The sequence below is a fragment of the Rothia sp. 32237D007AR genome (assembly GCF_053544675.1).
In genome coordinates this window covers 1-57,671 of sequence record NZ_JBPPUO010000003.1, presented here as the reverse complement: position 1 = coordinate 57,671, position 57,671 = coordinate 1, and the positions used below count along the sequence as shown (strand labels likewise).

Annotated in this window: 50 protein-coding genes, 1 tRNA gene and 1 pseudogene (1 of these 52 running past the window's edge); 13 read left to right on the top strand and 39 right to left on the bottom strand. The window is 56.8% G+C overall.

Annotation, left to right across the window (positions count from 1 at the left end; genetic code table 11):
- Both ACED87_RS03030 and ACED87_RS03025 read left to right on the top strand, forming a co-directional pair.
- On the top strand, positions 1–1,549 hold the 3' portion of the coding sequence (locus tag ACED87_RS03030) for an AMP-dependent synthetase/ligase (RefSeq protein WP_449083500.1). 554 nt of this gene lie to the left of the window's left edge; the window shows 1,549 of its 2,103 coding nt (coding positions 555–2,103); its start codon lies beyond the left edge, outside the window; its stop codon occupies positions 1,547–1,549.
- Positions 1,550–1,642: 93 nt separating this feature from the next.
- The gene (locus tag ACED87_RS03025; protein ID WP_449083498.1) at positions 1,643–2,284 is read left to right on the top strand and encodes an NINE protein; all 642 of its coding nucleotides are present in this window, start codon (positions 1,643–1,645) and stop codon (positions 2,282–2,284) included.
- 95 nt (positions 2,285–2,379) lie between these two features.
- On the opposite strand, the gene ACED87_RS03020 is transcribed toward ACED87_RS03025, so the two are convergent.
- The 3 genes from ACED87_RS03020 to ACED87_RS03010 all read right to left on the bottom strand — a co-directional run bounded on the left by ACED87_RS03020 (position 2,380) and on the right by ACED87_RS03010 (position 7,664).
- Positions 2,380–3,786 carry a mycothione reductase gene (locus ACED87_RS03020; protein ID WP_449083496.1) on the bottom strand — a complete coding sequence of 469 codons (1,407 nt, stop codon included), beginning with the start codon at positions 3,784–3,786 and terminating at the stop codon, positions 2,380–2,382.
- 33 nt (positions 3,787–3,819) lie between these two features.
- Positions 3,820–4,026, bottom strand: coding sequence for a hypothetical protein (locus ACED87_RS03015; RefSeq protein ID WP_449083494.1), 207 nt, complete (start codon positions 4,024–4,026; stop codon positions 3,820–3,822).
- 188 nt (positions 4,027–4,214) lie between these two features.
- Positions 4,215–7,664 (bottom strand): pyruvate carboxylase, encoded by a 3,450-nt coding sequence (locus ACED87_RS03010; protein WP_449083492.1) that lies wholly within the window; start codon positions 7,662–7,664, stop codon positions 4,215–4,217.
- 291 nt (positions 7,665–7,955) lie between these two features.
- Here ACED87_RS03010 and ACED87_RS03005 point away from each other — a divergent pair, with 291 nt between their 5' ends.
- On the top strand, positions 7,956–8,789 hold the full coding sequence (locus ACED87_RS03005; protein WP_449083491.1) for a ParA family protein: 834 nt from the start codon (positions 7,956–7,958) through the stop codon (positions 8,787–8,789).
- 79 nt (positions 8,790–8,868) lie between these two features.
- Here ACED87_RS03005 and ACED87_RS03000 read toward each other — a convergent pair whose 3' ends face one another.
- The 5 genes from ACED87_RS03000 to ACED87_RS02980 form a co-directional block, all read right to left on the bottom strand.
- Entirely contained in the window at positions 8,869–9,462 is a 594-nt protein-coding gene (locus ACED87_RS03000) for a MerR family transcriptional regulator (RefSeq protein WP_449083563.1), read from the bottom strand.
- Between the two features lie 227 nt (positions 9,463–9,689).
- On the bottom strand, positions 9,690–10,445 hold the full coding sequence (ftsR, locus tag ACED87_RS02995; RefSeq protein WP_449083490.1) for a transcriptional regulator FtsR: 756 nt from the start codon (positions 10,443–10,445) through the stop codon (positions 9,690–9,692).
- A gap of 5 nt (positions 10,446–10,450) precedes the next feature.
- On the bottom strand, positions 10,451–10,888 hold the full coding sequence (locus ACED87_RS02990) for an FHA domain-containing protein (protein WP_449083488.1): 438 nt from the start codon (positions 10,886–10,888) through the stop codon (positions 10,451–10,453).
- 254 nt (positions 10,889–11,142) lie between these two features.
- Positions 11,143–11,529, bottom strand: coding sequence for a glycine cleavage system protein GcvH (gcvH, locus tag ACED87_RS02985; protein ID WP_449083486.1), 387 nt, complete (start codon positions 11,527–11,529; stop codon positions 11,143–11,145).
- A 104-nt stretch (positions 11,530–11,633) separates the two neighbouring features.
- The gene (locus ACED87_RS02980; protein WP_449083484.1) at positions 11,634–15,119 is read right to left on the bottom strand and encodes a bifunctional proline dehydrogenase/L-glutamate gamma-semialdehyde dehydrogenase; all 3,486 of its coding nucleotides are present in this window, start codon (positions 15,117–15,119) and stop codon (positions 11,634–11,636) included.
- A gap of 177 nt (positions 15,120–15,296) precedes the next feature.
- Here ACED87_RS02980 and ACED87_RS02975 point away from each other — a divergent pair, with 177 nt between their 5' ends.
- From ACED87_RS02975 to ACED87_RS02960, 4 genes are all read left to right on the top strand, one after another.
- Positions 15,297–15,962 carry a LysR family transcriptional regulator gene (locus tag ACED87_RS02975; RefSeq protein ID WP_449083482.1) on the top strand — a complete coding sequence of 222 codons (666 nt, stop codon included), beginning with the start codon at positions 15,297–15,299 and terminating at the stop codon, positions 15,960–15,962.
- An 8-nt stretch (positions 15,963–15,970) separates the two neighbouring features.
- Positions 15,971–16,201: a hypothetical protein gene (locus ACED87_RS02970; RefSeq protein WP_449083480.1), complete on the top strand. Its 231-nt coding sequence runs from the start codon at positions 15,971–15,973 to the stop codon at positions 16,199–16,201.
- A 103-nt stretch (positions 16,202–16,304) separates the two neighbouring features.
- Complete coding sequence (locus tag ACED87_RS02965) at positions 16,305–18,074, top strand: AAA family ATPase (protein ID WP_449083478.1); 1,770 nt, start codon at positions 16,305–16,307, stop codon at positions 18,072–18,074.
- A gap of 11 nt (positions 18,075–18,085) precedes the next feature.
- Positions 18,086–19,168: an HNH endonuclease gene (locus ACED87_RS02960; protein WP_449089599.1), complete on the top strand. Its 1,083-nt coding sequence runs from the start codon at positions 18,086–18,088 to the stop codon at positions 19,166–19,168.
- Positions 19,169–19,571: 403 nt separating this feature from the next.
- Here ACED87_RS02960 and ACED87_RS02955 read toward each other — a convergent pair whose 3' ends face one another.
- Positions 19,572–20,516 carry a sugar-binding transcriptional regulator gene (locus ACED87_RS02955; RefSeq protein ID WP_449083474.1) on the bottom strand — a complete coding sequence of 315 codons (945 nt, stop codon included), beginning with the start codon at positions 20,514–20,516 and terminating at the stop codon, positions 19,572–19,574.
- 109 nt (positions 20,517–20,625) lie between these two features.
- Between ACED87_RS02955 and ACED87_RS02950 the strand changes: the two genes are divergently transcribed.
- From ACED87_RS02950 to ACED87_RS02935, 4 genes are all read left to right on the top strand, one after another.
- Complete coding sequence (locus ACED87_RS02950; RefSeq protein WP_449083472.1) at positions 20,626–22,389, top strand: FAD-dependent oxidoreductase; 1,764 nt, start codon at positions 20,626–20,628, stop codon at positions 22,387–22,389.
- A gap of 92 nt (positions 22,390–22,481) precedes the next feature.
- Positions 22,482–23,279: an MIP/aquaporin family protein gene (locus tag ACED87_RS02945; protein ID WP_449083471.1), complete on the top strand. Its 798-nt coding sequence runs from the start codon at positions 22,482–22,484 to the stop codon at positions 23,277–23,279.
- A gap of 89 nt (positions 23,280–23,368) precedes the next feature.
- Positions 23,369–24,922: a glycerol kinase GlpK gene (glpK, locus tag ACED87_RS02940; protein ID WP_449083469.1), complete on the top strand. Its 1,554-nt coding sequence runs from the start codon at positions 23,369–23,371 to the stop codon at positions 24,920–24,922.
- A gap of 2 nt (positions 24,923–24,924) precedes the next feature.
- Positions 24,925–25,437, top strand: a complete 513-nt coding sequence (locus ACED87_RS02935; protein WP_449083467.1) for a methylated-DNA--[protein]-cysteine S-methyltransferase — start codon at positions 24,925–24,927, stop codon at positions 25,435–25,437.
- Between the two features lie 8 nt (positions 25,438–25,445).
- Here the strand turns inward: ACED87_RS02935 and ACED87_RS02930 are convergent, their stop codons facing one another.
- The 11 genes from ACED87_RS02930 to ACED87_RS02880 all read right to left on the bottom strand — a co-directional run bounded on the left by ACED87_RS02930 (position 25,446) and on the right by ACED87_RS02880 (position 34,616).
- On the bottom strand, positions 25,446–26,204 hold the full coding sequence (locus tag ACED87_RS02930) for a heme ABC transporter ATP-binding protein (RefSeq protein ID WP_449083465.1): 759 nt from the start codon (positions 26,202–26,204) through the stop codon (positions 25,446–25,448).
- Positions 26,201–27,208 (bottom strand): ABC transporter substrate-binding protein, encoded by a 1,008-nt coding sequence (locus tag ACED87_RS02925; protein ID WP_449083464.1) that lies wholly within the window; start codon positions 27,206–27,208, stop codon positions 26,201–26,203. Before ACED87_RS02925 ends, ACED87_RS02930 begins: the two co-directional genes overlap by 4 nt.
- Before the next feature lie 46 nt (positions 27,209–27,254).
- Positions 27,255–28,382, bottom strand: a complete 1,128-nt coding sequence (locus ACED87_RS02920; RefSeq protein ID WP_449083463.1) for a FecCD family ABC transporter permease — start codon at positions 28,380–28,382, stop codon at positions 27,255–27,257.
- Positions 28,383–29,297 (bottom strand): urea transporter, encoded by a 915-nt coding sequence (locus ACED87_RS02915; protein ID WP_449083462.1) that lies wholly within the window; start codon positions 29,295–29,297, stop codon positions 28,383–28,385.
- 12 nt (positions 29,298–29,309) lie between these two features.
- On the bottom strand, positions 29,310–30,230 hold the full coding sequence (locus ACED87_RS02910) for an urease accessory protein UreD (RefSeq protein WP_449089598.1): 921 nt from the start codon (positions 30,228–30,230) through the stop codon (positions 29,310–29,312).
- A 34-nt stretch (positions 30,231–30,264) separates the two neighbouring features.
- Positions 30,265–30,882, bottom strand: a complete 618-nt coding sequence (gene ureG, locus ACED87_RS02905; RefSeq protein ID WP_449083458.1) for an urease accessory protein UreG — start codon at positions 30,880–30,882, stop codon at positions 30,265–30,267.
- A 33-nt stretch (positions 30,883–30,915) separates the two neighbouring features.
- Positions 30,916–31,581, bottom strand: coding sequence for an urease accessory protein UreF (locus ACED87_RS02900; protein ID WP_449083561.1), 666 nt, complete (start codon positions 31,579–31,581; stop codon positions 30,916–30,918).
- A gap of 24 nt (positions 31,582–31,605) precedes the next feature.
- Positions 31,606–32,097 carry an urease accessory protein UreE gene (gene ureE, locus ACED87_RS02895; protein WP_449083456.1) on the bottom strand — a complete coding sequence of 164 codons (492 nt, stop codon included), beginning with the start codon at positions 32,095–32,097 and terminating at the stop codon, positions 31,606–31,608.
- 27 nt (positions 32,098–32,124) lie between these two features.
- Positions 32,125–33,840, bottom strand: a complete 1,716-nt coding sequence (gene ureC, locus ACED87_RS02890) for an urease subunit alpha (RefSeq protein WP_449083455.1) — start codon at positions 33,838–33,840, stop codon at positions 32,125–32,127.
- A gap of 84 nt (positions 33,841–33,924) precedes the next feature.
- Positions 33,925–34,299 carry an urease subunit beta gene (locus ACED87_RS02885; protein WP_449083454.1) on the bottom strand — a complete coding sequence of 125 codons (375 nt, stop codon included), beginning with the start codon at positions 34,297–34,299 and terminating at the stop codon, positions 33,925–33,927.
- Positions 34,300–34,313: 14 nt separating this feature from the next.
- On the bottom strand, positions 34,314–34,616 hold the full coding sequence (locus ACED87_RS02880) for an urease subunit gamma (protein ID WP_449089597.1): 303 nt from the start codon (positions 34,614–34,616) through the stop codon (positions 34,314–34,316).
- Positions 34,617–34,782: 166 nt separating this feature from the next.
- Between ACED87_RS02880 and ACED87_RS02875 the strand changes: the two genes are divergently transcribed.
- Positions 34,783–35,997 (top strand): Mbeg1-like protein, encoded by a 1,215-nt coding sequence (locus ACED87_RS02875; protein ID WP_449089596.1) that lies wholly within the window; start codon positions 34,783–34,785, stop codon positions 35,995–35,997.
- Between the two features lie 129 nt (positions 35,998–36,126).
- Positions 36,127–37,050 carry a hypothetical protein gene (locus ACED87_RS02870; protein WP_449083450.1) on the top strand — a complete coding sequence of 308 codons (924 nt, stop codon included), beginning with the start codon at positions 36,127–36,129 and terminating at the stop codon, positions 37,048–37,050.
- Between the two features lie 105 nt (positions 37,051–37,155).
- On the opposite strand, the gene ACED87_RS02865 is transcribed toward ACED87_RS02870, so the two are convergent.
- The 19 genes and pseudogenes from ACED87_RS02865 to ACED87_RS02775 all read right to left on the bottom strand — a co-directional run bounded on the left by ACED87_RS02865 (position 37,156) and on the right by ACED87_RS02775 (position 57,296).
- Complete coding sequence (locus ACED87_RS02865) at positions 37,156–38,811, bottom strand: L-lactate permease (protein WP_449083449.1); 1,656 nt, start codon at positions 38,809–38,811, stop codon at positions 37,156–37,158.
- 417 nt (positions 38,812–39,228) lie between these two features.
- Positions 39,229–39,690, bottom strand: a complete 462-nt coding sequence (locus ACED87_RS02860; protein ID WP_449083447.1) for a hypothetical protein — start codon at positions 39,688–39,690, stop codon at positions 39,229–39,231.
- A gap of 301 nt (positions 39,691–39,991) precedes the next feature.
- Positions 39,992–40,065, bottom strand: a tRNA-Pro gene (locus ACED87_RS02855).
- Between the two features lie 137 nt (positions 40,066–40,202).
- Positions 40,203–41,780 carry a ribosome biogenesis GTPase Der gene (gene der / locus ACED87_RS02850; protein ID WP_449083446.1) on the bottom strand — a complete coding sequence of 526 codons (1,578 nt, stop codon included), beginning with the start codon at positions 41,778–41,780 and terminating at the stop codon, positions 40,203–40,205.
- Positions 41,781–41,875: 95 nt separating this feature from the next.
- On the bottom strand, positions 41,876–42,547 hold the full coding sequence (gene cmk, locus ACED87_RS02845) for a (d)CMP kinase (protein WP_449083444.1): 672 nt from the start codon (positions 42,545–42,547) through the stop codon (positions 41,876–41,878).
- 11 nt (positions 42,548–42,558) lie between these two features.
- Positions 42,559–43,713, bottom strand: coding sequence for a prephenate dehydrogenase (locus tag ACED87_RS02840; protein WP_449083442.1), 1,155 nt, complete (start codon positions 43,711–43,713; stop codon positions 42,559–42,561).
- Entirely contained in the window at positions 43,713–44,792 is a 1,080-nt protein-coding gene (locus ACED87_RS02835) for a pseudouridine synthase (RefSeq protein WP_449083440.1), read from the bottom strand. The genes ACED87_RS02840 and ACED87_RS02835 overlap by 1 nt, the downstream gene beginning before the upstream one ends.
- 88 nt (positions 44,793–44,880) lie before the next feature.
- On the bottom strand, positions 44,881–45,624 hold the full coding sequence (gene scpB / locus ACED87_RS02830) for an SMC-Scp complex subunit ScpB (RefSeq protein WP_449083438.1): 744 nt from the start codon (positions 45,622–45,624) through the stop codon (positions 44,881–44,883).
- Positions 45,621–46,460, bottom strand: a complete 840-nt coding sequence (locus ACED87_RS02825; RefSeq protein ID WP_449083560.1) for a segregation and condensation protein A — start codon at positions 46,458–46,460, stop codon at positions 45,621–45,623. The genes scpB and ACED87_RS02825 overlap by 4 nt, the downstream gene beginning before the upstream one ends.
- A 157-nt stretch (positions 46,461–46,617) precedes the next feature.
- The gene (locus ACED87_RS02820) at positions 46,618–47,478 is read right to left on the bottom strand and encodes a ParA family protein (RefSeq protein ID WP_449083436.1); all 861 of its coding nucleotides are present in this window, start codon (positions 47,476–47,478) and stop codon (positions 46,618–46,620) included.
- A gap of 84 nt (positions 47,479–47,562) precedes the next feature.
- Entirely contained in the window at positions 47,563–48,534 is a 972-nt protein-coding gene (locus tag ACED87_RS02815) for a site-specific tyrosine recombinase XerD (RefSeq protein WP_449083434.1), read from the bottom strand.
- Between the two features lies 1 nt (position 48,535).
- Positions 48,536–49,279, bottom strand: coding sequence for an NUDIX domain-containing protein (locus ACED87_RS02810; protein WP_449083432.1), 744 nt, complete (start codon positions 49,277–49,279; stop codon positions 48,536–48,538).
- Between the two features lie 14 nt (positions 49,280–49,293).
- Positions 49,294–50,976 (bottom strand): CTP synthase, encoded by a 1,683-nt coding sequence (locus ACED87_RS02805; protein ID WP_449083431.1) that lies wholly within the window; start codon positions 50,974–50,976, stop codon positions 49,294–49,296.
- A 103-nt stretch (positions 50,977–51,079) separates the two neighbouring features.
- The gene (recN, locus tag ACED87_RS02800) at positions 51,080–52,786 is read right to left on the bottom strand and encodes a DNA repair protein RecN (RefSeq protein WP_449083429.1); all 1,707 of its coding nucleotides are present in this window, start codon (positions 52,784–52,786) and stop codon (positions 51,080–51,082) included.
- 15 nt (positions 52,787–52,801) lie between these two features.
- Entirely contained in the window at positions 52,802–53,806 is a 1,005-nt protein-coding gene (locus ACED87_RS02795) for an NAD kinase (RefSeq protein ID WP_449083427.1), read from the bottom strand.
- 81 nt (positions 53,807–53,887) lie between these two features.
- Positions 53,888–54,657 (bottom strand): annotated as a pseudogene (locus tag ACED87_RS02790) (TlyA family RNA methyltransferase).
- Between the two features lie 29 nt (positions 54,658–54,686).
- Positions 54,687–54,887: a hypothetical protein gene (locus ACED87_RS02785; protein ID WP_449083423.1), complete on the bottom strand. Its 201-nt coding sequence runs from the start codon at positions 54,885–54,887 to the stop codon at positions 54,687–54,689.
- On the bottom strand, positions 54,880–55,869 hold the full coding sequence (locus ACED87_RS02780) for an HAD-IIA family hydrolase (protein ID WP_449083421.1): 990 nt from the start codon (positions 55,867–55,869) through the stop codon (positions 54,880–54,882). Before ACED87_RS02780 ends, ACED87_RS02785 begins: the two co-directional genes overlap by 8 nt.
- Positions 55,869–57,296: a hypothetical protein gene (locus ACED87_RS02775; protein ID WP_449083419.1), complete on the bottom strand. Its 1,428-nt coding sequence runs from the start codon at positions 57,294–57,296 to the stop codon at positions 55,869–55,871. The genes ACED87_RS02780 and ACED87_RS02775 overlap by 1 nt, the downstream gene beginning before the upstream one ends.
- Between the last annotated feature and the right edge of the window lie 375 nt (positions 57,297–57,671).

Genomic DNA, 57,671 nt, shown 5'->3' with positions numbered 1-57,671 from the left:
TACGGTGGCCACCATCGTCTACACTTCCGGCACCACCGGTCGCCCCAAGGCCTGCCCCATTACCCACGGTAACTTCGTGCGCCTGTCCGCCAATGCCAAGCTGACCATTCCTGAAATTGCCAACGAAACCAACTCAACCCTGCTCTTTCTTCCCCTGGCCCATGTGCTAGGGCGCCTGGTTCAGGTGCTGGCTTTTGATGCTGGCCTGACGGTGGGGCATGCCCCGGACATCAAGAACCTCTCCACCGACTTAGCTTCTTTCCAGCCCACCATGCTCCTGGTGGTGCCCCGTGTCTTTGAAAAGGTCTACGAGGGAGCTATCAAGAAGGCCGAGAAGGGCGGTAAGGTCAACGCTAAGCTCTTCCACCGTTCGGTAGATGTTGCTATTAAATGGTCCCAGGCTAAAATCGCTGGCACCATGACTCCTACCCTCACCCTCCAGCACAAGTTCTACGACAAACTGGTCTACTCCAAGCTCCGCAAGGCCATGGGTGGCAAGGTGCGGTTTGCGGTATCTGGTGGCGGGCGCCTGGCCCCGCACTACGGCCACTTCTACCATGCGGTAGGCATCCAGGTTGTTGAAGGCTACGGCCTGACCGAAACCACCGCTCCCCTTGCTGTGGGGCGCATCCGCAACTTCGACATCGGTAACGTAGGCACCCTCATCCCCGGTGGTTCAGCCCGTATCACTCAGGACGGCGAACTAGAGTTCAAGGGCGTCGGCCTGATCTCTGGCTACCTGGATAACCCCGAAGAGAACGCGGCAGCTTTCACCGAGGACGGCTGGTTCCGCACCGGCGATCTGGCCCGCATTGATAATGAGGGCAAAATCTACATCACCGGCCGCAAGAAAGAAATCATTGTGACTGCTGGCGGTAAGAACGTCATGCCGGTCCCTGCCGAAGACCGTCTGCGTCAGTCTCCCTTTGTCTCCCAGGCCATGCTCGTAGGCGATGAAAAGCCCTTCATCTCAGCGCTCATTACCCTGGACCCGGACGTCCTGCCCGATGAGCTAGAGCGTATCGGTCTGCCCCGCACTCTTTCCCTCAAAGAGGCCTCTACCAATCCCCGCGTGCGCGAGGCTATCCAGAAGTTCATTGATGACGCTAACGCCCTGGTCTCTAAGGCTGAGTCTATCCGCGAGTTCCGTATTCTCGATAAGGACTTCACCGAGGCTGAAGGGCACCTCACCCCCTCCATGAAGGTACGCCGTAAGCAGGTGCTAGCTGACTTCAACTCTTACATTGAAGATATCTACAACCGCACCAAGACCACCATGGCTGAGACCGCTGAGCGAGTACAGGAGCTTCGCGCAGAACAGACCGAGAAGTGGGACCAGTTCAAGGCTGTCCAGGCTGAGAAGATTCAAGAGTTCACCGAGACCCAGGGGCAGAAGCTCCACGAGCTGGCAGAGAAGATTCAGCAGGTCGCGCCCCTCCCCGGCCACAAGGGTAAGGACGCTGCTACCGGCTCTAGCTCCGATGAGCAGGTTGAAAAGGCCGCCAGTGACTGGGTTGATGTCAGAGAGACCGAGGACGACACCAAGTAAGAATGTACCAGCCTTTTCCCACATTTCTCTTAAGATATGACTAGTTAGGAGCTTTCTCCTAACCCCACACATGCACCTGAAAAGAGAGAACCCTTGTCTGAGAACCTATCCCCTACCCCAGCATTCAAGAACAAAGATGCGCAAGCCAGCTCACCTGCCCAGGGTACTGCAAGCGTAGATGAAACCGCCAACGATACTCTAGCTACTCTCAACTCACCGGCAGAGCAGCCAGCAAACACCGTAGAAGAAACAAGGCCCTCTGCTGAGCAGCCAACAACGGAGCTCGTTAGCTCTTTCTCAGCAGAGAATCACCCCGACCAGGGCTACCAGCAGCCCCAGTTTGACCAGGGCGCACCCCAGCAGCCCCAATTTGCCCAGGGCTACCAGCAGCCTCAGTTCGCACAGGGTGTACCGCAGCAGCAGGGCATGCCCACTGTTAACGTCAATATGGTTGCCCCACCCATGATTGTTGCTGCAAAATCAACTGCTGTAGCTTACCTGCTCTGGTTCTTCCTCGGCGGCTTGGGTGCCCACAAGTTCTACCTTAAGCAGTCAGGGATGGGGGCAGCCTACCTTGTGACCTGGCTTCTTGGCCTTGCAACCGCCGTCATTATTATTGGCTGGTTCCTCCTGGGTATTGTATTTATTCTGCTCATCGTTGATGCCTTCCTCATTCCTGGCCAGGTACGAGATGTCAACAGCCAGATGGCCCGATCTGCTTACCGTCAGTATTAAGAGATTATCTCCTGCAAAAAGGGGCCTTCCTCACTTCAGCGAGGAAGGCCCCTTTTTTCTACGCTATCACCTAGAGACCAGCAGGAAAGAGACAGTTAATCCAGGTCAAGGCCCAGCAGGGCATTCTCGACTACCTCGGTCAGAGCCGGGTGAATCCAATACTGGCCACGGGCCATATCACCAGCTGAAAGCCCAAAACTCATAGCCTGAATCAGAGGCTGAATCAGGTTAGGGGAATCCTCACCAATGAGATGAGCCCCCAGCAGCTCACCGGTATCTTTACGGGCAATGAGCTTGCAGACACCTTCGCTATCGCCCATAGCCCAGCCGTAAGCTACATCGCCAAACTTCTGCTCCTTGACCGTTACCTCATAGCCTTCAGCCTCAGCCTGCTCCCTCGCCTGGGTTTCAGTCAAGCCAACCGCAGCGATAGGCGGGTGAGTGAAAACTGCCGCGGGCACATAACGGTGATCAGTAGCCCGCAACTGCTCAGGGTGCACAATGTTCCACTGAACAGTGCGCATCTCAGCATTGGCCACATGCTTGAGCTGGTAGGGTGAACTCACATCACCCAAAGCCCAGACGCCCTTAACCGGCTGACCACCAGAGAGCACCCGCTGATAGTCATCCACCTGTATTAGGCCCCGCTCATCCACATCAAAGTAGGTGGCAGCCTCAAGGGTGTCGGAATTAGGGGTGCGACCGGTCGCCACTAAAACCAGATCTGCTGGCACCTTCACCTGCTCACCGGCGTCCTCAAACACCACAGTCACCGTACCATCGTCAGCAGGCTCAATGGACTTCAAACCGTGGTTAATACGTAAATCCCACTGACGGGCAGCCTCACGGGTAAAAATCTCGGCAATAGTATCATCGTGGCTACGCAAGAGACGGTCTGAACGGACCGCCTGAGTGACCTGGGAACCTAGACCAGAGAAAACATGGGCAAATTCGCTAGCAATAAAACCGCCACCAATGACCACCACACGCTCAGGCAGCTCATCAATGCGCATCACCGTATCAGAGGTGTGCACCTGGGGCAGGTCAATACCGGGTACCTCTGGTAAGGTCACACGGGAACCAGCAGCCAGAACCAGCTGGTCGGCAGTTAGCTCAATACCCGATACGGTCACCAGGCTATGAGTTCCAGTGAGCTTAGCGTACTCCTGGTAAACATCCACCGCCTCTAAAGACTTGCGCCACTCTAAACCACCCTCGCTGATGGAGTCGATACGGCCGAAGATTCGGTCGCGAATCTGCCGCCAGGCGGTGTGTTGGTGCTCAAGTTCGACCCCTAGGCTGGCAGCCTCCTTGGCCCGGGCAACAACAGAGGCCGGGTAGACGTACATCTTGGTAGGAATACAGCCCACGTTAAGGCAGGTACCGCCAAAGCGGCCGCCGTCAATCAGGGCAATTTTCTTGCCCTCGTAGTCCTCGTTGGGTAAGGAGTTACCGGACCCGGATCCGATAATAATGAGGTCGTAGTGGCGGGGTGAGCTCATGGGGCTTACCTTTCGTCTATGGGTCAGTCTGTCTTAACGGTGCGCAGGTGCCTGTACTGTAGGCTCTGCCTTAGCGCGGAAGTTTTTCTGCATCTGGCGAAAAACCAGCAGGTTACCGACCACGATATGTAAGAAGCCAAGAGCCATCACATAGATGTTCCAGCCACCTTGCGGGGCCAGCACGCCCAGCAGCAAGAGAATCGCGCCAAAACCAATGATTAACAGGTGAGTTACGTTCATGCTTCCTAGCCTACAGGTAGGGACCAGATTCCTCCCGTAGTCCTTGTAGCCCACACCTACAATCGTCATTTTTCTGGTCCCTTCACCTCTCTATTGAGTCTATTAAGATAAAAAGAGAGGCGGACGCCCGCCCCAGCTTCTATAAGCCGGGTGCGAGCGTCCGCCCCTTGTCTAGCCCTGATAGAGGGTTACTTGACGTTGACCACAATCAGTAGGTCACCACCAGCTACCTGAGCAACATCGTTGTAAACGATGCGCTCAACAGTACCTGAGACGGTTGAGGTGATGGAGGCTTCCATCTTCATAGCCTCAATGGTGGCCACCTGGTCACCTGCTGAAATCTCATCACCAGGCTTGACGGAGATAGAGACGCCACCAGCGAAGGGCGCTGCAATGTGACCGGGGTTAGAAGCGTCTGCCTTCTCAGCTTCCTTGACATTGGACTCTACAGAGTTGTCACGAACCTTCACGGTACGCGACTGGCCGTTGAGGGTGCAGATAACCTCACGCATACCCTTTTCGTCCGGCTCAGAGATAGCCTTCAAGGTAGCAATGAGACGAACACCCTTACCCAGGGAAATCACGTGCTCACGCTTGAGGACCATACCGTAGAGGAAGTCACGGGTGTGCAGGATGGAGAGGTCACCGTACTCCTCGCAAGCCTTCTCGAAGTCGCGGGTGGGGCCAGCGAAGAGGAGGCGGTTCAGTGCGGAGCGACGGGTTGCTGAGTCGCTGTTGAGCTCCTTCAGATCCTCGTCTGACAGGTCGTTGACGCTGGGCTTAGCAAGCTTGCGACCTTCCAGTGCACGAGTACGGAAAGGCTCAGGCCAGCCAGCAGGCGGGGTGCCAAGCTCACCGTTGAGGAAGCCAATAACGGAGTCAGGAATATCGAAGTTCTGGGGATCCTTCTCGAAGTCCTCAGGTGAAACACCCATACCGACCAGCTGCAGGGCCAGGTCGCCAACCACCTTAGATGAGGGGGTTACCTTGACGATGTGGCCGAGCATACGGTCAGCGGCTGCGTACATGTCTTCGATGTCTTCAAAGCGCTCACCCAGGCCCAGGGCAGTTGCCTGAGCACGCAGGTTGGAGAGCTGACCGCCAGGAATCTCGTGTGAGTAGACGCGACCGGTCGGTGAAGAAAGACCCATCTCAAAGGGCTTGTAGATGCTACGGACGGCCTCCCAGTAGGGTTCCATTGCGCAAGCAGCTTCCAGTGAGATAGAAGGTGCACGGTCAGTGTACTGCAGGGCACCAACAAGAGCTGAGAATGAAGGCTGTGAGGTGGTACCTGCCATGGAAGCAGAAGCCACGTCAACAACGTCCACGCCAGCTTCAACAGCAGCGAGCAAGGTACCGACCTGGCCGCCTGCGGTGTCGTGGGTGTGCAGGTGCACCGGCAGATCGAATCGCTCGCGCAGGGCGGTGATCAGACGGCGTGCAGCCTCAGGACGCAGCAGACCAGCCATGTCCTTAATAGCCAGGATGTGGGCACCGGCCTCTACCACCTGGTCAGCCAGGTTCAGGTAGTAATCCAGGGTGTAGGTCTGCTCGTTGGGGTCTAGCATGTCGCCGGTGTAGCAGATAGCTACTTCAGCAACAGCTGTACCGGTGGCACAAACAGCCTTAATAGCCGGGGTCATCTGGGAAACGTCGTTGAGGGAGTCGAAGATACGGAAGATATCAACGCCGGTTTCAGCAGCTTCCTTCACGAATGCATCGGTAACCTCGGTGGGGTACGGGGTGTAGCCCACGGTGTTACGGCCGCGCAGAAGCATCTGGATAGGCAGGTTGGGCATGGCTGCACGCAGGTGAGCCAGGCGCTCCCAGGGGTCTTCGCTCAAGAAGCGGAGGGCAACGTCGTAGGTTGCACCACCCCATGCCTCAACAGAGAAAAGCTCGGGGGTAACGTAAGCTACTGCCGGTGCTGCCGCGAGCAGGTCGCGGGTACGCACACGGGTTGCCAGCAGTGACTGGTGGGCGTCACGGAAGGTGGTATCGGTAATCAATACTTCCTTGGTGTCGCGTACAGCCTTGGCAAAACCTTCAGGGCCTAGCTCCAGTAGGCGCTGACGCCAGCCTGAGGGGAATTCGTGATCTGAAGGGTCAAAGGGTGAGCGGAAGGGCTCTTCGGTCTTATCGCCAGGGAAGTGCGGCAGCTTGGTGCGGGGGTCGATACCCTCGATGCGCTCACCGTTAGGCTTGTTCACGGTGACGTTAGCCAGGTACTGCAGGGCCTTGGTGCCGCGGTCTGCACCGGGCTTCTTGGTCAGCAGTTCGGGGTGCTCATCGATGAAGGGGGTTGAGACGTCACCGGCGCGGAAGGTCGGGTCCTCAAGAACAGCCTTGACGAAGGGGATGTTGGTGGCAACACCGCGAATACGGAATTCAGCCAGTGCACGGGAGGCACGCTGTACGGCGTCCTCGAAGGTGCGGCCGCGGCAGGTGAGCTTGACCAGCATGGAGTCAAAGTGAGGTGAAATCTGTGCACCGCTGTAGACGGTACCGCCATCTAGACGGATGCCTGAACCACCGGCTGAACGGTAGTAGGTAACCTTTCCAACGTCGGGGCGGAAGCCGTTTGCAGGATCCTCAGTGGTGATACGGGACTGCAGAGCGAAGCCGCGTACACGCAGCTCGTCCTGGCGGATGCCTAGGTCCTCTAGGGTCTCACCGGCAGCAATGCGCATCTGTGCCTGTACCAGGTCAATATCGGTGACTTCTTCAGTCACGGTGTGCTCAACCTGGATACGGGGGTTCATTTCGATGAAGACGTGCTGACCTGCGCGCTCACCGGCGGTGTCGACCAAGAATTCGACGGTACCGGCGTTAACGTAGCCCAGTTCCTTAGCGAACTTGACTGCGTCGCGGAAGAGAGCCTGACGGATCTCTTCGTCGAGGTTGGGGGCAGGAGCAATTTCGACGACCTTCTGGTGACGACGCTGCAAGGAGCAGTCACGCTCGAAGAGGTGCACAATGTTGCCTTCATTGTCGGCCAGAATCTGGACCTCAATGTGGCGGGGGCGCAGTACAGCCTGCTCCAGGAATACGGTGGGGTCACCGAAAGCGGTGTCGGCCTCACGCATTGCAGCTTCCATAGCTGAACGTAGGTCTTCGCGCTTTTCGACGCGGCGCATACCGCGGCCACCACCACCGGCGACAGCCTTGACAAAGATGGGGAAGCCAATTTCTTCGGCTTCAGCAAGGAGCTTATCGACATCCGCACTGGGTTCGGTGGACTTGAGCACCGGGATACCTGCACGGCGGGCAGCCTTAAGAGCCTCAACCTTGTTGCCGGCTAGGTCCAGAACCTCCGGCGGGGGGCCGATGAAGGTGATGCCAGCGTCCGCAGCGGCGCGGGCTAGGCCGGAGTTCTCCGAGAGGAAGCCGTAGCCCGGGTAGATAGCATCGGCGCCGGCATCTTTGGCGACGCGAATGATTTCCTCAACATCGAGGTAGGCGCGGACGGGATGGCCCTCTTCACCAATCGGGTAGGCCTCATCAGCCTGCTGACGGTGAATGGAGTGGCGGTCTTCGTAGGGGAAGACACCAACGGTCTTAGCACCGAGCTCGTAGGCCGCGCGGTAGGCGCGGATTGCGATTTCGCCGCGGTTAGCGACCAGAATCTTTGAAAACATTTTCTTCCGTTCTGCCCCACCCAACACTTGAGGGTGCGATGAGGCTAAGCCACAATTCGTGTGTGAACACATCATAATATATCTTTAGATGCCCTCACGCGCTTGGTTTTGCTTCATTTTTTCTAGTGGGGTCGTAATGAAAAGATTTTATTGTGAGCATCATCACAAATACTTGGGTTGGTAAGTGTGAGCTTGCCCGACTTTTCCCACCACCAAGAGCTAGGCACCCACCCTCTTCGGTAGCATAGAAAGTCAGTGTGTACCCACAAAATTCGAGAGGCTTCCCTAGCAATGAGCAGCGTGGTAAGTATTAGCAGCCTAAAGGGCGGCGTCGGCAAAACATCAGTCGTACTCGGGCTAGCATCAGCAGCTCAAGCCAGCGGCCTACGAACCCTCATCATCGACCTAGACCCTCACGGAGATGCCTCCACCGGCCTAGGTGTGACCCCCACCGAAGGCACCGACATGGGCACACTCCTCCTGGCACCATCTGACTACTCCCTAGCAGAGGAAATCGTCCCCGCCTCCTGGGCCACCCTAGGCAGCCTAGGCAACGCCTCACGCACCGGCCTGGACGCTGGCACCTGGGTAGGGCGCGCATCCGCCCGCCTCACAGCCCTAGAAGGCCTCGATTCAGCCACCCTACTCCCCCGCCTCTCAGAGCTCCTTGAACCCGTACAGGAAAGCTTCGACCTCATTCTCATCGACTGCCCGCCCATTCTGGGCCGACTCACCGAAATGGCCTGGGCAGCCTCTGGCCGCGTCCTTTCCGTTGCAGAACCCTCGCTCTTCTCCGTTGCTGGCTCCGAACGCACCCTACGCGCCATTGCCCGCTTTGAAGCTAACACCCAGTACGCCGTCGAATCAGCCTCCGTCGTCATCAACAAGGTGCGCCCAGGGGACCCCGAACACGACTACCGCATCGAAGAAATGAAAGTGCTCTTCGGCGATCTCGTCGCAGACACCATGCTGCCGGAAACCCACCTGCTACAACAGATTCAAGGCTCAGCCTACCCTGTGCACTACTGGCCCGAAGAAGAAGCCCAAGACCTTGCCCACCTCTTCTCCACCCTCTTAGCGGGACTCCTAGAATCAGTTGACCAGGAAGCAGCAGACAACAACTAAAAACCCCACACACCTCGACCTGCACACAAGAAACCCCCGCCCTCGCATCCTGCGAAGGCGGGGTACATTCTATAGCTCTTTAGGCGCCAGCCTTACGGGCTCGGCGGGCTGAAAGCTCATCATGAACCTCAGCCTCTTGCTGCACCTCCTGGGCAGTATTCTCGCCGGGCAGCTCGCTCAAAGACACCTCAAGTTCACGCCAAACCCGGCCGATAGCGATACCAAAGACACCCTGACCGGCCTGCACCAAATCAATCACCTCAGAGGCCGAAGTGCACTCATAGACCGAGGCACCATCAGACATGAGGGTAATACCAGCCAAATCTTCAACACCACGAGAACGCAGGTGATTAACCGATGTACGAATCTGCTGCAAAGAAACACCAGTATCGAGCAGGCTCTTGACAATCTTGAGCACTAGAACATCGCGAAAAGAATAAAGACGCTGAGACCCAGAACCCTTGGCAGAGCGGACGGTCGGCTCCACCAGGTGCGTGCGCGCCCAGTAGTCCAACTGGCGGTAGGTAATCCCCGCAGCCTTACAAGCGGTAGGGCCGCGGTAGCCCAGGTTCTCATCAACCAGAGAAACCGGGTCATCAAACAATACGCCCTGCTCACCCACCGGAGAGGTGCGGGGCATGACATCTTCAATACCCAGCAGGGGCTGATCCATGGGGGCAGGTACGCCTCGAAGCGCAGCGGGGGCGCTAGGGTCACCGTTATGCTGTGTCACGGTTTGAGGTTCCTTCCCTTGAACTGATCATGGACTCTCTTATCCTACCCGCCCAACACCCCTTTTGCCGGTTAATCGGCAGGCAGGAGCACCGGCGTTTTAACATGGCTCTAGTCATTAAGACAGGGCACATTCACCCAGCGCCCCTCACCTGAAAGCACACAGAGCTAGTCGAAACTCGGCATGCTACCAGCGACCAGGGCCATATGTAGACGCAACAAAAGCTGGGCGATATCACCGGCAAGCTCTGCAGCGCGCGCCTGGGACTCATCATCCTTACGCAAAGCCAAGGGGCCCACCGCAGTTTCTACCAGATCAACTTCACGGTCAGCAGCAGCACGGAAAGCCCGCAAATGGCGGGGGTGCAGGCCGTGGGCAGTGAGCTGGTTACTCACCTTCGTGACAGCCACATCGTACTGGTCATAGGCTTCTTTATTCTCAGCCAGTAAGCCGTAATTCATCAGCTCACGCAGCAGGGGCATATCCACCCCAGCCTCCTGGCCCAACTCACGCAAAGTATAGGTGCGTGCCTGCTCTACAGGCGATGCTGGGCGGGCACTGCCCAGCTCATCAGCACCCGGCCGCGCGGACGCGTCCGCACCACTACCCTGCTCACTGGCAAGTTCGGCACCGGGGGCAGGGGCCACCCCCGCATCAATATCAGCTAGACGCTGACGAATCACCTTCAGCGGCAGGTACTGGTCCCGTTGTAGCTGCAACACAAAGCGCAGACGCTCAATATCTTCTTCCGAATACTTACGGTAACCAGTATTGGTACGCTGCGGGCTCACCAGACCTTTATCTTCAAGAAAGCGAATTTTTGAGGCACTAATACCCTCAAATTCGCCCTCCAAGGCGCTGAGCACCTGGCCGATGGTCTTATTCTTTACCCCAGCAGTTTCAGCAGAGGGAGCCTGAGCCATAGCTGCTACCCCTGGCCCTGGTAGAAGGCAAAATGGAATTTGCCAATGTAAATCTCATCGCCATTACGCAGGTAGGCCTCATCAACGCGGTCCTTATTCACGTAGGTGCCGTTGAGGGAATCAGCGTCGGTGAGGATAAAGCTTCCAGCATTGGGAATGAAGAGGGCGTGGCGGCGGGAGACGGTCACGTCATCCAGGTAAATGTCTGAGTCAGCGCTACGGCCTGCGATGATGGGCAAATCTGCCCCATTTTCATCAGTTCTGGGGCTCAGCAGGAAGCGGGCGCCCTTGAACTGGCCTTCTAGCCCAATGAGGACGGCAGAACCGGCGGGCAGGGTTGCCAACAGGTCACGTTCTTCGGCAGTGGGGTTATGGGACTGAGATACGCCCAGGGCTGCCATGGCGATAGTAGTTGTGGGTGGGTGGGCTTCGTGCTGGGCCATAGAGTCTCGTCCTTCTGTCCTTGGGCGGCTGGGTTCTCGCCCTGGTGTATGTGTGATGTGTAGAGTAACAGTTCAAGGTCACGAAATGGTAAACAGTGAACCGTTCGTTTAATCTTAGCCACTCACCCTCTATTCTGCCCGGTTCCTACCGTGTTCTCCCACCAATTTCTCCTGTTTTTACCCAAAGCTAAAGGGCTGTCTTTTTGGGTAAAAAGACAGCCCTGAGCATCTAGCAGCTCTGACGTTACCGGGGTTTAGGCAATTTCTGCCTCGTAGTCAGCTGCTGACAGTAGACCCTCAAGATCTGCGGTATCGCTGGGGCGAACTTCAATCAGCCAGCCCGCACCGTAGGGGTCAGAGTTCACAATTTCAGGGGAATTCTCTAGGTCTTCATTGACGGCAACAATCTCACCAGCAAGAGGGGCAAAGAGGTCTGAGACGCTCTTGGTGGATTCAATTTCGCCGAAGGTGGTCTCTGCGGCGATAGTTTCACCGACCTCAGGCAAATCAACGTAGACGACATCGCCCAGTTCGTTTTGTGCATGGTCGGTGACACCGATACGGACGGTGCCATCAGCAGTGAGCTCGCCGACCCACTCGTGTTCTTTGGTGTACTTGAGTTCTGCAGGAACATTGCTCATCGGAGGTGTCCTTTTCTCTTATGGGACTTGTGGGGCAGTGCCATCGAGGCGCGTGAAACTCGACGAGAGAGCACCAACGAGGGAGAAGGGCTCTTACCTAATAATTATATGACACCCTCAGAGAACCTGTAAGGGTTACCAAACCGGTGGGCAGTGATAGAAACAGCCTGTTCACGTAGGAAAGGTAGCATTTCAATGCGACCTGCTTCGGTCACAGGCTGGAAGTAGACCGCAATATCGGGGCGACCATCAAGCGCCTCATAAACGCTAGCGGCATCATTACCGATGTAACGTATGCGGGCACCTTCCAGTGCGGTCCCCTCAAGCTGCTGGGAGGGGGTCTTGGCGATTTTGGCCAGCGATGCCCGGTAGGCGGCGTCGCTCTGTTCAAGCAGGGTGATGCCTGCCCCGCGTAGGGCACCGGCGATAGCTACCGGCATGCTCTGGCCTGTGGAGAACTCAATACTTGCACCGGCTGCCACCCCTGCAAGGAGTACGCGCAGGGCCCGGTTACGGTCACCATTCTCGTCCAGGCGTACCTGAACAGTGATGGGTAGGTAGCGCAGGATGTTGCGTTCAACGCCCAGCTGGCTGGGGTCATGCCCCACACCAAACTCGGTGGCCCAGGCCTCAGCGTCGGAGCTTGCCGCGCGGGCCAGCATATCGAGAGAGCCATCATGAGCGGCGGTGGGTTCGCCCAGGGCAGCAAGAATGGAGCGGACGCCCGCCTGTGAGGGGGCGGTGGTGGCGGTGGATTCTGCGGTCTCCCAGTCAGAAAGGGCGACCAGGTAGTTAGGCCCACCAGCCTTAGCACCAGAACCCACAGTTGATTTCTTCCAGCCACCAAAGGGCTGGCGCTGCACGATAGCGCCGGTGATGCCACGGTTGATATAAAGGTTACCGGCCTGAACCTTAGAGAGCCAGAGTTCCAGCTCCCCGGCGTCCAGAGAATGCAGACCAGCCGTTAGACCGTAGTCGGTGGCGTTCTGCAGCTCGATAGCTTCCTCCAAACTGGCCGCCTTCATAACACCCAGAATGGGGCCAAAGTATTCGGTCAGGTGGTATTCACTGCCGGGTTTGACGCCTGCCCGCACGCCGGGCGACCAGAGCCGACCAGTCTCATCCAGCTGCTCGGGTTTGATAACCCAGGTTTCACTCTCGCCCAGGGTAGTCAGACCGCGCTTGAGTTTGCCCTCTGGCTCCTCAATCAGAGGGCCCATCTCAGATTCGATATCATGAGGGTAGGCAACGTGCAGGGACTTTACGGCATCAACCAGCTGGTTGTAGAAGCGCTTAGACTCCCCTACTGAACCCACCAAAATCACGGTGGAAGCCGCTGAGCATTTCTGGCCTGCATGGCCGAAAGCCGAAGAGACGACGTCCTTGACCGCCAAGTCGAGATCAGCGTTAGGGGTGACGATAATAGAGTTCTTACCTGAGGTCTCGCCGAAGAGGGGCAAATCTTTCCGCCAGGATCGGAAGAGCTCAGCGGTCTCGTAGCCACCAGTCAGAATCAGGCGGTCAACGACCGGGTGGGCAATGAACTGCCGACCAGCCTCGCGGTCCGTGACCTTAACCAGGCGCAAAACCTCACGGGGAACACCTGCGCCCCAGAGTATCTCAGCAAGCAAGGCACCAGTACGGGCAGTATTGGAGGCAGGTTTGAAGATGACGGCTGAACCTGCCGCCAGGGCAGCAATAACACCACCGACAGGAATTGCAGTCGGAAAATTCCAGGGAGGAATCACCAGAGTAAGCTTAACCGGCTGGTGGCGGGCACCGTCTACCGAATCCAGGCGCTCTGCCAGCATGGCGTAGTAGTAGGCGAAGTCAACGGCTTCTGAAACTTCAACGTCACCCTGGTCCAGGGTCTTACCGGCCTCATAAGCCATAATTTCTAGCAAATCCCCGCGGCTCATAGCCAAAGCTACCGCTACCTTACGCAGAATCTCAGCACGCTCTGAGGCAGGGCGGGCACCCCATGCCTCGCTAGCTACTCTGGTCTCAGCAAGCAGGGTTTGGGCGTCCTCACCAGAACCCAGCTCGTGGGCAGCCAGGGTTTCGATACCAAGCTGGGTGGTCTTTGAACGCTCTAAGATGGCGCGGCCCCACTTACGGTTAGCAGCCAGAGCTGGGTCAGTATCGGGAGTATTTTCAAAGGTTCCCTGAGCGGGCTTAAAAACCGTCTCTTCTGTTTCTTCTAGACGATTCTGGGCACGTTGTGGCGTTAGCACCTGGTCGGTGACCTCGCTGAGAGAGGACAAGAAGCGGGTTTTTTCACGCTCAAAAAGGGCAGGAGAAGAACCCAGATCGAAGACCGCGCTCATGAAGTTCTCACTCGAAGCGTTTTTTTCCAGGCGGCGCACCAGGTAAGAGATAGCCACATCGAACTCTTCGGGGCGCACCACAGGAGTGTAGAGCAGCAGGTGGCCGACCCGGCGGCGAATCACCTCAGCTTGCTGGGAGGCCATACCGATGAGCATCTCAAACTCGACATCCTTCTCCACACCGCGATCTTCAGCCAGCAGCAGGGCAAAAGCAACATCAAAAAGGTTATGCCCGGCAATACCCAGACGGACGTTCTTAGTGCGCTCAGGATGCAAGGCGTAGTTGAGGATGCACTTGTAGTTAGTATCTGTCTCCTGTTTGGAGTGGCAGGTGGTTAGGGGCCAGCCGTGCAGGGCAGCTTCGACCTTCTCCATAGAGAGATTAGCGCCCTTAACCAGGCGCACCTTGATGCGGGCCCCACCAGCCTCCCGGCGCTGAGCGGCCCACTCTTGGAGGCGCTGCATAGCTGCCAGGGTGTCAGGCAGGTAGGCCTGGAGCACGATACCAGCTTCAAGGTTTTTCAGGTGGGGTTGGTCAAGGATCTTGGTGAAGACCTCGATAGTCATATCCAGGTCTTTGTATTCTTCCATGTCCAGGTTGATGAACTTCTGGGCAGGAGAGCTGGCAGCCAGCTCATACAGCGGGGTGAGGCGCCGGACAGCCTCGTCCACTACTTCCTCAAAAGCCCAGTGGGAGTGCGGGCCTGATACTGAGGAAACCTTGATGGAGACATAGTCGACATCATCGCGGGCCAGCAGACGCTTGGTTTCGCTCAGGCGGCGCTCCGCTTCGCAGTCCCCCAGCACGGCTTCACCTAGCAGGTTGATGTTGAGCTTATTACCGGTTGAGGTCAGGTGCTTGATAGCAGGGCCCAGCTTTTCATCGCGGGCATCAACGATCAGGTGGCCGACCATCTGACGCAGAACTGCGCGGGCCACAGGCACCGTGGGCCAGCTAGCTTGAGCCGCCAGCGTGCCACCTAGCCCTACCGCACTCTTCATATACCAGGGCAGAAAGGAGGGGACGATAGGGGCAATACGGCCCAGGTTTTTACCGGCAACGGCCTGGTCTTCGGGGCGTACTACGCCATCGACGAAACCTACGGTGAAGTCAAGTCCTTTCGGGTCTTTAAGGACGCCAGCTAGCTTCTGCGCTGCAGGGTCGGCCGGGACATTCTGCGCTTCTTCAACCCAATCAGCAACGAGCTGGATAGCTTGATGAGCTAACTGCTGGTGGTGGGTATCGTTTAAAGGCTGTGCCATGGGTGGTACCTCCTGCTAGCCCGCGCGGGGGCGGGGTGAACTTTGTGTCTTGTTATCCATTTCACCATCTTTGGGTGCAAGTTACACTATTAGAAAAATGAATATTATTTAGGCAGTATGTTTAGTTCTGCTAACCTGTATTCGTGACGCTTTCCACCCCGCAGCCAGGAGTGCACCATGTACGATTTGCGCCGGCTGGCCATGTTGCTTGAGATTCATGAGCGCGGCACACTGGCCGCAACAGCCAAGGCCCTGCATCTGACATCCTCCGCTATTTCCCAGCAAATTACGACGTTGGAAAAAGAGGTGGGCACTCCCCTGTTGCGCAAGGTGGGGCGCCAAGTGGAGCTGACCACCGAGGCCCTGATTTTAGTGGAAAGCACCCGCAATATTTTGAAGGAACTAGACGCCGCCCGCACCCGCATCACCCTCTTGGAGGGGGTGCCTGCCGGGCAGGTGCGGCTGGCAATCTTCCAGTCAGCCGCCAAGGCTCTGCTGCCGGGCGCGCTGGCCCATCTTGCGGAGCATGCCCCGCAGGTACAGCTGCATGTGGTTCAGATTGACCCGAAGACCGGCCTGTCCCTGACTCGCAGCAGGGAGTTCGACCTGGTAATTGCAGAGTCTTACCCCCACCACTACATTCCCGAGTACCCCGAGCTTACTTCTGAGCTCCTCACCGAGGACGCCCTCGACCTGGTGGTTGCCGCCGATGCTGAGGTTGAGAGCTTGGACGACGCAGCCCGCCTACCCTGGGTTTTTGAGGGTGAGCATAATACGTCACGCACCTGGGGGGTATCAACCAGTGCAGGGCGGCGGGGTTCGAGCCGCAGGTGCGCTACGTGATTGATGATTTGAACACACATTTGCAGCTGGCAGCGGGCGGGGCGGCGGCTATTATGCCGTCCTTTGCCCTGCCCGCTGCCGGCAACGAACTGAGCCGGGCACACGGGGTGAAGGCTATTCCGTTGCCCGGCGCCCCCTACCGCGAGATTTATGTGGCCACCCGCACCGAAAGCACAGGCCAGCCCGCCATCAGAGCGGTGAAGGACGCGCTGAAGGCGGCGGTAGGACAACTACCCTAGCTGCGGAGGTTTTCCATATTCAGCTCAGGTCTTCTGGTTTATAGTCTTTGATAAGATTTCTTGCAGGAGGTTATCTGACGAGTAGTTCACTGAGATTACTCTATTGTTTGCTGTTTTTGAAACTGCAATGGCAAGCACTCTAAAGTTTTTGGATGTGACAAAAAATTATCAATATATCCCATATATAAACAATACATGCAAAGCAGGTGAATTGTTGACAATTTTTATTAGAAAAGATTTTGACACCATAAGCAGGGCAGGGCTTAAAGAAGCCAAGGACGATTTTAATTCTCAAACCACTGATGGTGTTTACATATATTATGGTTCATGGAATGACTATGGATACTACACACACTGCACACTATTTATCCTTAATAACGAATTCAGAAGTGAATCATTTAGTATAAAAATTGCCTCAAAACAAACGCAACGTATTACCGGCAGTGATTTACCACTCAAGAGGAGCGCACTAGAAGAAGCATCCGAACAACATGGCCCAACTCTCGACCAGTTGCCTGATGGCTTCTATTCAATAGGGAATGAATTTTATTATAGAAATCTGCACGAATACCACAATTCAGATTCATTAGATAAAGAGTTCATTCTAGAAATATTGAATGATATATCGCTAGATTTAAATTTACTAGATGAAATTAAAACCCAGAATCCTGGTGTGTTTGAATTTTCTTTTATGCGTGACGTCCCGTCTGAGAACCTAATTCGGGGATATTACCACAGACTATGCACGCTCCGGAAAGGAGCATCGGCAAAAGAAGCACAAACAACACTAGATTTTAAAATTCATTTTGATTCTGAAAAATCACCTTATGTCGGAGATATATCTTTTAAGACGACAGAATCAAATATAAAAAAGTATACAAACGCAAACATTATATCCCTCATAGGAGCAAACGGTTCCGGGAAAACCCGGCTTTTGGAAGATATCTTCCTAGGGGAATTTTCAGAACTATCATTCCCCAATGAAAGCACAAAAACTTCAAGATTAAGTAACTATTTCTATATTTCGTTCTCGCCATTTCAGAACAAAGAAATTATATCAAGAATTTCAACCAACGATAGCTCCAGTTCAGAAGTTATAAATAATCTCTATTTGGGAATTTACTCAATCCCTAAGGCTGATTTAGAGTACGGCGAACACGAAAAATATACAAATGATCCTGATATCCGAAAAAATATCTCTGAATTCATTTCCCCACATTTGCAACTCCTCTTATGGATGAAGGACGATAGATTCAAGCTCTGGATAGAATCTATCGAGAATATTACACCAGATTTTTTTGAAAATTTGAATATTTTAGACAGTATCGATGATTCAGATCTTACGTTTGATAAAATTCTGCAACCGCTTGAAAAAAATCTAAGCATTCAGAGTTCTGGGAACCTCACATGTATTGCAACGTTAACCGGGTTAATAAGCATGATGTCTGATAGTAGTTTATTACTATTTGATGAGCCAGAGAACTATCTACATCCCCCATTGCTAGCAAAGTTTATTGAATCTATAGGGAAAATCTGTACTGTAAAAAATTCAGTAGCAATCCTAGCTACACATTCTCCTGTGGTACTCCAAGAAACGTTATCACAAAATGTCTGGTTACTTGAAAGATTAGATTCTGGAAAAGTTTCCGTGTCAAACCCATCGTTAAAGACGTATGGGGAAAATACAGGTAAAATTAACCGGGAAATTTTTAGATTAGAATCTATAAACTCAGGATTCTATAAAAGGATTAAGGAATTTATCAAAGATAAAAATTCATATGACGGACTAGAGTACATTCGAATAAGAGACGAACTCATCCAAGAGCTCGGCGTCGAAGGTCAAATGATTTTTGCGAGTTTAGAAATTGAATAGGAAAACTTTTTATGTATCCAGATTCATACGATATTCCAAAGTTAAGCTATGAAGATTTCTTTAAACTACATCGATATGATTGCGCCCAAAAAGAACTTCCAACCGATGCTCAGTCATTACGCCAAAGAAGATCGGATAATAAATATCTCATTGATCCACATGCAGCCATTCTGCTTTATTATTTCCTTGAAATGCTAAATAGGGATTATGTTGAGTCAGCACAATGCAACAACTTTTCGATTTTAATAAATAAGATTATAGACTTCACAGACTGGTTCGAAAACAACTATCCTATCACCACCCCGGAAGGCAGCAGAATTCTCTTCAAAGACTATATGAAAGATGCTTACGAAAGATATCGTGACTCTTACGTGAGTCATCCGAGGAGCTACTCCAACTATGGCTTATGTAGTTACTGTAAATTAAGCTTAGCTAATACATGGGATCATTTTATCCCTAAAGATAAGTACCCAATTTTAGCAACATCTCAAATCAACTTAATTCCCTGCTGCTCCGAGTGCAACTCGAATATCGGTGAACAAGATTTTGGCGATATAGGTTCCACACTGTTACATCCATACTTCTTAAATGTAGACTTGCTGGAAAAAATCGCTTTTGAAATAGATACACTGCATGATGTATTAGCAATAAAATCATATCCGCCTGACTCCTCAACTAATAATATAGATAGTGCGAATAACCATTATAGGAAGCTTAAACTTAATGAGAAATACCGAGCATTCCTTCCTAGCCTTGTGATGGAGTTTTGTGAACATATTCATTCATTAGAAACTCTCCCAAATTTTTCAATTGATAATAGTATAGAAGACTTAAAGAGAATATATACCAATAATAGAATTAAACATAAACTATTGATAGACATTTCGGAAGAAATAGGGAAATTTAAAACTTTTTACTATAAAAATTTTGGTGAAGGTGGCCAAATCAATGTTAGCCTCACAGACATATCCGGCTTCGTATCAATTCCGCAGAAGGTAATAGATTTTACGTTAAAATCTGAAGAGTTAAGAACTTATTTTGATGGTTCTTCACACGGTGTGATATCAGCGCTATCTCCACCAAGAGACAACTAACCTATAAGTACCACACATGGCGTTAAATCTCTACAGGTACCTTCAGCCCATACATGGAAGACCGTTACCACGCCAGACCGGCCTACAACTCGCCGTTTGCAGCGCACAATTCATCACTCTGTTCACAGCCCTCTCAAGGGAGAGATTAGAGGTGTTCTCAGAAGGAGCTTCACCTTCACAAGTCTAGGTGACGAAGGTTCACTGCCAAGCTGCTGACTTGGGGCTGGTGTGAATCGCCTTGTGAGCGTCGGCGAACCAGGTGAGAAGGATCAGCTACGAGCGTGAGCCTGTAGAACCTTTTGAAAAAGCCTCATACCTGTTCTAGTTCAAGCTCATCCGTTATCAGCAGTTATTCGTTCCATGCCCGGTACGGTGTGGGTATGCATACTAGTATAAAAGGCCCCTACAAAAGCCTCTCCGCCAGGTCCGCATCCACCACCAGGTCGGTGATTGCGCCGGTGACTAGGGCGGCGCGCAGGGCAACAGCGCGGTGGCGGCCAGCAGCCGCGCACACGCGTCGTCCTATCTTCACCAGCTCCGCAGGGGTGGGACCCGTCGCCCGCTGGTTCACCGCCAAATCAGCCCAGGTACCATCCTCCCGTAGCAGCACCGTGCACATATCCCCCACAATACCCTGCCCCTGTAGTTCCCGCATCTGCTCCGCATTGAAATAGTCTCCGCTATAAACGTGCGACTTGAGCTCACCACCAAAAGCACCCACACCAAACAGGGCAATATCGGCGCTACGCTGCACTGCCAGCACACCGCGAATCGACCGCTCCCGCCACATGGCCGCCTTGGTGTCGGCAAAATCAAAGAAGGCAGGTACCGGGAAATGCACCATCTGCGCCCTGTAAGCAGAAGACACCTGCCCCAGAATCGCACCCGAGTAGGGAATCCCCGTCTGCACAGCGTTGCCTGCCCCGTTGAGCTGAACCACCGTCACCTCGGTCAGCGGGCGCTTGGGCAGGAACTGGGCCACTTCGGTTACGGTTGAGCCCCAGGCAACACCAAGTGTCGTACCGGGCACCATGAGGGAGTCCACAAGGTTTGCTGTGGCTATTGCCACCCTCCTCATACGAGCTTGTTCTGTAGCGTGTTCGGGGGCGCGCACCACCGTCACCCGCACCCGGTAGAGGTCAGACAGGCGCTTTTCGAGCGGGTCAGAATTATAGGCCTTTTCATTGAGATGAATCGCCACAACCCCGGTTTCACGTGCAGTTTTGAGCAGGCGAGAGACGGTGGGGCGGGAGACCCCCAAGCGTGCAGCGATAGTTGACATCGTCAAATGCTCCCCGTAATAAAGCTGGGCAGCCTCAACAACCTGATTCTGACTTCTGTTCATCATAGTGCGATTCTAACTGAACATTTGTTCACAGAGCTGGCAGTTATTTGTTCGCACGGTTGAAATAGTTAGCAAGACATTAGCCAGGCAACCCGTCGCAAGGAAGATCCCCATGACTGCCACCTTCACCACCCAGTCCCACCTCTCAGCAGAAACCCGCGCCCAGGCACTGACCACCATGACCGATGAAGCCGGTGTAGACGTCCTCGTTATTGGTGGCGGTGTCACCGGGGCAGGCATAGCCCTGGACGCAGCCACCCGCGGCCTGCGCACCGCCATTGTCGAGGCAGGCGACTGGGCAGCGGGCACCAGCGCCTGGTCCTCCAAGCTCGTGCACGGTGGCCTACGCTACCTCTACAACCTAGACTTCAAACTAGTTGCCGAAGCCCTCAAAGAACGCGGCCTGCTCCTTGAACACACCGCCCCGCACCTCGTCAAAGCCCAGCCCTTCCTCTGGCCCCTCAAAACACCCCTCATTGAGCGCGCCTACTCCGCTGTGGGCATCGGCATGTACGACACCATGGCCTTCGCCGGGGCCGGTGGCCACCGCACCGTACCCGCCCAGCGTCACTTCACCAAAGAAGGCACCAAAAAAGTCTTCCCCGGCATCAAAGATTCCGCCTTCACCGGCGCCATCCAGTTCTACGATGCTCGCGTGGATGACGCCCGCCTAGTCATCGACCTGGTCCGCACCGCCGCAGGCTACGGCGCCCTAGCAGCCTCCCGCACCCAAGTCACCGCTATCAACAAGGACGCCGCCGGGCGAGTTATCGGCGCCCAGATTGTTGACCTAGAAACCGGCGACGAAAAGACCGTCAAGGCCGCGCGCATCATCAACGCAACCGGCGTGTGGACCGAAGAATCAGAGTCCATGGCCACTAAGGACCAGGGCCTGAAGGTGCTGGCTTCCAAGGGTGTGCACATCACCGTGCCCCGCGACCGTATCAAGGCCACCAGCGGTATCTTCACCAAGACCGAGAAGTCGGTTCTCTTCATTATTCCTTGGCAGCGGTACTGGATTATTGGCACCACTGACACCCCCTACACCGAGGACCGTGAGCGCCCCGTCGCCACCAAGGCAGATATTCGCTATGTGCTCGACCAGGCTAATAAGCTGATTGCCGATGAGCTGACCGAGGCCGATATTATCAGCTCCTACGCTGGCTTGCGCCCCCTGCTGCAGCCGGTAGTGAAGAAGGGTGAGAATGCTGCATCTACTAAGGTCTCGCGTGAGCATACTGTCATGGAGATTGCCCCCGGCATGAGCGCTATCGCCGGTGGTAAGCTCACCACCTACCGCGTGATGGCCGAGGACGCCGTGGACTTCGCCCTGGGCGACCGCGCCAAGGATCTGCCCTCTGTTACCGAGAACATCAAGCTGGTCGGTGCTGAGGGGTATGAGGTGTTGGCAGCCCGTGCCGGCGCGCTGGCTGCTGAGAAGGGCTGGGATGAGGACGGTGTGGAGCACCTGCTAGAACGCTACGGCGCTGAGCTGGCTGATGTGCTCACCCTCATCGAGGAAGACCCGTCCCTGGGTGCTCCGCTGGCGCAGGCATCCCAGTTTTTGCGGGCCGATGTGGCTATGGCGGTGCGGGCTGAAGGGGCTCTGCACCTTGAAGATGTGCTGGTGCGCCGCGTCCGCCTAGATCTTGAGGCTACTGATCGTGGCCTGGCAGCCGCCGATGAGGTTCTTGAGATCATGGCCGCTGAACTTGGCTGGGGCCAGGCCACCGTGACCCGTGAAAAGGACATGTACGCTGCGCGGGTTAAAGCTATCGCTGCGGCTGAAACTCGCACTGAGGACGCGGACGCCGCCGCTGAAGTTCTTGGGGCGCCTCAGGTGGCGCCCCGCCGCCCGGTGCGTGCGCTCCAGTAAAGGGCCCTGGCCTGGGGTAAAGAATTGAATACTACTAGCTGCCAGGTGCCTACCGCAGGCGCCTGGCTTTCACAGAAAATATGAGGTCGACGATGAGCTCACTACTGGCCGCTGGCGCTGAAGCCAGCTTCCAGGCAAGCGCCCTAGTTACCGCAGAGGGCACCGCAACCGTCCTGGGTGCTTTCGTGTCTGAAGTTATTGGAACCGGAATCCTGATCCTGTTAGGTGCTGGGGTCTGCGCTGCAGTTACCCTGCCCAAGTCAGCTGCTAAGAACACTGACTGGCTCACTATCGCCTTTGGGTGGGGCCTGGCAGTTTTTGCTGCCGTCTACATGTCTGCCCCATCCGGTGCCCACCTCAACCCCGCTGTCACCTTGGGACTGCTCCTTTCTGGTGGTGACTTCGCCCCTGGTATCTCCCCCACCACCGGCCACTTCTTCATATATGTGGCAGCCCAGATGGTAGGTGCCTTCCTGGGTGCCTGGGGTGCCTTCTTGGTCTATAAGAAGCACTTTGATCAGGCAGAGCCGGGCACCACCAAGGGTATCTTCTCCACCGGCCCAGCCATTCGCTCCTACGGGTGGAACACCCTCACCGAAGCCTTCGGCACCTTCGTGCTCGTTGGCTTCGTCCTGGCCTCTGGCAGCACCCCCTCAGGGCTAGGACCCCTAGCTGTAGCCTTCATCGTTGTTGCTATCGGCCTATCCTTGGGCACCCCCACCGGTTACGCTATCAACCCTGCCCGCGACCTAGCACCCCGCCTAGCCCACGCCCTCATGCCCATCAAAGGCAAGGGCTCATCTGACTGGGCTTATGCCTGGGTGCCAGTCATTGGGCCCCTCATCGGCGCAGCGGCAGCCGCGCTCCTTGTACCGGCCCTCCTGGGATAAGCCGGTCGCCGGCGTCCGCACCATATACTAAAAACAAGTAAGCCTCACCACCGCGCCAAAGGCGGCGCACCCACGAAAAGAGGAAAACCATGTCACAGCTCCCCGAACGTAAGAAGTACGTCCTGTCCATCGACCAGGGCACCACCAGCTCCCGCGCCATTCTCTTCACCAAAGACGGTCACCTCAAAAGCGTGGGCCAGCACGAACACGAACAAATCTTCCCCAAAGCTGGCTGGGTCGAACACGACCCCATGGAAATCTGGGAGAACGTGCGAAAATCAGTCGGTGAAGCCCTTACCAAGGCCGAAGTAAACCACCACGAAATCGCCGCTGTAGGCATCACCAACCAGCGTGAAACCACCGTCGTCTGGGACAAAAACACCGGCAAACCCATCTACAACGCCATCGTCTGGCAAGATACCCGCACCCAAAAAATCTGCGACGAACTCGGCGGCGACGAAGGCCCCGGCAAGTACCGGGATATTGTGGGCCTGAACCTAGCCACCTACTTCTCAGGGCCCAAAATCAAGTGGATCCTCGACAACGTTGAAGGAGCCCGCGACAAAGCAGAAGCAGGCGACCTACTCTTTGGTACCACCGATACCTGGCTGCTGTGGAACCTCACCGGCGGCGTTGAAGACGGGGTGCACATCACCGACGTCACCAACGCCTCCCGCACCCTGCTCATGAACATCAAAACTCTAGAATGGGACGAAAACATCGCAGCCGATATGGGTATCCCCATGAGCATGCTGCCCGAGATTAAGTCATCTTCCGAAGTCTACGGGCACGGCCGCCCCAAGGGTCTGCTGCACGGAACCCCCATCTCAGGTATCCTCGGTGACCAGCAGGCAGCCACCTTCGGCCAGGCTTGCTTCGAAAAAGGTATGGCCAAGAACACCTACGGCACCGGTAACTTTATGCTCATGAACACCGGCAACGAACCCGTCATCTCAGAAAACGGTCTGCTCACCACCGTTGCCTACAAGCTCGGCGAGAAGGCCCCCGTCTACGCCCTGGAAGGCTCCGTCGCCGTCTCAGGCTCCCTCATCCAGTGGCTGCGCGACAACCTCAGAATGATTGATGATGCCAGCGAATCAGAAGAACTAGCCACCAGCGTCGAAAACTCCGGTGGAGCCTACGTGGTACCTGCTTTCTCCGGGCTCTTCGCACCCCACTGGAAATCAGATGCCCGCGGCGTCATTGTAGGCCTCACCCGCTACGTCAACCGGGCCCACATCGTCCGCGCAGCCCTTGAAGCTACCGCCTTCCAAACCCGCGAAGTACTCGACGCTATGAACGCTGACGCCGAAGCCGCTGGCACTAATGTAGAACTTGAAGAGCTACGCGTTGATGGTGGTATGACCGCTAACGAGTTCCTCATGCAGTTCCAGGCAGACCTGCTAGGGGTGCCCGTCATCCGCCCCAAGGTCATCGAAACCACCGCCCTAGGTGCCGCCTACGCAGCCGGTATCGCCGTTGGCTTCTGGGAAGGTGAACAGGACGTTATCGACAACTGGTCCGAAGACAAACGCTGGGAACCCCAGATGGAAAAGGACGAAGTCGAACGCCAGTACCGCCTGTGGAAGAAAGCTGTCTCAAAGACCCTGGACTGGGTCGATGAGGACGTCGAACAAGACTAAGTATGACGAGCCACCACGCCCACACCCTCACCCCGCTCGGGGAAATGATTCTGGCCTCTAATGGGCAGGTGCTCACCGGCGCCTGGTTCACCGGCCAGGCTCATTTCCCCACCAGCGATGCCCTGGGGCGCCGCATCGAAATCAGCGATTGCGATGTGCTCACCGACGCCCAAGCCCAGCTCCTGGAATATTTTGCTGGCCAGCGCACCGTCTTTGAGCTGCCTATCGCCCCTGAAGGCACAGATTTTCAGTTAGCTGTCTGGGCGGCCCTGCAAGATATCCCCTACGGTTACACCACCACCTACGGGGCTATCTCTAAGATTGTGGGCCCAGGCGCACCAGCCCAGGCAGTAGGGCAGGCGGTAGGGCGCAACAAGGTCTCCATATTCATTCCCTGCCACCGGGTTCTAGCCGCTGACGGTAAACTCACCGGCTACGCTGGAGGGTTAGAACGCAAAGAATACCTACTGGCCCTCGAAGAACCTAGCGCCGAGGCTGAAGGGCGGCTCTTCTAAAAGAGTTCTTACGGCTTAAGTTCGAAGAAGAGCTGACGGGTGCCGCGCACGTCTGTGGGGTGCACACGTACACCATAGACCGGCTCTAATACTTCAGGAACCAGTACATCTTGTGGTTGCCCTTGGCTAACGATGTGCCCCTGGTGGAGTATAGCAATACGGTCACAGTATTGGGCAGCTAGGTTTAAGTCGTGCAAGACCACGATAACCTGTCGCTGGCTGGCCCGAATCAGTTGCATCAGCTCGTGCTGATGGCGGACATCAAGGTGATTCGTCGGCTCATCTAATAAGAGGTAGTTAGTTTTCTGGGCAAGAGCTCGCGCTACCAGTACCCGTTGCTTTTCTCCACCTGATAGCTGAGAAAAGGACCGATGGGCCAGTTTGAGAGCATCTACCTGTTCTAGGGCTAGGGCTACTTCCTGTTCGTCCTCTGCCCCAGCATGTTGAAAAATCCCTAGATGGGGTGTGCGCCCCAGCATCACCATCTCAGCGACGCTCAGGCCGGGCTCTGCGTCCCGCTCTTGAACGACAACCGCGATCCGCTGGGAGCGGGCTTTGGCGCTGAGGTGGTTGAGGGGTTCACCGTCGATGGTGATGGTTCCGCTGTTGGGGCTCATGATGCCGCTGAGCAGACGAATCAGGGTAGATTTTCCGCTCCCGTTAGGCCCCACCAGACCGGTTATTTGGCCTGGGGCTGTGGAGAAGGAAACATCGGCGATGACCTGGTGTGTGCCGTAGGAGTAGCTCAGGTTTTGGGCTGAGATCATGAATAGAACCGATCGACAATGTTCTCAAGGCCGGTAACAGACAGGGGCGTGGCTGGCTCAGTGAAGTTCATCAGGTGAACCATAATATTGTCATCTTTCACCGCGGTGATGGATGATGCACCGGGCATGGAACGTAGGGCATCTTCGACAGGCTGGGCTTGGCCGTCAGTGTGCAGCAGAATCAGCACATCGGGGTTGCGGGCGATGAGCTCTTCGGGGGTCACTTCAAAGACGCGCTGGTCGGTGTCTGCAAAAACGTTGATAAACCCTGCTGCTGTAAGTTGGGGGTCTGCCATGGAGCGGGTGCCGTAGGCATAGATAGTGCCGCCACCAACGGTTGGGTAGAGTACTGCGGCGGTGCGGCCTTGGCGCCCTGATTGTTCGACGGTCTCTTCAGCAGCTTTAACTCGCTGGGCAAGTTCGCTGTTGATTTGTTCTGCCTTATCTTCAACACCAAAAATTTTCCCGTACATGCTCACCTGGTCATAGACGCTCTGGTAGCTTTGAGATTCCGGTGCCCCGGTGCGGCACATGGCAGGTTCCTGGATAACGGGGATGTTCATCTCAACAAGGGATTCAGGGGTGATGTTTTCAACTTCTCCCAGGAAGACGCTATCGGGCTGGTCAGAGAGAATCTTATCGATGGAGATTTGCACGTGACCGGTGGGGTCCAGGTCTTGGGTGTAGTTAGGGATCTCAGCAATCTGGGAGCGCACCTGGGGGCTGTAGTACTCATCCGGGTAGGCTCCTGCACGGGCAACAACCCGATCGAGAACACCTAGCTGGGCTAGAGCTGTTGCTGAGGCAGGTTCAAGAAGGGCAACACGCTCAAGTTTGTGGTCGATGGTAATGGAGGTTGAGCAGTTTTCTATGGTGAGGGGGAAACCTGGCTCGCTGCTGGCATTCTGTGTGCTGGTAGAGCTGGTGCTAGCGCAGGAGCACAGGATCAGGGCGGACGCTAGAGTCAGGCAGGCGGTACGCAGGCGGGGTGTGGGAAGGCTCATGGGGGATCTCCGTTTCTTGAATAGGCTGTATTACCTTGTGTAGTTTTTAGGCTCTTTGGGCTCTGATAAGCATGATGAGCAGGGGTGTACCCAGTAGGGCGGTAAGGATGCCGATGGGAAGTTCTTGCGGTGCGATGAGTGTACGCGAGAGGATGTCAGCTAGCGTCATGATCCCTGCGCCCATGACGGCTGCTACGGGCAGGGCTAGACGGTGGGTGGCACCGACGAGTTTGCGGGTGAGGTGGGGAACGATGAGGCCGATGAAGCCGATACTGCCTGAGGCTGCGACCGCTGTTCCTACTCCTAAGGAGACCACTAGCAGAAGGACGATACGGATTTTCTCTGGGGACAGGCCCATGGTGTGTGCTGACTCGTCGCCAACGGAGAGCACATCTAGATAGTGGCTCATCAGGTAGAAAATAAGGCCAGTGAGTACAGTGACCGCTACGACTACGGTCAGGCTAATCCCCCAGCTTGCCAGTGCGAGTGACCCTAGTAGCCAGAACATGACTGATCGGGTGCCTTCTGCGTTGCCGCTCATGACGATGAGGAAGCTGGTGAGGGCGGTGAGGGCGTAGCCTACTGCCACGCCGGAGAGGAGGAGGCGATGGGAGGTGAAGCGGCCGCCGGTGGTGGCCAGCAGGTAGACCATGGCTGAGGCGATGAGGGCGCCGAGGAAGGCCGTGATAGGTAGAGCTTGGGAGCCGAGGGCCCCTGCTCCTAGGCCGAAGAGGATGGCGAGGGCTGCCCCTGCTGAGGCCCCAGAGTTGATGCCGAGGAGGTGAGGTTCGGCCAGAGGGTTGCGCACCATGGCTTGGAGGACCATACCGCTTAGGGCCAGGAGGGTGCCTACTGCCAGGGCGAGGATGATGCGTGGGAGTCGGACCTGCCAGATGATGGCGTCTGTGGCTGGGCCTAGGTTCTCGGGTAGGGCTAGGCCCAGGGTGTGGTGGCCGATGACAGTGAGAGCTTGCCCTAGGTTGAGGGGTACTGAGCCTACTAGTAGGCCTAGGGTGGCAGCGGCCAGGGTGGCTATGGTGAGCGTTAGGAGCCAGAAGGACGCCACGCGGCGGCGGCCTTGTAGACCTAGCTGGTGGGTCTTGTCTGGGTTGGGCGGGATTGTAGCCGGTTCTTGGGGGTGTGAGAGTGAGCCGGTTGAGGCTATCAGCGACATTTAGGCAGTGGCTTCCTGCTGGGCTTCGGTGAGGTTTTTGTGTTGCTTGGCGGTGGTTGCTGCGCGGGCTGCTAGCACGATCCATAGTGAGAGCAGGAAGGGCCAGGTGTAGACCGGTAGAGGGGTTAAGGCTAGCAGTGGTTGGATGGCGGTGGTGAGAGCGACCCCGGCTGTTGCTCCGATGATTCGGGTGGTAAGTGATGCTTCTGGCCAGAAGATTGCGCCTACTGCGATGGAGACAAGGACTGCGCTGTAGCCGTAGAGTCCGGTAGAGCTTTCAAGGAGCCCGCCGTGGGTGAGCGTGGCGATGATGAGTGCTAGGGCAGCGCCGTAGAGGGCGAAGGCTCCTAGTTCTAGTGGGGCTATCACTAGGCCTAGGGCGATGAGGACGCCGGTGAAGGGCCCGTCAGCTAGAATCACTTCGGCGATGCTGTTTGCTATGCCGGTACCTGCCCCGGCGAGTCCTTCACCTGTGGTGAGAGGGCCTGTGACGCTGAGGCTGGCAACTGCTGTTATGAGAAGACCTGTTACGGTGCAAAAGGGTGCAGTTGATACGGGTAGTTTGGCCCAGTTCAGGGCGGGGCTGGCAAAGAGACGTTCAAAGAATACGCCAACGGGGGTGCAGGTAGCAGCCCCTACCAGGGTGAGGGTGATTCCCAGCGTCCAGTCTTGAAGTTGTACACCGGTAGCTGCTCCTACCAGGGCGCCGTTGAATCCGAAGAGGCCAGCCTGTACTTGGTCTTTGTGGCCGCTTGCAAGGCCGGTGGCCCCTTGTACTGCTGACCCTAGGAGCATGAGCGCAGCAGCTCTGAGGTCGAAGAGGGCCATGCCTGCAAGGACTAGGAGCCCTGTTGCCGCGTTCTGCGCAAAAAATATTTGAGAGATTCCTCGGAGCGCACTGAGAATATAAAACATAACCCTGTTTCCCTAGTATTTTCGTAAATCGAGTGGGCCTTGGCCACGCCACAGGGCCCTTATCTCATCAATAATGGAGTGTTGCAAAGACATAATTTCGCCGGTCGATTGAGCTAGGCTACGCACGATGAGGGCTTTGACTCCGTAGGTGTTGTCGCCACCTATTCGGCTGACCCCGCTACGGGTGGGAGATTCTTCAGCCACGGTGGCAATGCGCTCATAGAGGGCCTGGTCGATGCGGGCATCAGCGATGAGTAGCTGCCCGGTGTGAGAATAGCCTTCCATCAGACCGATCCCTTGAATGTCGGTGTAGTCTGAGGGGCGGAGTCGGAGCTGGTCTACGGCAAGGCGTTTGGGGCCTGCGGGCCCAGTAACCCGCACCTCGGTGCGCATCCATAGCTCTTCATAGCCGAAGCTGCTGCCATCTGGTGCCCAACCGGGGGTAATTATTTCGGTGAGCGCCAGACTGGCGGTAGGGTCCATGTCGATGGAAGAGGACTGACGGTAGGCTCCTTGGCGGTAGAGAATGAGCTGGTCTGGAACATATTCCAGTACTGCTCCCTCCCCTAGCTTGGCTGTAAGCTGCTGGTAGGCAGGGCCCTGTGGGGTCTTATAGATTTTGGTTGCAGACTGGGTGGTCAGCACTAAGGATGCTTGGTCCTGGATAGTAAGGTCTAGCAGGTAGCGGTCAGCACCGAAGTAAGCCCCACCTGGGTTAATGATGGTGTAATTAACCTGCCCGCTCTTATCGAGGTAGTGCGGGCGCAAAATGCGGAGAGCTCCCTCATGATACTGGGAGGCAGCGTAGGAGGTACCCTGCCGTTGGGCAATGTTCAGACGTAGCTGACCGGCCCAGTTCTCAGGTTGCGGTTTGGTCCCCTCTTTGCATTCGGGCTGGTGATGGCGCCCAGTATCATGTGTTGAGGTGGGCATACTCTCTTCTTTCTTCTTCACCGGCACCTTAAGGCTAGGAATCAGCTAAATCGAGCATGAGCACGTCCTTGCGGATCCAGTTCAGCACGTTTTCTAGGCCTTCATCGGTCACCAGGTTGGTAAAGGCAAAAGGCTTGTCTTTACGGAAGACCTGTGAATCTGCTTCCATCACCGTTAGGTCAGCACCAACGTAGGGGGCCAGATCGGTCTTATTGATGATGAAGAGGTCAGATTTAATCATGCCCTGGCCCGCTTTGCGGGGGATTTTCTCTCCCTGCGCTACGTCAATGATGTACATAGAAAAATCTACGAGTTCAGGTGAGAAAGTGGCGGAGAGGTTATCGCCACCTGATTCAACGAAAATCAGTTGCAAATCGTCAAATCGTTTCTTTAGTTCTTCGATGGCTGCCTCGTTCATGGAGGTGTCTTCACGGATAGCGGTGTGGGGGCAGCCGCCGGTTTCGATGCCGATAATGCGTGATTCGGGGAGCACTGAGTTACGGGCTAGAATTTTTGCATCTTCAATGGTGTAAATATCGTTGGTGATCGCAGCCATCGATACTTCATCGCTCATTGCGCGAGAGATACGCTCGATGAGCTGAGTTTTACCAGCGCCAACGGGGCCGCCGATTCCGATAATAATAGGGTCCATCGTTCTTTCTTCTTTCAATGTTTGACTCGGTGATTAGCTCATGAACATGCGGGCACGTTGCCGCTCGTGGTTCATCTGGGCAATTTCAAGCCCCGGAGCAATCGCGCCAAGATCATCAGGGCTTAGCTGGGCAGAAACAGAGGTAGCGTGTTTTACCCACCCCTGGGCTGCCCTGATAATCCGTTGGCCGGTATTCTGCCCCAGGGGTATTGCGCGCACTGCGTTCTGCGTCAATGAAATTACCGTGGCATAAAGGTGGGATGCTACGGCTTCATCCTCAGCTATTTTTAGCTCTCTAGCTAGCATTCCCCAGACGAGGGCGGGGTGGCTACTTGCTTGCCCGGTAGCTACTCGTTCGGAGTAGTCCTGGATGCCCGCGCTGGGGTAGCTCATCGAGGCTAAGGCCAGCAGACGCCGCCCCATGGTGGCAGTTCCCTCCCGCACCTGTTGCGGTAAGGTAGCTGCGGTCAGCAGCTCATCTAAATCTGCTAGTTCCTCACCGGAGGCGCAGGAATAAGCTAACCGGATAGCTAGTGCATCGGTGTAGCACAGTTGCTCTTTAATAAACATCTCAAGCCAGGCTGAGAAACTTGCTTCATCCACCAGAATTTCTCGGTGCATGTAGGTTTCAAAGCCCAGTGAGTGGCTAAAAGCGCCGGTCGGCACCGCAGAGTCGGTGAGCTGCATCATGGCAAACATGGGGTCGAGTTTCACAGCCAACCCCTAGTGCGTATGCTCAGTATGACGGAAAGGAACCGGCATAACCCGCTCCATCCGCTCAAAAGGAACCTCATGGTGCAGCAAGAAACTTTCCACAGTGTGGTCATACTGCACCACCATCACCTCAGCACCATATTCACTGGTTTCATCGAAGAACTGGGCCTGTAAGTGGCGGTTGCCTAAAGAATGAGCTACAAAACCCATCTGCAGGATGGTCGGCGGAGCTATCACCAGAACATCTGTCGGCAAGACTGCAACAACCACAGCGTTACCATGCTCACCGGTATCTTCTAGCAACAAGATATCGCCGTCCTGCAAATCCGGTGATTTGGCGGGCAGACGCAGACCCAGCTCACGATGATGGTCAGTAGTAAGACGCTGAATCCGTTTCACCAAATCAGCACTAGGCAAGGTGACTTTCTCAATATGCCGGCCAGCGAGAAGCTGCTGCCCTTGATCTGTCGAAGCGTTTCCGAGGATCTCGGTAATAATCATAGAGATTTTGTCCTTATCTACTGTGGTTTAGAAGAGGAAGTAACGCTGGGCCATGGGCAGCTCGTCTTGAGCCTGGCAGGTGATAGCTTCACCGTCGACCTTCACCTCGTAGGTCTCTGGGTCAACACTCAGTTCAGGGGTTTCACCGTTAAACTTCAAATCTGATTTTTGAAGAGTGCGAATACCGTGGACGGGGCGGATCACCTTCTGCAAGCCCAGCTTGCCGGGAACATCATTGCTAATGGCCACCTGAGACATGAAGGTAATAGAGCTGTCGTAGACGGCGCTGCCATAGGAGCCGAATGCCTTTCGGTACCAGCGCGGCTGGGGAGTTGGGATAGACGCATTGGCATCTCCCATCACGCCGTGAGCCATCTGCCCTCCCTTGATAATAAGGTCAGGCTTAACACCAAAGAACTTAGGTTCCCACAGCACCAGGTCAGCGAACTTACCGGGTTCGATGGAACCTACTACGTGAGAAATACCGTGGGCAAGAGCAGGGTTGATGGTGTACTTAGAGATATAGCGTTTGATACGGAAGTTATCACCGGTAATTGATTCATCTTCTGGGAGGGTGCCGCGCTGCTTTTTCATAGAGTCAGCAACCTGCCAGGTACGCAGGATTACTTCCCCCACACGCCCCATAGCTTGGGAGTCTGATGATGTCATGGAGAAAACGCCCATATCGTGCAGAACGTCTTCAGCTGCGATGGTTTCTTTACGGATTCGTGAATCAGCGAAGGCCACGTCCTCTGGGATGGAGGGGTTAAGGTGGTGGCAGACCATGAGCATATCAAGGTGCTCTTCAAGGGTGTTGCGGGTAAAGGGCAGGGTGGGGTTGGTTGATGCAGGTAGGACGTTGGGGTCACCGGCAAGTTCGATAATATCGGGGGCGTGCCCGCCACCTGCACCTTCAGTGTGGAAGGTGTGGATGACGCGTCCGGCAATTGCTGCGCGGGTATCTTCTACGAATCCTGCTTCGTTGAGGGTGTCGGTGTGGATTGCAACCTGCACATCATAGGCGTCTGCGACCTCAAGTGAGGTGTTGATGGATGAGGGGGTTGCGCCCCAGTCCTCGTGGATTTTGAGGCCAACTGCACCGGCCTGAATCTGTTCTGCGATGGGCGCTTGTGAGGAGCCGTGGCCCTTGCCCAGTAGGCCGAAGTTCATGGGGAACTCTTCAAAGCTCTTGAGCATATGGTGAATGTTGGCTTCACCTGGGGTGATGGTGGTGGCCTTGGTGGATTCGCTGGGGCCGGTGCCGCCACCAATCATGGTAGTGATACCTGAGACGAGGGCGGTTTCGATTTGGTCGGGGCTGATGAAGTGGATGTGGGTGTCGATACCACCGGCGGTAAGAATTTTTCCTTCACCGGCGATGACGTCGGTTGCAACGCCAATGACGATGTCTACACCGTCCATGGTGTCAGGGTTGCCTGCTTTACCAATTTTTTGGATATGGCCATCGCGCAGAGCAACATCTGCCTTATAGATACCGGTGTAGTCGATAATTACTACGTTAGTGATCACGGTATCGGGGACGTCTTGGTCACGTACCATCTGGCTATTTTGGCCCATGCCGTCACGGACGACCTTACCCCCGCCAAAGACTGCTTCTTCACCCGCTACGGTCAGATCTTTTTCGATAGTGGCTACTAGGTCTGTATCTGCTAGACGGATGGAGTCGCCGGTGGTGGGGCCGTAGAGGCTAGCGTAGCGTTCGCGGCTAAGTTCAAAACTCATGGAAAATCTTCCTCGTTCTACTGGGTGCTGTGTGAGGCGGCAGGCTACCTGGCGTGGGCCTCAGGCTGGGGTGAGAGGCTGCTATCAGCAGCTAGCTACTTCTTCTGTTTCTGCAGGTGTGCTGGTGGCGGTAAAGCTGGTGGCCGGGCGGGAGTCAAGGGGGCCGCTCACAAGGTCACGGAAGCCGAATACTGTCCGTTCACCGCCCAAAGGGATAAGGCGCACGGTGGTGGTATCGCCCGGTTCTAGACGGACAGCGGTACCAGCAGGGATATCAAGACGGTGCCCCAGTGCAGCATCGCGATCAAAGTCTAGGGCCTGGTTGGCCTCTGCAAAATGGTAATGGGAGCCAACCTGCACGGGGCGGTCGCCTGTATTGGTTACGTCAAGGGTGATAGCTTCACGGCCTGCGTTGCAGGTTACCGGTTCGTCAGCCAGGATGTATTCACCGGGAATCATGGGGTGCGCCTCTTCTATCGGATGGGGTTGTGGATGGTAACAAGCTTGGTGCCATCGGGGAAGGTCGCTTCGACCTGCACATCGTGAATCATTTCGGCAACTCCATCGAGGACGTCCTCACGGGTTAAGATGGTGCTACCCCAGCTCATCAGCTCTGCTACGCTACGGCCATCGCGGGCCCCTTCGAGCAGTTCGTAGGTGATAATGGCGATAGCTTCGGGGTAGTTGAGTTTGAGGCCGCGGGCCTGACGGCGGCGGGCGAGGTCGGCAGCGACAACGACCAGGAGTTTGTCGTGGTCCTTAGGTTGAAGGTGCATGGTTGCTCCGGTTCTCTAAATCGTATGAAGATCTTTTCAAGCTTAAGCCCGCAGCGAGAATAGTTTCACCAAAAATACCGGTTTTACATTCCCGTTACAGATTTGTTTACAGCTACGAAACATCTTTCTTATCCTGGAAGCAGTACCCCCAAGGAATGATGGACGAATGAACCTTCTGGCTTACGCCCAAAAGCACCTGCATGATACTCCCGCTGAGCGGGAACTGACCCATGTTGATGTGTGTCTGCTCAATGAGCTGGCTTATTTGCCGCTTGATGTTATTGCCGAGCATCACGGGGGTTTTGCTTATGGGGTGGGTGCAGCTCAGATTTATCAGGAATTTTCTAGTGATGGTACTTTGCGGGCGAACTGGTTTCTGGCGACTGCTCAGCGGTTGCAGCTGCTTAAGCTGGTTGCGGCTTCTGCCCGGTTTGCTGGGCTCAAGTTTTGCCGTTATGAGGCTAAGCAGGACGATGCTGAGCAGGTTCAGTTTGCGGCTCTGACCTTGGTGCTCCCTGGGGTGCTCAAGCAGGTTATTTTCCGTGGGACTGACGATACGCTCACCGGGTGGAAGGAGGACTTTCATCTAGCTGCCCGGCAGCGGATTCCTGCTCAGGCACTTGCCGCTGATTATCTTTCGGAGGCGCTGGCCTGTGATTCTAGGCTTCCGCTTTTCGTGACTGGTCATTCTAAGGGCGGGCACCTGGCGGTGTATGCGGCCAGTGTGCAGGGTGAGCAGGCTCAGGCCCGTATTGATGAGTTGGTTACTTTCGATTCGCCGGGTTTTGTGCCTGAGTTTCTGGGCCAGCCGGGCTACCAGGGTATCTGCGCTAAGACGGTGGACTATATACCGGTCGATAGTATTGTGGGGCGTCTGATGTTTAAGCGGGGAACCCCGCAGGTGGTTGCTAGTAGCTTCTTCGGGCTGATGCAGCATTCTATTTTTAATTGGCATACCGACGCCAGGGGGCATTTTGCGCTGGTGGAGCGCCCCACTCCTGCTAGCGACCGGGTTGAGCTGGTCAGCCGGGCGTGGTTAGATCGCCACTCCCCTGAAGAGGTGCAAGAGGTAGTTGATGTTTGTTTTAGTTTAGCCATGGATGAGGGGTACACCAGTCTGCTAGGTATTGGCCAGAATATTGTTCCTTTTATTCAGCGGATGCGTGCTAAAGCTCAGGAGCTTGACCCTGAAACCTACCGGATGGTGCAGGGTGCGCTCGACGATTTTTTGGTTCTATGGCGGCGTACTCGCAGCCAGCAGCGTCAGGCGGGTGGGGGCGTCCTTAAACTGGCCAGGCCCCTGGCTTTTCCTGCCGTGCAGGTAGGTGGCCGGGGCCTGGTGAGTTTCTTGTCTGCTGAGCGCAGCGGACGCCTGCCTTAGCTGACGGTGACGCACACCCCGGCCCAATGGATGAGGTTGGTCTGGCCGTTACCGGCAGGCAAATATCTTTCCTGGGAGTTTGTTTCAGGTAAGCTGAACAGCACACCACGCTATTCTTCAGGAGCAACCATGTCTTTCTCATTAGGGCGGGCAGCATCAGCTACATCATTGTGCGCAGTTCTTCTCTTCTCCGCCTGCGGCTGGCAGGGAAATGTTGCAGCACCCACCGCCCCACCAACCAACCTTTCTCAGGCGGCCTCTTCCTCAGCTAGCCCCTCCCCATCAGAAACTAGCAGCACACCCAGTGCCCTACCTACCGCAACCCCCAGCACCCAGGCGGTGGAGAGTTCACCTGTGGCACCGTCACCGCTAGCTACGACCGAGCAGCCCGCCCCCTCCCCCACTAGCGCCCCGACTACCATTCGGGTAACGGCCCCCGCCGTAGTAGCAGGCACTGACTGCGGGCCCAGTAATACCGGCCGAACCACCCTCGTCCTTGCAGAAGGCTCAGCCTCATGCGCCGAGGTGCAAGAGACATTTGCAGACTTCAACGCGCAGTTCGCTGGTTCCACTGAGAAAGTAAACATCAACGGCTACCTCTGCCACTCCTATATGCCTCTTGAAACCAGGTACATGGGCCGCACGGTTTCATGCGAAGGTAAGGGAAATAGGCTTGAAGCCATGACCGATTATCGCCTAGGCGGCATCCCTATCGCCACCCCTGAGCCCTACATGGTCACGTCCCTCACCGGCCATTTCTCTATCGTTGCCGAGGCCCACGGGGTGAGCTGTAGCTTTGGTGAAGGCAACCACCTCGCCTGCGTCAGACCCAGCGGAGGGAACACCAACCAGGTCATTACCCTGGATGCACATGGGAACCTGGTGCAGAACGTCAGCAAAGAAAATACTGTCAGCAACAGAGTAACTGACCTACCGGTTGGCTACTCCATCAATACCGAGAAGGCTTCCTGCCTCAACGATGGCACCTATCTGGTGTGCAGCAGCGGGGCAGCAGCCTTCAAGATGAACGCCTCTGAATTCATTGAGTTGTAGACAAATCAGCTCACACATGTAAAGGACGCCCGCCCCACCTTCTGCCGCATACGGCAGGGAGGTGGGGCGGGCGTCCTTGATATTTCCTGTAGGTAGCCCTCAGGTTTAGGCAGGTAGTAGCATTGAAAGTACGTAGACCCAAACGCAGAGGATAACCAGCAGGGCCAGGGAGTACCTGATGGCTGCGTTAGTAATCTTTGATTCCTGGCCAGACATGTCTACGGAGGCCGCCGCAATCGCAATGGACTGGGGTGAAACAACCTTAGCCATGACACCACCGGCGGTGTTAGCTGCAACCAGCAGACCGGAGTTGGCCCCAATCTGGCTTGCGGTGGTGGCCTGCAGGCCAGCAAAGAGGGTGTTGTTGTTGACTACGGAGCCGGTCACAAATACACCTATCCAGCCGATGATGGAGGAGAAGAGGGGGAAGATGGAGCCAACTGCTGCCAGGGCCAGGGCCAGGGCAGAAGACATGCCACCGAAGTTCATGACGTTAGCAACTGCCATGACCAGGCAGATCAGCAGAATCGGCCGCCAGAGCTGCTTCCAGGCGCCACCCAGTTCTTCAAAGGCCGCGCCCCAGGTGATGTTAGAGATAGCGATAGTAATCAGGGCTGCGATGAGGATTGCTGTACCTGAGGCAGCAAAGAGGGTCCAGTTCCAGGTAGCCTTCATAGCGGTATCTTCAGCCACGATGGGAGCAACCTGAATGATCTGGTTATGCAGAGCGGGCATCTGAAGGGGGATGGTGGTCCAGTTCAGGGCACCTGCTGCGCTGGTGTCAGTTCCGGGCTTGACCAAGGCCTTAATAAACGGCGTTGACCAGAGCAGAATCATGATGGACAGAATGATGAAGGGGCTCCAGGCCTTAACCACACCAGAGAAGGTGAAACCGCTGGGGGTCTTGCCCAGCTCTTCAACAGAAGGGGCACCGGGTTCACGGTAGATGTGAGCCGGCTGCCACTTCATCATGATACCTGCCAACAGGATTAGGCCCAGTAGGAAGGGGACGATGTCTACAAGCTCAGGGCCGAGGAAGAGGATGACCCCTGACTGAGCGGCGGAGACAACAAGACCCAGTCCCAAGGCAACCAGGCCGGTTTCTTTAAGGCCGCGTACACCATCGAGCATCATCACCAGCAGAAGGGGGATGAAGATGGTGATGGTCTGCAGGACCCATACCATCATGGAGTTCAGTTCTGCCTGAGGAACACCTGAGACGGTTGCACCGGTCAGGACGGGAATACCAATAGCACCGTAGGCACCTGAGGCGACGTTAGAGACCAGGGCCAGCAAACATGCCTTGACAGGTTCGAAGCCCAGGGCAACGAGCAGGGCTGCACAGATAGCGATGGGGATGCCGAAGCCTGCGGCACCTTCCAGGAAGCCACCGAAGCAGAAGGCGATCAGGAGCACCTGGATGCGCTGGTCGGCGGAGATAGCGGAGATAGAGCCACGGATCACCTCAAAATTACCGGCACGCACGGTGATGCGGTAGAGCCAGACGGCCATGAGCACAATCCAGCCAATGGGCCACATACCGGCAAGGAAGCCGTAACCGATAGCTGAGAGTGATGAGGCGAAAGGCATGCCAAAGAGGAGCACGGCGAGCGCTACCGCTGAGGCAAGTGAGACGAGGGCTGCGTGGAGGCCCTTCATTTTTAGGACGGTGAGCCCTAGGAGGAAGATGAGAATCGGCACTGATGCTACGAGGGCTGAGAGCGCCTGGTTATTCAGTGGGTCATAGACCTGCTGCCACATGAGTATGGGTTCCTTCACTGCGGAGGCGTGTTCCGCGATTGTTTGTGTACGCTTGTTTGCGCTTTCCACCTCCTAAAATATCACCATGTCACACATAAAACTCATGGAAACCAACCCCGTATAAAGGCCTCTGTAAAGGTGGCAGGTGGTGCCGGTGGCTCTTTTGGTTTCACAGCCTGTCTGCTGGGGCGGAATATGGGCATATCACCTAGTCATACCTGTGCATACCCCTTTAACCTGCATACTCTATACCGGTTAGAAACAGATGCACCCTAACCCCGTGGACTTGCTTACACCTCCGCTAGATTACGCGTTGATGACCTCACAAGGTACCGCAAGCCCACAGAACCACACATAGTTGCGTGAAAGCCCCACCCCCTCAGCAGGCTCCTCCCCCACTGTGCAGTTGCAAGAATTTTAGAGTTTAATGCGGTAGCTCTGCCTACTGGGCTGTTCGGCCAGGTCAGCTAGGGTTCGTTCCAAGCTGGTGATGCGGATGCCTGGGGCAAGCACCGTGGTGTCGGTGGGTAGGTGCAACTCCCCGTGGTGCACGGTGTAGTCTTTAGCTCGCGTGCGGTGGTAGCAGTAGACATGCACAGTCTCAGGCAGGGTTTCTAGGGGTAGCCCCTGTAGCAGGGCTGCTGTCTGGTGGGAGAAAATTATGCCGGGGTAGGACGCTGCCAGTGCAAGCACCCGGGCCATATAGGCTTCTTGGGGGGTTAGTTTTTCCCAGTCGGTGCGGTGCAGGTAAAAGCCTCGAGTGACCCGCCGGTAGAAGCCTCTGGCTATGGCGGTATCTAGCTGATAGCGGTTGGGGTAACGGGCAGTCAGCTGCTGGCAGGTCAGTAGTTTCTGGTGGAGTTTTTCGAGCTGAGTCATGCCACCATGCTAGGAAGATTAGGCTCTTGGGCATATTTCAGGGGAACCTGTGGAAAACCTGGTGTTGCACCCTTTGCCCGCGGCTTCTAGGTATCAACTGGGGCGGGCGTCCTTATTAAACCTGCCGATGGTAAGTATGTGACGTGACTATGACGGCCCATTCACACAATCCACAGGGCAGTTTCACCAGCCCGTACCACTACAGCAGATAGACCAAAAGCTAGGCGGTTTGGTGGAACCGATATGGGTAGCAAAAAGCTCCGGCCACTAGGTTTTACCCTAGTGGCCGGAGCTTTATCTGTCGGGTTGACAGGATTTGAACCTGCGACCCCTTGACCCCCAGTCAAGTGCGCTACCAAGCTGCGCCACAACCCGATTGTCTCTCGTGAACTTTGCTGTTCCCTCGAGCACTCGTATAACTATACACACCTCTTTGAGAGAGTGCAAAATCGAAAACCGGGTTTTTTGGCCCTTTTTAGAGCGTTTTAGGTCACATTTCAAATGGGCCGGGGTTAGCGGCGTCCGCCCTTACCTGCCTTACCGCTCTGACGTTCCCCTAAACTACGGCGCTCACGCACACGCATGGTGATGTCAATCGGGGTGCCAGTAAAGTCGAAAGTCTCACGCAGACGGCGCATAATGAAACGGCGGTAGCCAGGGTCAAGGAAGCCGGTGGTGAAGAGAACGAACTTAGGCGGGCGGGAAGAAACCTGGGTGCCAAAGAGAATGCGCGGCTGCTTACCACCGCGCAAGGGGTGGGGGTGAGCAGCCACAATCTCACCCAAGAAGGCGTTGAGGCGGCCGGTAGGAATACGAGAATCCCAGGAATCCAAAGAGTGCTCTAGGGCAGGGACCAGCTTGTCCTTGTGCCAGCCAGTCTTCGCTGAAATGTTCACGCGCGGCGCCCACTTCACATGGGCTAGATCGCGCTCAATTTCGCGTTCGAGCATTTCACGGCGGTCTTCATCTAGGGTGTCCCACTTGTTGAAGGCCAGCACCATGGCGCGGCCAGCGTCCACGGCCATCTGCACGATACGCACATCCTGCTCACTGAGGGGCTCAGAAACATCCAGCAGCACCACAGCAACCTCGGCACGCTCAATAGCGGTCTGGGTGCGCAAGGAGGCGTAGAAGTCTGCGCCCTTGGCCATGTGCTGACGGCGGCGAATACCTGCGGTATCAACAAAACGCCAGGGGCGGCCACCCAGCTCCACAATCTCATCGACAGGGTCGCGGGTGGTACCTGCCAGGTCATTGACCACAGCACGCTCTTCACCAGCAAGCTTATTCAGCAGGGATGACTTACCCACATTGGGGCGACCAATCAGGGCAATACGGCGAGGCCCACCCAGGGCCTCAGGTTCAGCGTATTGGGAGTGCTCAGGCATGACCTCAAGCAGGGCATCCAGTAAGTCAGCCAGGCCGCGACCGTGCAGACCCGACACCGGGTAGGGCTGGCCCATACCCAAAGACCAGAGGGCGTGAACTTCAGGTTCCTGGTGGGTGTCGTCAATCTTGTTGGCAATTAGCAAGATGGGCTTGTCTATACGGCGTAACATACGCACAATGGCTTCGTCGGTTGCGGAGATACCCACGAGGGCATCAACAACCAGCAGCACAACGTCCGCGTGGGCAACAGCGATCTCAGCCTGGGCTGCTACCTGGGCGTCAATACCCTTAGCGTCTGCTTCCCAGCCGCCAGTGTCAACCAGGGTGAAGTCCTTACCAGCCCATTCAGCCTTGTAGGAGACACGGTCGCGGGTCACACCGGGCTTATCTTCAACCACGGCTTCACGGCGGCCCAAGATGCGGTTAATAATGGTGGATTTACCGACGTTGGGGCGGCCCACGATAGCAACCACGGGGTCAGCTTCGCGGTCTTCGTCCTCGCCGGTGTCGTAGCCCCACGAGGCTAGAAGAGCGCGGTCTTCTTCATCGAGCTCGTAGTCTTCCAGGCCAGCGAGGAGGGCTTCGGCGCGCTGGTCTGCGGTTTCGTCGTCAATTTCTGCCAGACGGTCCGATACGTCATCGTCGCCGCCGCCGAGGAATTTGACCTCGTAGTCGTCGTGGGGGGTGAGTTCGTCGCTCATGGGCGATACCTCCTGTGGTGAGTTCCGGCGGGTGCCGGTGCATTGGTAGATAAGTTTAGTTCACAGTGGACGGGCGCAGGTAAGCTACCTGCGTTTTACCGGGCTAGCTGGTCTTCGACAGCTTCAATAACTGCTGCAATGGTTTTTTCAAAGTTGAGTTCTGATGAATCGACCAGGGCCACACCTTCAGCTGCTTCAGTGAAACTGGTGACCTTAGAATCTTTGGCGTCACGGGCTGAGACCTGGGCGGCAAGCTGCTCAGAGTTCTGAGTGCCGCCCAGTTGCAGGCCACGGCGGGCCAGGCGTACTTCTTCACTGGCGGTCAGTAGGACGCGGGCATCAGCATCGGGGGCTACAACGGTGGTGATATCGCGGCCTTCTGCCACCATGCCAGCCTGAGACCGGGCGATAAAGCCCCGTTGCATATCAATGAGAATCTGGCGGACCTGCATATGAGAAGCAACCGCTGAGACTGCCTCAGAGATGCGGGGCTCACGGATAGCATCACGCACGTCCACTCCCCCAACCTCAATGACCTCTTCATCGGGGCTGGTGCCCTGAACATAGGGGAAGCTCTGGGCTGCAGCAACCAGGGCCGCGGCGTCGGCGGTATCAACCTGGGTGTCCAGGCAGTACCAGGTCAGGGCGCGGTACATGGCCCCGGTGTCTAGGTATTCGAGCCCATAGTGCTTAGCTACTGCCTTAGAAACCGAGGACTTGCCAGAGCCAGAAGGGCCGTCAATGGCGATCACGAGCTTGTCAGACATAGTTTTCTTCCTTACTTGACGACCTTCCAGCCGCGGCCGGTGAGGTCTTCGATGAGTTTTTCGTGTTCGTTAGGGTTGACCGAAATTTCGGCCATACCCACCTGGGCACCGGGTGAATGTTCCAGACGCAAATCCTCCAGGTTGACGCCCAGTTCACCAATTTCAGCTAGGAGGCGGGCCAGGGTGCCGGGGGTGTCATCGACCAGTACAGTGAGCTGGGCAAAAGCAGAGGGCGAACCACCGTGCTTACCGGGGATCCGGGCCACACCCGAGTTACCTTCGCTCATGAGCTGGGCAATATCGAGCCGGGCCCCAGAGGCAGCAGGAGCTTCTAGGGTGCTAATTAGACGCTCTAGATTCTCACGCACCCCGTAGAGGGTTTGGACCACAGGCTCAGCGTTAGCTGAGAGGATCTGCACCCACAGCCCCGGGTCTGAGGCGGCGATACGGGTGGTATCGCGTAGCCCCTGCCCGGCTAAACCAAGCGCATAGAGAGGGGTTTCCTGCAGGCGGGAGGCCAGCAGGGAACTCATCACCTGGGGCACATGAGAAATCAAGGCCACAGTGCGGTCGTGTTCCTGCACATCCATGTGAGTGATGGTCGAACCCAACTCGGTAGCCACCTGCTGGGCTAGCTTCACCAGTTCCGGGCGCACAGCCTCATGGTCGCAGAGCACCCAGGGGCGGGCTGAAAAAAGCTCGCCGCGGGCAGCTACCGGCCCTGACTTTTCACGCCCAGCCATAGGGTGGGTGCCCAGGTAGCGGCTCACATCAGCGCCCGATTCACGCACCGTATCCAAGATCCCTGACTTCACTGAAGCAATGTCAATCACCAAAGCGCCCGGGTAGTCGGTCAGTGCCTGCACCACCAGGTCGGCGGTAACATCCGGAGGCGCTGCCACCACTACCAGCTGGGGGGCAAGTTCTAGCCCGGCGGGGGCGTCCTGCCCTGCTGTGGCCTGCCATTGGCTGGTCAGGGCCCGCAGGGAGGTGCCAGCGCCAATGTCTTGGGCAACAGCTTCGGTGGTAGGTGAGATGTCGGAGATGTAGACGGTGTACCCCTGGTGGCTGAGCCCCAGCCCGATAGAGGCACCCAGCAGGCCCGCCCCAATGACTAGGACGGGGCCGTGCAGGTGGGAGTCAAAAACGGTGGGTGAACCGCTCATTAGAGCCCTACCGAGGCCAGCAGCTTACCGATTTCGACTTTGGAGAGGTTGCGCACGGTGCCCTGTTTCTGGGAGCCGATGTGGATGGGGCCCATCTCAACGCGCACCAGTTTCTCAACGGGGTAGCCTACGTGCTCGAACATGCGGCGGATAATACGATTCTTACCTGAGTGGATGGTGACCTCAACGAGGACGTGGCCGGGGGTGGAGTCCACCAGCTTGAATTCGTCCACGCGGGTGACGCCGTCCTCCAGGCGTAGACCCTTTTTCATGGCTGCGCCGATACCCGGTTCCATGGGGCCAGGCACCTGCACCAGGTAGGTCTTGGGCACCTCGTAGGAGGGGTGAGTCAGGCGGTTGGCTAGTTCACCGTCGTTGGTCAGCAGGAGCAGACCTTCGGTTTCAACATCCAAGCGGCCCACGTGGAAGACGCGTTCGTTCATGGAGGCGCGCAGGAAGTTAGAGATGTTGGGGCGACCATCGGGGTCGTCCATGGCTGAGACAACACCGGTGGGCTTGTTGAGCACCATGTAGACCAGCTTGTCGTTGGTTTGGATGGTCATACCATCAACCTGGATGGTGACCTTATCGGGGTTGACGCGCACACCCAGCTCGGTCACGAGGGTGTCATTGACCGTTACGCGGCCTTCTTCAATCATTTCTTCACAGACGCGGCGGGAGGCCACGCCAGCTTGGGCCATGATTTTTTGCAGGCGCACCCCATCGTGGTCGTAGAAGGGGTAGTGGTCTACAGGTGCGTTCTTGGGTCGGCGCGGACGGTGGGGGCCAAAGTTTTTGGAGCCACGGTTAGAGGGGCGGAACTCGCCCATCTCCTTGGCAAAGGGCTGGCCTGAACGGAATTTGGGGCCCTTGCCGGTGCCTGCCTTGCGGGGGCCACTGGGAGTACCAGGCTTAGCTCCCTGGTTGCCTTTAAAGCCGCCCTTACCGGAGCTGCTCTTACCGGCAAAGCCTTTGCCGCCGCTTCTGCCCTGGGATGCGCCACGGTATTCGTTGTTCTTGCCGAAGCCGCGGCCGGCGCCTCCGCGCCCGTGGTTGCCGCTGCGTCCTTGTGCTGCCATAGTATTTTCCTCTTTTCGTCGGTGGGGCGTCTGCGCGCCCCGGCTTGTCTGTAGGTGCCAGTGGTTGGGGCACCTGTGCTTAGGTGGTTTAGGGTCTGGGTTCGGTCAGTTCGGGGTCTTTGCCTGCACTGACTTCTGCCGGGTCTGGGAGGTAGGGTGCTAGGGGCGGGAGCTCATCAAGGGAGTTCAAGCCCAATTTTTCGAGCAGGGTATCGGTAGTGATGTACTGGGTGGCCCCATTTTCATCGGGTGCGGTTTCGGTAATCAACCCGCGTTGCAGCAGGTTGCGTACCGCTGCGTCGGCTGAGACTCCGCGCACCTGGGCGATGTAAGACCTGGTAGCTGGCTGCTGGTAGGCGATGACAGCTAGGGTCTCAAGGGCTGCCTTAGTGAGCTTGACGGTTTGGGCGCCGACCACAAAGCGGCTAACCCAGGGTGAGAAGTCGGCCCGGGCGTAGAGCCGCCAGCCGCCACCCACTTGGCGTAGCTCAAAGCCGCGCGGTTCGTGGGTGCCGGTGGCATCATCGTAACCATCGTAGTCACGCACCAGCTCATCGAGGGCTGCCTCAATAGCTCGTTCGGGCACAATGAGGGCCGCTGCGAATTCGCGTGCGCTTACCGGTACATCGGCTACGGCCAAAATCGCTTCGATAGCTGCTTTCACACCACCGGGTTGGAGTTCAACCCTGGCCGGTTCGTGGGCGGACGCTACAACCTCAGGCTCTACTGCCGGGCTACGTGGTGGGGCTATGGCGTCTTCTGGCTCTGCACCCCAGCTACCAGAAAGCAGAATCTTGAGGTCATCATCAGTGTAATCGGGGTTCTGACTCATGCTCTCTCTCCTTCTGCTGCCAGGGTGGGGGCATGGGCGCTAGTGGTTTCAAGTCTGAGGGTAATGGGCCCCAGGGTTGTCTCTTGATCTACTGCCAGCACCCCCTCTTTGTAGAGTTCTAGCACCGCAAGAAAGCGTACTGCTACGACTTCGCGGCTACCGGCGTCCGCGCAGGCCTCGGTGAAGCTCAGTTGCCCGCCGCTCTCCCCTAGTTTGGTTAGGAGTGTGGCTTCTTCGGCAGCGATAGTGGTGGCCGGGGTGTAGATGTGGCCGGTGTCAATCTGCGCAGGTTCTGGCTCTCTGCCGGGGTTCTCGTGCAGGCGCAGGGCACCGGCGGCTATCTGGGCGAAGGCCTGCGGGGTCAGGTCAAAGACCAGTTCGGGTAGGACCTTGGTGAAGGCTGGTTCTAGGGCGACGGTGCGGGAAAAACGCTGGTTTTCTGCGGCAAAGTGTTCTTCAAGGACGCTTGCTACCTCCCGGTAGGCCCGGTATTGGAGTAGGCGGGCAAAGAGTAGGTCGCGTGCTTCGAGCAGGTCGGGGTTGGAGGTGAGGGCCTTGTTCTTGCGCGGGAGCAGTCGCGCTGTTTTGAGTTCTAGCAGGGTTGCTGCGGTGATGAGAAAGTCGCTTGCGGTGTTGAGGGCGGCGTCGCTGCCGTCTTCTAGCAGGGGGCGAATGTAGGTGAGAAATTCGTCGGTGACTTCAGCCAGGGCGATATCAGTGATATCGAGTTTTCGGCGGGAGATGAGGGTGAGCAGCAGGTCGTAGGGGCCTTCGAAGTTGCTCAGAGTAAGTATGAAGGGCGCGGGGGCGCTAGGGGTTAGTGTGTTCGGTACCATCACGGCAGCGAGTCTCCTGTAGGTTTTTGAGCCAGGATTAAGCGGCATCTCGTGGGAGCCGCGTTCTTGTTTCTTTAACTATTGTGCCCGCCTCCCCCGGTATTCTTCAAGGGTAGGCGGGCAAAAGTAGTCTAGAGCATAGATGGGGTGGGTTCTTTTAGGGGGCACCACCGCGGGAGATTAACTCGCGCGCTAGCTGGCGGTAGGCCTCAGCACCGGGGTGGTTAGAGGCGTACGACAGAATAGGCTCTGCCGATACGGAGGCATCAGGGAATTTAACGGTGCGCTTGATGACAGTATCGAAGACCTTGTCACCGAAGGCGTCCACGATACGGGAAAGAACCTCTTTTGAGTGCAGGGTACGGGAGTCGAACATGGTAGCTAGAACCCCGTCAATTTCGAGTTTGGGGTTTAGCCGGTCCTGCACCTTTTCGATGGAATCCACCAGCAGGGCCACCGCGCGCAGGGCGAAGAACTCACAAATCAGCGGGATAATGACGCCGTGGCTGGCGGTCAGGGCGTTAACGGTCAGCAGTCCCAGGGAAGGCTGGCAGTCAATCAGGATAACATCGTAGTCGTTTTCAACCTTGCGTAGGGCACTGGCAAGTACCTGTTCGCGGGCAACCTCATTGACCAGTTGCACTTCAGCAGCAGAGAGGTCGATGTTAGCCGGTAGCAGGTCAATGTTCTCAAATTCGGTGCTTTGAATGACCTCACGGATTTCGACCTTGCGGTCCATCATCACGTTGTAGATGGTCAAATCTAGTTCGTGGGGGTTGGCGCCGAAACCGGCAGAGAGCGCACCTTGGGGGTCAAAGTCAACGAGGAGGACGCGGCGTCCGGCTTCTGCCAGGGCGGCACCAAGGTTGATGGTGGAGGTAGTTTTACCTACCCCGCCTTTTTGGTTGACCATGGAGATGATGCGGGCAGGCCCATGTGTGGAAAGGGGTGCGGGGTCGGGGTAGATGCGCAGGGGGCGGCCGGTGGGGCCAAGCTGCTCAGCGCCGGTTTCAGTCACTGTGTTTCACCTTTGGTTGGGTTCACGTCTTTTATCTACCAGTTTAGCCGGTGAGCGCAAACTCGGTTACTTATCGGCCTCTTCTTAGCGGGCCCGCGGGTGGCTAGCAGCAAAAACCTCCCGCAAGGTATCTGCTGTGACCTTGGTGTACACCTGGGTTGTGGTCACAGAGGCATGCCCCAGCAGCTCTTGCACCACACGAATATCAGCCCCACCTTCTAAGAGATGGGTTGCAAAAGAGTGACGCAGGGTATGCGGTGAAATCTCGGCCCGGATTTTAGCGCGTTCAGCATGATTCTTAAGAATCAGGTAGGCACCTTGCCGGGTGATACGCCCTCCCCTGGCGTTGAGAAAGAGCGCAGCGTTACCCTTGCCCTGGGAGGCGAGCGCTGGGCGTCCGCGCACCAGGTAGGTATCAATGGCCCGGGCGGCGTAGGAGCCAAGGGGCACTACTCGCTCCTTATTGCCCTTACCGAAGAGTCTGACAATGGCAGGTAGCTGGTGTGTGTTTTCTGGTTCTGGCCGGTCGATGACTAGATCGTCAATGTCGACGGTGATAGCTTCGCTAATGCGAGCCCCGGTGGAGTAGAGAAATTCCAGTAGGGCCCTATCGCGTAACCCGGTGGGTGTGGCCAGGTCGGGGCTTTCGAGCAGGCGGGTGATGTCAGTTAGGGGTAGGGCCTTGGGTAGACGGGCGGCTGGTGTGGGCGGGCGGACGGTTGCCGCCGGGTCGGTGGCTGTGGTGCCTTCGCGGTACCAGAAGGAGTGGGCCCCGCGCACCCCGCTGATGATGCGGGCAACTGAGCGGGCAGCGAGGGCTTCTCCCCCGTCTTTGCTGGGTGTGGAGCAGTGGGCGGCGAAGTCTCGCACATGTTTTTTGGTGATGGTGTTGGGGGTGATAACACCGTGGGCTGCCAGGTAGGTGCGGTAGCGGGTGAGGTCGCGGCGGTAGGCTGCTTGGGTATTGGCTGCTAGTCCGCGTTCGATGGCCAGGTGGTTGAGGTAGGCTTCCACGGCTTTATCGAGTGGTGTGGGTGCGGGGCCGCTGGCGGGCATGTTAGAGCCCTTCGGCAGGGCGAATTTCACCGCGGTAGTTAGTTTCGCGCAGGGCCGGGTGGGCGGTGAAGGGTGCTGAGACCGAGTAGAGGGTTTTGAAGTTGCGGCGGGCTGCGGCGTCGGCGGCAAGAATGGCGTTGGTGGCAGCCGCGTTGTGGATGCGCCCCGCTAGCACAGCCTGTACAGCTTCTTCTAGGGGAACCCAGCGTTGCACGATTTCTGATTCTTCGTGTTCTCTTTCCTGGCGCTCTTCGTCCGGGATCTCACTCAGGTCGCGGGCTAGGTAGATGCGGCAGGTCTCCCCCATTCCTCCGGGTGAATTGTAGAACTCCATGAGAGTATCCCAGCGGGCAGCTTGCAGGTCGGTTTCTTCTGCTAGTTCGCGGGCAGCGGCATCTACGGGGTTTTCACCGTCGATATCCAGTAGGCCTGCGGGGATTTCCCACAGGTTGGCTCTCACAGGGTGGCGGTACTGGTTAATGAGCAGTACCTCGTTTTTATTGTTCAGGGCCAGGACGGCAACCGCCCCAGGGTGCAACAGAAAATCTCGTTCAAAGGGTTCAGCGCCTTCCTCTAGGGCTATGCCTTCACGAACGACGTCCCAGACGTAGCCCTCAAATTTGGTGGTGCGGCTGGTGACGTAGCGGGGGTTGGCGATATCGGCGATGGTCTGCTGGGCAGCGGCAAGCGCCGGGGCCTTGAGGCGGGGGGCGTCCCCCACCTCATACGAGAGATTCTGTTGCATACCTTAGAACAGTACTAGCCGTTCTTACGGGCCTCAAGTGCCGCCTTAATGAGCCCTGCAAAGAGGGGGTGGGGGCGGGTGGGGCGGGATCGGTACTCAGGGTGGGCCTGGGTGGCGATGTAGTAGGGGTGCTCGTTAGCGGGCAGTTCTACGAATTCCACCAGGGATGAGTCCGGTGAGGTACCTGAGATGACCAGGCCGGCTTCTTCTAGCTGCTGGCGGTAGTCGTTGTTGACCTCGTAGCGGTGGCGGTGGCGCTCTGCTACTTCTTGTGCCCCGTAGACGCTTTCAGCGACTGACCCGGCTGCTAGTTTTGCCGGGTAGAGGCCCAGGCGCATGGTGCCACCCAAATCGCCTGCACCGTCTACGAAGGCCTTCTGTTCTTCGATGGTGGCAATGAGCGGGGATGCGGTCTCCGGGTCAAATTCGGTGGATGAGGCGTCCTTGATGCCCAGGACGTTGCGGGCGTATTCGAGCACCATGGACTGTAGCCCCAGGCAGATACCCAGGGTGGGGATTTTGTGCTCACGGGCGTGGCGCAGGGCGCCGATTTTGCCGTCTAGGCCACGGATGCCGAAACCACCGGGTACGAGGATGGCGTCCATACCGCGCAGCTGGTGGGCGGCGTCCTCGCTGCTAGCGCAGAGGTCTGCGGCAACCCATTTGATGTTGACCTTGGCGTTGTTAGCGAAGCCACCGGCGCGTAGGGCCTCAGTAACTGATAGGTAGGCGTCGGGTAGGTCAATGTATTTGCCGACCAGGGCCACGTTGACCTCGGTTTTGGGGGTGTGCACGGCAGCCAGTAGCTTATCCCACTGGGTGAAGTCTACGGGGTTAGCGTCAATGCCCAGGTAGTCCAGGATGTAGGTGTCAAGGTTCTGGCTGTGCAGGGTTTTAGGGATGTCGTAGATGCTGGGGGCATCGGCGCAGGAGATGACGGCCTCAGGTTCTACGTCGCAGGCGTTACCGATTTTGGTCTTGTGCGACTCAGGTACTTCGCGTTCGCAGCGCAGGATCAGGCCGTCGGGAATGATGCCCAGGCCGCGCAGGGCGGCAACGGAGTGCTGGGTGGGCTTGGTCTTCAGTTCACCGGAGGGGCCGATGAAGGGAACTAGGGAAACGTGGAGGAAGAAGACGTTGCGGCGGCCCACATCGCGGCGGACCTGGCGGGCAGCTTCGAGGAAGGGCAGGGATTCGATGTCGCCCACGGTGCCACCGATTTCGGTGATGATGATGTCGGGGGCCTTCTCACCTTCGGCGGGCAGGCGCATACGGCGCTTGATTTCGTCGGTGATATGGGGAATGACCTGTACGGTGTCGCCCAGGTATTCACCGCGGCGTTCTTTGGCGATGACGTGGGAGTAGACCTGGCCGGTGGTGACGTTTGCTGACTGGTCGAGGTTTTCGTCAAGGAAGCGTTCGTAGTGGCCGATGTCCAGGTCGGTTTCTGCCCCGTCGTCGGTGACAAAGACTTCACCGTGCTGGAAGGGGTTCATGGTGCCGGGGTCGACGTTAAGATAGGGGTCGAGCTTCTGCATGGTCACTGAAAGACCACGAGAGCGAAGAAGTCGGCCAAGAGATGAGGCTGAGAGGCCTTTGCCGAGAGATGATGCTACACCGCCGGTGACGAAAATCTGGCGGGTGACTTTACCGTTGTTTGATGCTTTAGTATCTACCACGGAATTCCAGCCTATCACTCTTTTTATTCCTTCTGTTTCGCCTATGTAAATATTTAGGAGCTACCCCGTGCGCGAGCGCCCTCCCCCTTCTTCCGATGCTTGAGCCAGAATAGGCAGATGGTTAGAGTTGGCCCGCGTCTACGAGGAGTTCTCGGGCGTGTTCTTGGGCTGCGGCTGACTGGTCGTGGCCAGAGAGCATGCGGGCTAGTTCTATCACCCGTTCTTCTGCTGTGAGAACCTGCACACGGGAGAGGGAGCCGTCCTCATTTTTGCGTACCAGAATATGCTGGTCAGCGAAGGCCGCCACCTGGGGCAGGTGGGTGACCACCAGTACCTGCACGTTCTTAGCGAGCATGGCCAGGCGGCGGCCGATTTCGATGGCTGCTTTACCGCCGACACCGGAGTCCACCTCGTCAAAGATGAAGGTGGGCACGGGGTCTACTTCTGAGAGCACCACTTCGAGGGCCAGCATCACGCGGGAGAGTTCACCGCCCGAGGCGCCCTTGCCCAGGGGGCGGGGGACGGCCTGGGTGTGGGGGGCCAGCATGAAGGTCACCGCGTCCTTACCGTAGCGGTGGAATTTCTCGGTTTCTTCTACCTCAACTACCAGTGAGGCGTTGGGCATGGCCAGGGCTGAGAGCTCCTCACTGACCGCAGCAGCTAGCTTACGGGCGGCCTTGGTGCGCAGGTCAGTTAGCGTCTTAGCCTGTTCACCTAGGGTTTCCCGTAGCTGACGCAGTTCAGCTTCAAGGGCTTCTTGGCGGGCTGGGTCGTCAGAGAGAGTTTCTAGCCTGGCCCGGGATTCTTTTGCCCAGGCCAGCACCTCTGCAATATCTGCCCCGTACTTGCGGGTCAGGCTCTTGAGCTGGGCCCGGCGGTGTTCCACTTCAGCCAGACGCTCGGGGCCTTCGGTATCAAGACCGGAGGTGTAGGCAGAAATTTCTTCGGCAATATCGGTCACATGAATCAGGGCTTCGTTCAGTCGCCCAGCTAGGGTAGCGAGTTCTGCGTCCGCATCTGCTTCTGCTTCGAGGGAGGTGCGGGCTGCATCGAGCAGGCCCAGTACGTTGGGTTCGTCGGCGTCCCCGTACTCGGTGCCTGAGAGAGCGGCGGACGCTGTTGCCGCAGCTAAGCGCAGAGATTCAACGTTTGCCAGTTTTTGGCTTTCTGCCCGCAGGGCTTCGTCTTCGCCGTCGGCAGGCTGTATCGAGTCAATCTCAGCTAAGGCACCCTGTAGGGTTTGGGCTTCTAGGGCACGGGCCCTGGTATTTTCTCGCACGTCCCGCAGTTCCCCGGCTGCTTGACGGTAGCGCTCGTAGTTGAGGGTGTAGGCAGCTAGGAGCTTTTCTAGTTTTTTCCCGGCGTAGGAGTCCAGGGCATGACGCTGTTCAGCGGCGTTTTTGAGGCGCAGCTGGTCAGACTGGCCGTGCACTGCCACTAGGGTGTGCCCAATATCAGCTAGCGTACCGATGGGGGCTAAGACCCCGCCCACGTGGGCGCGGGAGCGTCCAGCGGCGCTGACAGTACGCGCTAACAGTAGCTCAGCAGTACCTTCTTCAAGTTCTTCAACTGAGCCACCGGCGTCCTCTGCTAGTTCTAGGGCCCGGTGCCCTTGGGGTAGGCGGATGACGGCCTCTGCTAGGGCCTTCTTGGCCCCGGTGCGCACGTTTGAGGCGTCTGAGCGGGCGCCTAAGAGCATGCCGAGGGCGGTGACGACCATGGTTTTACCGGCGCCTGTCTCACCGGTGAGCACTGAGAAGCCAGGTTCAAGGGGCAGGCGGGCGTCGGTGATGACGCCCAAGTCGCGCAGGTGAATTTCTTCAATCACGAGGGGAAAACTTTCTTAGCGTTCTTTGTCGGTGCGGATGACGGTCAGGGCGCTGGTCGCGGGCCCAGGGTTGTGGGGCCCACGCCAGCCGGCGATGGGTAGTTCAAACTTTTTGACCAGGCGTTCGGAGAAGGGGGCCGGGTGCATTCGGGCTAGGCGCACTGGTTTGGATGAGCGGGTTACTTCTACGCGGGCTCCTGGGGGTAGGTCGCGGGTGCGGCGCCCGTCGCACCAGAGCACACCTTCTGCCCCGTTGGTTGAGATCAGTTCTACGGCCATCATGGAGGTTGGGGCGGTCACTAGGGGCCGGGCAAAGAGGGCGTGGGCGGAGAGGGGCACCATGAGCATGGCTTCTACGCTGGGCCAGACAACCGGCCCGCCGCCAGAAAAAGCGTAGGCTGTTGAGCCGGTGGGGGTTGCTAGCACTACCCCGTCGCAGCCGAAGGATGAGAGCGGGCGGCGGTCTACTTCGATTACGACCTCAATCATTTTTTCGCGGTTGCCTTTTTCGACGCTGGCTTCATTCAGCGCCCAGGTTTCAAGTATTTTCTGTCTGCCGTCCCAGACTTTCACGTCAATTGCCATGCGCTCTTCGACCGTGTAGTCACCTGAGACTACTCGCTCAACGGTTTCGGTGAGGTCAACTTCTTCGGCTTCTGCTAGGAAGCCGACGTGGCCCAGGTTGACGCCGATGAGGGGTATTTGGGTGTGGCGAATCATCTCGGCAGCTCGTAGGATTGACCCGTCACCGCCCAGGACTATGCCTAGTTCAATGTCTTTGAGGGCTACGGACTCGTGGGCGACTGCCACGGGGACGGGTTCTGCCCAGTTTTCGGTGAGGGTTTGAAGGTCTGCCCGGTTCATGACGGGAACTAGCCCGGCTTGGTGGAGTTGGGTGCAGGTGGCACGAGCTGCTTTCCGGGCTTCGGGGCGGCCGGTGTGGGCAAAGACGAGGATGTTACGGGCCTTTGGTGCCTGGGTCTGCTGGGGTGAGCGGGCGGTGTCAGGTGTTTCGTTCACCCCTTTAGGCTAGCTGACCTTGGAGGTTTTTGCTGTTTTTCTTGGCCTAACACACCAGGTTTTTCGAATATTTATTCGACTTTACTGGTGGTGAGAGACTTTTTCTGTCGTAGTGGTTTTGGCAGGTTTCTGGCACCAGAGGAAGAACTCTACGTTCCCATCCTGCCCTGGCAGGGGGCTTTCCTTCTCTCCTAGCACTAGCAGGCCTGCCTCTTGCGCAGCTGCGCGGACGGAGGCCACCGCTTCCGCCCGTGCCTGCGGGTCGGTCACTACCCCCCCTTGCCGATTCTGGTTGGGCCTACCTCGAACTGGGGTTTGACCATGAGCAAGAGGTCCCCACCTGCGGCTGTTGCCTCAGCTAGCGGGCTAATAACTTTGGTGAGGGAGATAAAGCTCAAATCTGAGACGGTCAGGTCTACCTGCCCGCCAATGTCTTGGGGGCTCATGTGCCGCACGTTCATGCCCTCATAAACATCTACGGCAGGGTGGTTGCGGATCTGTTCAACCAGCTGGTCATGGCCCACGTCAACTGCTGCGACCCGGTGGGCTCCCCGGCGTAGTAAGACGTCGGTGAAGCCCCCGGTGGAGGCACCGGCGTCCAGGCAGAATTTGCCGGCAATAGTAATCTGGGGGAAGGCGTCCAGTGCCCCGGCGAGCTTGTGCCCGGCGCGGCTGACGTACTCGGTGAGCTCGCTGCGGCGCACACGGACTTTGTCGCCTTCTTTGAGTTTCTGAGCCGGTTTGGTGATGGTTCGGCCGTTGATGCTGATGTGCCCGCCTTCGACCATTTTGGCGGCCAGGGTGCGGGAGCGGGCAATCTTTGCCTGCACCATGTACTGGTCCAGTCTCATTGTTTTCCTTCCCGCACCGCACTGGGTATTTAGCGGCTTGAATCTAGGTCTTTTTTCAGGGCGGACGCCAGCTCGCTCAGCTTCTCGATGCGTTCGGTAGCGTCCAGGGCTAGGGCCGCGGTAAGAGCTGCCTCAAATTCGGGGTCTAGGCTCTCCTCTTCCCCCTCTGGGGGTAGGGGTAGTACTTGCCTCAGGGTGCCCTTATCGGCTTCGTCTTCCGTGTTAGCCACGGTGTACCTTGGTGGGGGCAAGCGGCGCGGAGGCTTCAGGGTGGGCTGCCCACCAGGCTGCGCAGGCCACGCGCCAGCTATCTAGCTCGCTGCCTTCACCGTGTATGCTCAGCTCAGTTTCTGTTGCTTCAGCGGCCCAGCCTGCCCCGCTGGCCCAAGCGCCGGTCGCTGTTACCTGGGTTTGGATTTCTGGGTAGTCCTGTAAGAAGTTGTGCAGGTTTTCCAGGATGTAGGTGGGACGCTCTAGCGGGATAGCTGCCATGATGCTCTGGTAGGTTTCTACCCCGGTCAAAACGATGGCTGTTGCCATGCCTGCCTGGTTGCCGCCTCGAACGTCGGTATCAAGCCGGTCCCCTACCACAACAGGGCGCTGGGCCCCGAGTTTGTGGGCTGCGGTTTCAAAGATGGGGGCTGCAGGTTTACCGGCGACCAGTGGGGTGCGGCCGGTGGCTGTGGCCACTGCCCCTACTAGGGTGCCGTTACCTGGTGCTAGGCCTCGCTCTTTGGGGATAGTGAAGTCGGTGTTGGTGGCAACCCAGAGCACTTTTTCATCGGCAAGAGTGTAGGAGGCTTCAGCCAGGTTTTCCCAGCCCAGGGTGGGGTCAAAGCCCTGTACGACCGCGACAGGTTCTTCAGCCTGGCTGGTGACGGGGGTGAGCCCGGCAGCAGTGACGCAGTCAGCAAGAGCCTGAGAGCCGACGATGAGCACCTTGGAGGCAGCAGGGAGCTGCTCTTTGAGCAGTTCAGCAGCGGCCTGTGCTGAGCTGACCACGTGCTCGGCATCGGTGTTAACGCCAAGCTCTACCAGATGGTTGGCCACGCCTTGGACGCTGCGGGAGGCATTGTTGGTCACGAAGACTACCGGCACCCCGGCTTCCTGCGCCTTGTTCAGGGCTTGAGGGGCACCGTCAATGGCGAAAGGCCCAGCGTAAACCACACCGTCCAGGTCAGAGAGGATAGCGTCGTGAGCTGCTAATAGCATTAGTGGCCTTCTTCCTCAGCAGACTCAGTGGAGATTTCAAAGAGAGCTTCTTCTTCAGCCTGTTCTTCGCTCACGCAGTTTTCAGAGCTTGGGAGGGTTTCGTCAATGTCAAAGAGCGCGCCGTCTTCTTCGCTGGTGTCAGTCTCTTCACCGGCGTCAATGCTCTCAGTGGTTCCCGTGCTCTCGACAGTTTCGAGGCTTTCAGCGGTTTCAGGGCCCTCTGCGGTTTCAGGGTCTTGGCTGGGTGCAGCTTCAGTAGCCGCAGCCTCGGTCTTTGCTGTGTTGTCTTCCTGGCCGGTAGCGTTCTCAGGTGCGGTGGCTGAGGCTTGAGCTTCAGCAGCTTCAAGGTCGATGGAGGGCTCTTCGGGTTCTAGCAGGTCTTGTTCGGTGAAGATATCGAAGATTTCAGGTTCCACAAAGTCACCTTGGCCGAGGGCTGCCTCGGTCATCAGGGCAAGACGGGCCCAGCGGGCAGCTTCCTTGACCCGGCCGTCCTGTGTGAGCAGTTCAGCGTAGGTGTTGAAGAGGCGAGGTGAGTAGTCAAAACCGCGCTTGGGGTTAAGTTCAGGGATTTCAAGAGCTTTAAGGGCTTTCTTCAGATCGCCTTGGTCGCTGTAGATGCCGGAGACTACGATAGCTACCTCTGAGCGGACGGCGGCAGGCACGTCTTCGCTCTTGGCTTCTTCGGCCAGAGTGAGGGCTTTTTCGATACGGCCGAGGGCACGCTCGCAGTCTACGAGCAGGGCCAGGTGCTCGTTGGAGCCTGAGATACGGCGGTGGGTGCGTAGTTCACGCAGGGCCAGTTCGAAGTCTTCAGCCGCGTATGCGGCAATACCTACGACTTCGCGGACGACGCCGATTCGCCCTGCTCGTTTTGAGGCGGCAACGGCGTGTTCTAGGGCGAAGTCAGGGTCGATGTCTAGGTATCGGCCGACCATGACTAGGTGTTTAGCTACGGTGTCTGCGTTCTGGGCTTCTAGCTGGCGTAGGGCGCGCAGGGTCCAGTTTTCTAGTTCTTTACCGGTGACGTCGGTGTCAATCTCGGGCGCGTTCTTTGAGGGGCGGTAGTCACCGCTGGGGTTCTTGGTCTCAGCAGTAAAGTTCCGGTCTTTGCGGTCCCCTTGGTAGCCGCGCTTGTTGTGGTCGCGGTCAAAGTTTTTGCGGGGGCCGTTGCCTTTACGGTCGAAGGTGCGTTCGCCTCGGCCGTTACCGTTGTTTTTGCGATCGTCAAAGCGCTTACCGCCGCCACGGTTTTTGTCGAAGGGCTTCTTTTTGTCATTGTAGGGGCGGTCGCCGTCACGCTTGGTGTAGCCTGATTCGGTGCGGTCTGAGCGGTCGCTACGGTAGGGGCGTGAGGAGTTACGGTCTTTGTTCTTCTTGTAGCCACCACGGTTATTATCTGAGTGGTTACGTGAGTATTCAGCCAAGTGAGCTCCTCTATGATGTTGGGGGGGTAGGGCTCTTATTGGCCCTGTTCTACTGCTAGGTTCTAGTCTATCTGGCTTGAGTTACCTTGCGTAGGGGCTTACCTGCTCTTGCTGGTGCGTTTTCAGGCACACAGCACCCTATAGGTAGGGTGTTCCACGGTTGTCTCTTCCAAAAGAAGAGGTTCTCTTTAAAAAGAAAAGGGCTGAGGCAGATGCTGCCTCAGCCCACAGTGCGGGGGCTATCTACCCCGGTATGTAGCTTAAAACAAGAAAAGCTCAGAGCATGAGCTCTGAGCTTTTCCTTGTATCCCACTATAAAAACCGGCGGTGACCTACTCTCCCACACCGTCACCAGTGCAGTACCATCGGCGCAAA

Excerpts from the sequence above, each read along its gene's own strand:
- ACED87_RS03020 (WP_449083496.1), bottom strand. The coding sequence starts at position 3,786 with ATGAGCTCACCCCGCCACTACGACCTCATTATTATCGGATCCGGGTCC.
- ACED87_RS03015 (WP_449083494.1), bottom strand. The coding sequence starts at position 4,026 with ATGAACGTAACTCACCTGTTAATCATTGGTTTTGGCGCGATTCTCTTG.
- ACED87_RS03010 (WP_449083492.1), bottom strand. The coding sequence starts at position 7,664 with ATGTTTTCAAAGATTCTGGTCGCTAACCGCGGCGAAATCGCAATCCGC.
- ACED87_RS03005 (WP_449083491.1), top strand. The coding sequence starts at position 7,956 with ATGAGCAGCGTGGTAAGTATTAGCAGCCTAAAGGGCGGCGTCGGCAAA.
- ACED87_RS03000 (WP_449083563.1), bottom strand. The coding sequence starts at position 9,462 with ATGGATCAGCCCCTGCTGGGTATTGAAGATGTCATGCCCCGCACCTCT.
- ftsR (WP_449083490.1), bottom strand. The coding sequence starts at position 10,445 with ATGGCTCAGGCTCCCTCTGCTGAAACTGCTGGGGTAAAGAATAAGACC.
- ACED87_RS02990 (WP_449083488.1), bottom strand. The coding sequence starts at position 10,888 with ATGGCCCAGCACGAAGCCCACCCACCCACAACTACTATCGCCATGGCA.
- gcvH (WP_449083486.1), bottom strand. The coding sequence starts at position 11,529 with ATGAGCAATGTTCCTGCAGAACTCAAGTACACCAAAGAACACGAGTGG.
- ACED87_RS02980 (WP_449083484.1), bottom strand. The coding sequence starts at position 15,119 with ATGGCACAGCCTTTAAACGATACCCACCACCAGCAGTTAGCTCATCAA.
- ACED87_RS02975 (WP_449083482.1), top strand. The coding sequence starts at position 15,297 with ATGTACGATTTGCGCCGGCTGGCCATGTTGCTTGAGATTCATGAGCGC.
- ACED87_RS02960 (WP_449089599.1), top strand. The coding sequence starts at position 18,086 with ATGTATCCAGATTCATACGATATTCCAAAGTTAAGCTATGAAGATTTC.
- ACED87_RS02955 (WP_449083474.1), bottom strand. The coding sequence starts at position 20,516 with ATGATGAACAGAAGTCAGAATCAGGTTGTTGAGGCTGCCCAGCTTTAT.
- ACED87_RS02950 (WP_449083472.1), top strand. The coding sequence starts at position 20,626 with ATGACTGCCACCTTCACCACCCAGTCCCACCTCTCAGCAGAAACCCGC.
- ACED87_RS02945 (WP_449083471.1), top strand. The coding sequence starts at position 22,482 with ATGAGCTCACTACTGGCCGCTGGCGCTGAAGCCAGCTTCCAGGCAAGC.
- glpK (WP_449083469.1), top strand. The coding sequence starts at position 23,369 with ATGTCACAGCTCCCCGAACGTAAGAAGTACGTCCTGTCCATCGACCAG.
- ACED87_RS02935 (WP_449083467.1), top strand. The coding sequence starts at position 24,925 with ATGACGAGCCACCACGCCCACACCCTCACCCCGCTCGGGGAAATGATT.
- ACED87_RS02930 (WP_449083465.1), bottom strand. The coding sequence starts at position 26,204 with ATGATCTCAGCCCAAAACCTGAGCTACTCCTACGGCACACACCAGGTC.
- ACED87_RS02925 (WP_449083464.1), bottom strand. The coding sequence starts at position 27,208 with ATGAGCCTTCCCACACCCCGCCTGCGTACCGCCTGCCTGACTCTAGCG.
- ACED87_RS02920 (WP_449083463.1), bottom strand. The coding sequence starts at position 28,382 with ATGTCGCTGATAGCCTCAACCGGCTCACTCTCACACCCCCAAGAACCG.
- ACED87_RS02915 (WP_449083462.1), bottom strand. The coding sequence starts at position 29,297 with ATGTTTTATATTCTCAGTGCGCTCCGAGGAATCTCTCAAATATTTTTT.
- ACED87_RS02910 (WP_449089598.1), bottom strand. The coding sequence starts at position 30,230 with ATGCCCACCTCAACACATGATACTGGGCGCCATCACCAGCCCGAATGC.
- ureG (WP_449083458.1), bottom strand. The coding sequence starts at position 30,882 with ATGGACCCTATTATTATCGGAATCGGCGGCCCCGTTGGCGCTGGTAAA.
- ACED87_RS02900 (WP_449083561.1), bottom strand. The coding sequence starts at position 31,581 with ATGTTTGCCATGATGCAGCTCACCGACTCTGCGGTGCCGACCGGCGCT.
- ureE (WP_449083456.1), bottom strand. The coding sequence starts at position 32,097 with ATGATTATTACCGAGATCCTCGGAAACGCTTCGACAGATCAAGGGCAG.
- ureC (WP_449083455.1), bottom strand. The coding sequence starts at position 33,840 with ATGAGTTTTGAACTTAGCCGCGAACGCTACGCTAGCCTCTACGGCCCC.
- ACED87_RS02885 (WP_449083454.1), bottom strand. The coding sequence starts at position 34,299 with ATGATTCCCGGTGAATACATCCTGGCTGACGAACCGGTAACCTGCAAC.
- ACED87_RS02880 (WP_449089597.1), bottom strand. The coding sequence starts at position 34,616 with ATGCACCTTCAACCTAAGGACCACGACAAACTCCTGGTCGTTGTCGCT.
- ACED87_RS02875 (WP_449089596.1), top strand. The coding sequence starts at position 34,783 with ATGAACCTTCTGGCTTACGCCCAAAAGCACCTGCATGATACTCCCGCT.
- ACED87_RS02870 (WP_449083450.1), top strand. The coding sequence starts at position 36,127 with ATGTCTTTCTCATTAGGGCGGGCAGCATCAGCTACATCATTGTGCGCA.
- ACED87_RS02865 (WP_449083449.1), bottom strand. The coding sequence starts at position 38,811 with ATGTGGCAGCAGGTCTATGACCCACTGAATAACCAGGCGCTCTCAGCC.
- ACED87_RS02860 (WP_449083447.1), bottom strand. The coding sequence starts at position 39,690 with ATGACTCAGCTCGAAAAACTCCACCAGAAACTACTGACCTGCCAGCAG.
- der (WP_449083446.1), bottom strand. The coding sequence starts at position 41,780 with ATGAGCGACGAACTCACCCCCCACGACGACTACGAGGTCAAATTCCTC.
- cmk (WP_449083444.1), bottom strand. The coding sequence starts at position 42,547 with ATGTCTGACAAGCTCGTGATCGCCATTGACGGCCCTTCTGGCTCTGGC.
- ACED87_RS02840 (WP_449083442.1), bottom strand. The coding sequence starts at position 43,713 with ATGAGCGGTTCACCCACCGTTTTTGACTCCCACCTGCACGGCCCCGTC.
- ACED87_RS02835 (WP_449083440.1), bottom strand. The coding sequence starts at position 44,792 with ATGGCAGCACAAGGACGCAGCGGCAACCACGGGCGCGGAGGCGCCGGC.
- scpB (WP_449083438.1), bottom strand. The coding sequence starts at position 45,624 with ATGAGTCAGAACCCCGATTACACTGATGATGACCTCAAGATTCTGCTT.
- ACED87_RS02825 (WP_449083560.1), bottom strand. The coding sequence starts at position 46,460 with ATGGTACCGAACACACTAACCCCTAGCGCCCCCGCGCCCTTCATACTT.
- ACED87_RS02815 (WP_449083434.1), bottom strand. The coding sequence starts at position 48,534 with ATGCCCGCCAGCGGCCCCGCACCCACACCACTCGATAAAGCCGTGGAA.
- ACED87_RS02810 (WP_449083432.1), bottom strand. The coding sequence starts at position 49,279 with ATGCAACAGAATCTCTCGTATGAGGTGGGGGACGCCCCCCGCCTCAAG.
- ACED87_RS02780 (WP_449083421.1), bottom strand. The coding sequence starts at position 55,869 with ATGCTATTAGCAGCTCACGACGCTATCCTCTCTGACCTGGACGGTGTG.